Genomic DNA, 57671 nt, shown 5'->3' with positions numbered 1-57671 from the left:
CCTTTGCTACCAACGCCTTTGGGGTCTCGCTCGTGGGCGAAGCACCGTATAGCCCCGACTTTATCGTGTCGACCGGCGAAGGAGTCAGTGCCGGATTGCCCGCCACGGAGCTGGTCGTTTATCAGAAAGCCAACGAAGTCAGGGTAACCGGTGCTACCGTACTGGCCATGACCAACGTGCCATATTTTAACCGGACGTATCAGCATTTTGTGTCGCATCGCCACACGCCCTCCAGCGGCAAACCCGGCTATCCGGCCATTGTACAGAACGGTAAAGTCATCTACATGGCCCATCCCCTCTTTTCGCAGTACGCCCAGAACGCGCCACGCTGGTGCCGGCAATTTGTACTGAACGCCCTGCAGCGGCTCCTGCCCGACCCGCTCGTGCGTACGCCTGAGGCTCCCACTACCCTGCTGGCCACCCTAAACAGCCAGGCAACCGAAAACCGCCGTATCCTGCATTTGCTGCATTACGCTCCCGAACGGCGCGGGCGCGATTTTGACGTCATAGAAGATGTAATTCCGCTGTATAACGTAGCGGTTTCGGTAAAAGGGTCGGCCAAACGGGTAAGCCTGGCTCCGTCGGGAAGCGCGCTGAAGTTCACCCAGCGAAACGGTCGGGTTGAGTTTGTGGTGCCGGAGCTGCGCGGGCACCAGCTGGTGGTGTTGGCATAAGTCAGTCGGCCACTACCCAAGTACCGGCAGCGACGTACTGTACCCGACCGCCAATCTGCAGATCAAACAGCCCCTCGCTGGTGAGCGACCCGTTCAGTTCGAGCAGCGATGGTCGGCCTGCTTCGTAGCCCTGTTCAAGCCGCAGCTGAACCGGCCCCGGGCCAAATACCCGATGCCGGAGCAGGTAGGCCAGCAGACATGAACCCGCGCTACCCGTGGCAGGATCTTCGGCTACCTGCCCCTGCTCAAAGCAGAACATGCGCGCATTAAGCTGATTGGTAGCCTGGTAAGTTTCCCGACAGAACGGGTAAAGCGAGCTATGTAGCCCTTGGGGATTGTTAGTCTTATGCAGTCCGTGAGCCAGTAGCCAGGCTTCCAAGTCATCTTTGTCGAGTCGGATAGCCCGCACCGCAGCCAGCGAGCGAAGCGGCACCATCACGTACTCAAGACCTGTGCTGACCCACTCAATGGGCCAGTCGGTGTCGATCGCTTCGGGAGGCAGGTGCAACAGGCGAGCCAGATCGGCGGGGTCGTAGGTTTGACCAAACCGGGGCTGGGCGGCCTTCAGCCAGGGCGTCTCCTCTTCCCACCGCACCGGAACAGGGCCTACCCCCAGGTTCAGCGAAAAAGGAACGATGCCGGTTTTAGCCAGATGATGGGCCAGCACCCAGCTCGTTCCCAGCGTAGGATGGCCAGCAAAAGGCACTTCGTATTCGGGTGTGAAGATGCGAACATCGAACCCCCGCTCCACCGAGCCACCCATCACGAACGTGCTCTCCTGAAAGTTTATTTCGCGCGCCAGGGCCAGCATCAGCTCGGTTGTCAGTACATCGGCGGGTACATCGCGGGCGTCGAAAACGGCCAGGGGGTTGCCCTGATACCGCTGGCTGGCAAACACATCGACGATGAAAAACGGCAGCGCAGTCATGGGAAGCGTACAGGTCAGACGGTAATCTCGATCCGATTCTGCTCGGGATCGAATACCACACTTTCGTAATAGCCGTCGCCGGTTCGGCGGGGTTCGCCCACGACGGCGTAGCCATCGGCTCGAAGCCGTTCGGTCAGGGCATCGACGGCGGCTTCGCTGCCGACTGATATGGCGAAGTGAATCAGCCCCAACGCCTGTTGGAACGGGTCGTTCTGCGAGTAAGGAATACCTGGCCTTTGCATCAGCTCCAGCCGCACCCCACTATCGAAGCTGAGAAAATAGGATGAGAAACCGGTCCGGGCGTTTCTGTACATATCGTTACTGGTCGCTCCGAAGTAGGTTTCATAGAACGTTCTCATCGATTCCAGATCAAGAACCCAAATAGCCACATGATCGATACGCATGTCAGAAACCTACTTTTATGGCTTCCTGCCGCTCGCCTGAAACTGTTTGCTCTTCGAGGTTGAAGATGTCGGCCAGCGTCATGGCCTCCTGGGTCCGGTACTCCATGCCGAGATGAGCCAGCAGGTCGTTGGCTTTGCTGGTAGCCAGTTTGCCGAAGGCGTAATCGACCATCAGGCGACCTTTCCGGAGGAGGGCTTTATCGAGCAGATGCTTGCTGGCGTTGAAGGTAGCAATGACCTGAATGTGCATACAGTCGGCCAGCAACCCGTCGGTTAGGTTCAGGATGTTGGAAACGCTGTTGGTGTCGCCCCCGGCCTCGCGCGACTGAAGAATCCGCTCCGCGTCTTCGATGATCAGCACCGAATCTTTATTATCGAGCAGAAACGGAATGATCTCCGGCGAAGTCAGGTAGTTGGTCATATAGGGCGGCAGAATCAGCATGTCCTTCTTGACCAGCGAACTCAGGTACTTGATATAGGTTGTTTTGCCGGTTCCCGGTTCACCATGGAGCAGAATCAACCCTTTGCTTTTGGGTTGTGCCAGCAGGTTTACCAGCCGTTCGTGTACCGGCGGGAAATCGCTGTTGTAATGCAGCTCGAGATCTATATTCGGCGGCAGAATCTCGACGCGCTCGGTATGCAAGCCACCCAGACCACTCTGAATCAGATAAATATGCGTCTGATTCTCTTCATGCACGTATTTGTGTTCGTAAAAACCGGTCAGCAGTTCTTTTGCCGAGGCCTCGTTGAGGTAATAGCCATAGAGCCGAAAGAAGCGTTCGCCAACAAATTCGGCCTTCAGTATCAGGCCTTCGTCGTGTTGATAGATACGCTCGATGGTGTGCCAGCCTTCGTCGTTGACGCGGCTCGTATGGTTGATCAGCCGAAACCCACGCCCATCCAGTAACTCCCGCGCCGACAACTTAAAGTCGTCGTTAAAGTGCAGATAGTTCGGGTACGTACCGAACGCCTGTACAAAATGGGGAGCCAGCGGAAACTCACGGTCAAGGTCGCTGGGAATATACAGGTTCTGAATAGTTTGTTGGTTGGGCATACGACTGTCGGCCGTCAGATAGCGAAACATGTCAGCCCTTGAAAGCTCTTCGTAAGGTTTCAACGGGACGCTGGATTACGTTTCAACGCGTCTAAGTTACCGAAAAATTAACGAATAGATCAAGGAGTATCGTGTGTGTACAACCCGGCTTGAGTAGCTAGTAGACGAACTGCAACGCACCGGGCGAGAAGCGTAACGCAATTTCGTGGACGCTTGGCTGAAAATATAAACTGGCGTTCGGATTCTCGGGCGTTTGCGAATAGAACAGATAGCTAAGCCGAATCGCCTTGGTAAACTGGTATTCGGCCAGGGCGTGCAGGTAGTTGGTTTGCACAAGACCAGGGCTGTTGTGTCGGTACGAAATACCCAGTCCGATCTGCTCGTGGAACCAGATGCGGGCATTCAGGTCAGCCCCCACCGGGCGATCGGCAATTTTGGAGATCAGCACCGACGGGATCAAAACGGCGTTGTCGCCAACGGCAAAGCGGGTGCCGGCCTGCACCATCAGGGGCCGTACACTCTGGTACAGAAACCGCCCTGACAGATCGAGCGCCCGTCCCGTAAGTTCGGGCACGGAAATACCGCCAAACAATCGGTCTGACTGGTAGTAAACACCAACACCAACACTTGCTATAGCCCGGTTCAGGCTCGATGCGGTAGCATAGTCATATAAGGGTAATACATTGACCCCTCCCTGTACGCCGATCGACAGTCTTGCCAGCGCGGGCAGGTTAAACCGATACGCCACGCTCCCCGAAACGCCGGTAGCGGCAAACAGACCCATCCGATCGTTGAGCGCCTGGAAACCTAACCCGACCCGCCCGTTGGCCACCGCCCCATCGGCAGCCACGCTCTGCGTCAGTGGCGCCCCCCGAACGCCGAGCCATTTGCGCCGAAGCAAAGCCGTCAGCTGAAACGATTCGCGCGCGCCCGCGTACGCCGGGTTGATAGCTAACGGATTAACCAGGTACTGCGAATAAAGCACTTCGCGCTGGGCCTGAACCGGTTGAGCCAGCCAACCACACACGGCGATCAGAAAAAGGGTAATTAATCGGACGCGAACTAAGTGGGGCATACCAAAAAATAGAGTTAAGCAACCAAATTGGCCGCTTTTCAGCTAAAATCCTAATTGGAATAACTGGCCTGCCCTGTTACCCTGATGCCTGTCTATAAAACCAAAAGCGAGCAATACACCAGGGTATTGCTCGCTAATTTATTATTAAGTTGGATAAAGCGCTTGCCTGTTAATAGGCAAAAACTATACCAATGTTTCTACATTTAATTAATCCATCGACAGAATTTTTATTTCTGTTCGCCGATTTTGCTGATGATCCGTTTCTGAGCAGTTGACACCGTCTTTACAGCCATTCAGCAGTAACGTTTCTCCGTATCCTTTGGCAATCATCCGTTTGGCCGGAATACCTTTCGATTTCAGGTAAGCAACGGCTGCTTTGGCACGGTTGGCAGAGAGCGTGTTGTTGTAGGTGCTGGTAGCCCGGCTGTCTGTATGCGACCTCATTTCAATCCGCATGGTCGGGTATTTTGTCATCAGCGCTACTACTTTGTCAAGCTCCACAGCCGCATCCGGGCGGATAGTAGATTTATTGAGGTCATAATAGATGTTGTCGATTTTGATAACATCTCCTTTGCGGAACATGACCAGCTCGGTAGCCCCCGTGCCATCTTTGGCGATATGAGACCCGGTAGTACCCATATCGTTTTTTATCGCTTCGAGCGAGTAATCGCAGCCCGATGTAATCGAAAAGGAGTAGCTGCCGTCTTCTGTCGTAGTCGTTTCCTGAGAACTGCCGTCGCATTCATTGATCATTACCACCTTAACGCTCGCCATCGGTTTTTTATCAGACTGGGCTATTACGCGACCCCGCAACGTACTGACCGTCCCCGCGGCTTTGGCTGAACCTTTTGAGCGACTGAGTGGAATATCGAGCCGGGAGGGCTGATCGTCAGCCATATCCTTGGTAGAGAACCCGATTTTATTGTCGAGGTACCCATCCCGGCTAGCCAGGAAGCTGAATTCATTATCTACATCGACACAGAATCTAACCAGTCCTTCGGCATCGGTCTGGAGTTGCTTCTGCCCGTTAGCCGATGCATTATCGACCGCCACCGTGGTATTGATCAACGGTTCGCGGGTTTCGGCGTCGAATACGCTTACCGTCAATTCCCGACACGGATACAGCGAGCCTTCGCGCGTGAATCGATACAGGTCGTCGTCAGCCCCTCCGTTTTTTCGGTTACTACTGAAATAGCCCCGCTGCCGGTTGCCGTCGGTAACAATGCCGAAATCATCCTTGGGCGAGTTGAGCGGTTCGCCCAGATTGCGGATGTTGGTCGCTGACGTACCATCTGCCACCAGGTTCGCATAAAACATATCCAGATCGCCCAGGCCAGGGTGGCCATCCGACGAGAAATAGAGATTACCTTTTTCATCGACAAACGGGAACAGTTCGTTACCCTTTGAGTTGACCGTGGGGCCCAGGTTTACGGGCTCGCCCCAGTTGCCCTTGTTCCAGCGGGAGACGTAGATATCGGTGCCGCCGAAACCACCGGGCCGGTCAGATGCGAAGTAAAGCAACTGATCGGGCGTACCGTTTTTGTCTTTGGCCAGGGCGGGGTGTCCCGTTGAGAACTCATCGCTGTTAAACGGTAACTCCTCTGCTTCGCTCCAGTACCCATTGGTATGAGAAGAGGTATACAGTTTCAGTTTGTTGATCCGGTCGGTACTTTGACCATATTTACCGTTTGTATAGTTATTCCGGGTGAAGATGACCCGTGAACCATCTTTGGTAAATGAAGCTGGCCCCTCGTGGTACTTAGTGTTGAGGGTCTGGCTAAACCGATCGGCTTCGCTGATGAGCTTGTCTTCGTACCCCTGGCTGATATTGTTGCCACCGAAGAAGCCTACCGTGCGCGAATCATTGGCCGTAGGGCTCGTAAAATCATCGCTCCCCAGCGGACGGATCAGTTGCGTACGGGGCACAGGCTGTTTAGCTGCCGAACCACCCAGGCTAGAGGCTTTAGCCGCCCGCAGCCCTTTCACCTCCGGCAGGTAATGCAGATCCAGAAATGGCGTACTGTTCCAGTTGAAGACGCGCTTTATACCGGCTCCCCCGCTTTTTGACGATACGAACACCAGACCGTCTTTGTACAGCATGGGACTGAACTCAGCTTTGCGGGTGTTCATCCGCAGAAATTCAACTTTGTAGCTAGCCGCGTTTTTTGTTAGTGGGGTTAGGTCGCGGTATAGTTTGGAGAAAGCAGGCCCTCGTTTATCTGTCGTCTGGAGAGCGCTGTATTTTTCGTAGGCTTCCTGCGCTTCGCGGTATTTCCCATTGCTTGCCAGCGATTGTGCATAATACAGGTAATATTGATTGTCTTCGGGCGATAATGAGCCGCTACTGATCAGGTCTCGATAGACCCGCTCGGCGTTGACCATATCACGAATTTGCTGGTAACTGTAGCCCAGGCGAGTTTTGGCCAGACGCAGCTCTTCGGTCGAGAGCGAAGCCGGTTTAGCGAGTGCCTGTTCATAGAGTTCAATGGCTTTGGCATAGGCCAGCTGGCTAAACTGAGTGTCGGCTTGTTTAACCAGCGACTGAGCCAGCAGCGAACCCGCCCAGAGGCATAAAAAGGCAAGAATAGGAAATGTACGCGTCATACATCATGGTGGTTATGAGACGGAACGAGAGAGAGTGAGCAATTTTATGCTTTTTGAGTTCCGTAGAAAATACACCTTTCCAGTAAGCAAATACTGCGCCGAATTTTAGACTTTTGGTTACGGAGAGAACAACCAAACGGCCCATGATATCGACGGCCTTGCAGGCTTTGTCAACATCATGGGCCGTCAGAAACCCATACGCTGTATGATAAGTCTATTAGAAGTAGCGCGGGGTCAGGATACGATTTTTACCGAAGCCAAACTCGTACCGAAGCATAACCTCGTGTGAGCTGGGCGCAACAGACCGCAGGCCGTTCATGGTTCGATCATAGGCATACCCAAACCGGAACTGATCGGTCAGCTGAACCTCCAGCATCCCCACAACGGCATCGGTCGAATAATCGGTCCAGGTAGAGAACTGATTCCGACGAATCGAAGCGCCAATGGCTATCCGATCGGCAAACCAGAAGTTGATGTTTCCGTCGAAGCCAAGCGGTGCGCCTTCGGCATATTTGACCAGTACAGACGGCTTCATTTTCACCGCCGGGCTGATGCCGACTACGAAACCAGCTGCCGCAAAGGCATGACGCGCCTGCACCGACCGCAGATCCCCGACGTTGTATTCGCTCAGCTTGTTCTTAATCAGGCGCGGTACCGATAGGCTCAGGTACGACCGGTCGTTACTGAGGTAAATGCCGGTACCGAAATTGGGCAGCACCTTGGATATATTCTGCGCAAAGGCCGGATCGATTGATCCATCGGGACTGGTCATTACCTCCGTCAGGTTAGCCCGGTAGCTGGATGCTCCTCCCTGCAGACCCAGAGCCAGCGTTGTACGCTGACCTACTTTAATCCGGAATGCGTAGGAAGCAAAAGCACCGGCTTCTTCCATAACGCCGTACCGATCGCCGTACAACTGTAACCCGATACCGACACGCTCCTGGTTGAGGGGCATGTCCATGGTGAAGGTAGCGGTTTGGGGAGCTCCCTGCACGCCAGTCCACTGGTTTCGGTAGAGTGCCGACATGCTCAGCACGTCACGGCTTCCCGCATAAGCCGGATTCAGGGCCATCATGTTGAACATGTACTGCGAGAACATCTTGTCCTGCTGCGCCCGGACCTGGCTGCTGCCGATCCCGAGGATCAGCAGCAGCGCGATTGCCCACTGTTTTTTTACTAACTGGTTTACCATCGGTATTAGCGGTTAATCGTCATGTATCGTACAAACTTGCGCCCGTCGCTCAGGTTGATCACGTAGTAGTACGTTCCGTCAGGTACACCGGCAGCGTTGTCGCTGATTACAGTCCCTGCATTCGGCTTACCGTCCCAGTCGTTGCGATAGTCATCGTTATTGTAAACAAGGTGTCCCCAGCGGTTGTACACCTCAAGACTGATGGTTGCCGCCCCGGTTCCGCGGATGACGAACAGGTCGTTGACCCCATCGCCGTTCGGGGAGAAGCCCTCCGGAATAAACAACGCCGTGCTGGTAGCGGGCAGATTCAGCGGAGTAGCTTCACGCTCGTTCAGATCGGTCGGGTTGTTGTTTCCGTTCACGTCCGGGTTCAGCCCATTGGTCGAGATGTCTGATACCTTATCTGTACCTGATATTGCCTCAGCATAGGCCGTGTTCAGGAAGGTAGTCGTGCTACCGAAGGTGGACACGTTTACCACAAACAGGATGGTATCTACTTTACCGGCAGCCAGCGTACTGGTGCTGTCGCCAAGTACGAGCAGCGGATTAGCGCTACCGTCGAAGGCTGGGTTCAGCTTCAGCGTGCTACCCGTCGAGATAGTTACCGGTGCACTCACCACCTTGTAGCTGGCTCCGGTTATGTTGTTAAACACCTTGGAGAGTGTATCACTAACCGTTACCTTCTTCAGCAGCTCACGACCGTAGTTTTTCACAACAACCTGGTACACCACGTTGAAGCTTTGATCCGCCTGGCGAACGGTATCCCGAACCGACATGGCCAAACCAATGTACGAGGCCGACGACAGGTTATTGAGAATGACCGGCGTTGCTGCGCTGTTGTTACGAGGATCGAGGTCCTTGTCCGGATCGTCGTCGGGACCCGTCGTTGACTGGTCTTCAACTACTTTTTTATCCGGTGTCATGGCAGTTGCTTTGGCCGTGTTATAGAACGTCAGCGAATCGGCGTTGCGGGCATCGACCCGTACGATGAACGCCAGGCTGCGGCTTTCCCCTACGCCCAGGCTGCTCAGTGAATCGATCAGCATATTCGTAACCAGGCCCTGTCCGGTATACTGCGGGTTAACGGTCAGCCCGGCACCAGCGCTTACACTGATTTGACTGCTGACAATCAGCGCGCCGTTACCAAACGTTTCGGAGAGATTATCAACCACCTGCACGTTGGTGAGCGGCACCGTACCACAGTTTTTCAACGTGATCGTATACGGGATGTCGAAGACGCCTTCAGACACCGCTACGGGTTCCCCAGCCTGCTTGGCTACGCCGAGCAGACCGGCAGGCAGATCAAAGCGAACAGGCGTTGAGACCGCACCCGGCTTAACCGGATCAAGCCCGTCATTCGAGATATCGCTCACGGTCTGACCGGTTCCGGTCGTCTGTCCCGTTACCGTTGCCGACGAGAAGAATGGGCCATTATTACCATTCAACTTCACATTGACCACAATCAGAACCGTATCCTGCTCACCAGCAGCCAGTTTACTGGTCCCGGCCAATACGTTAGGATACGTATTACCATCGTAATTGGCATCCAGTACCAGCTTGCTGCCAGCGCCTACCTTTGTACCAACCACCGTATACGATACCGGCGGAGCGAAGGCTCTTACCAGGCTATCGGTCAGGCTGATACCTGTCAGGTCAACATCACCCAGGTTCTTAATTGTTGCTTTGTAGGTGATGGTATAACTGTTATCAGACTTAGGCTCGATTTTGGCGACTACCAATGCCAGACCAATACCTGGCCCCTGCGGCTGTCCGCCACCAAGCGTGAAGCTGGTTACAGTCGAGTTGTTGGTTGGATCACCATCACCATCCGGATCGGAATCTCCACCGGTCGTCGACAGATCGGTTACCGTTCCGGAACCATTCAACGCTGTGGCGCTGGCGATGTTGATGAACCCACGGGTTGTATCACCTGCTGCCCGTCTTACAACCACATCCATTGTGAACAGCTGCGAACGGCCGGGGGCGATATAACTTACCGGATCGAGCAGATCAACGTTACTACCAGCACCTGTGAAGGTAGCGAGTGGCTTGAGGGTAGAACCGGCCTCTGGCTTCACGACCGCACTCACCAGCTTGTTGGGTGCGAAGAAGAAAGCCAGATCATCAACCACCTGCACTTTCCGCAAGGTATCGTCACCAAAGTTGGTCGCAACAAAGCGGTACGACACCTTGATCAGCGAATCGCCTTCTGCCTTCGGGGTACCGAGTACCGACTTGGCCAGACCAATCTGGCTTGGTTTGTAAGCCGCGTTGTTAGTCACCGTTGCGCTGGCCGTATTGTTGGCCAGGTTGGTGTCTTTCTGATCGAAGTAGGTGATAGTAGCCGTGTTGACAACTGTTCCTTTCGCCACAAGCCGCGCCTGGAAGCTAATCGACTCAGACTTACCAGCCTGAAGGCTGTCGATGCGCTTCGTAATTACGCCGTTCGATACAGAGAAGCTGGTCGCTCCGCTTACCACCAGTTCAAGACCCTGAGGCAGCACGTCGCGTACATCGATGTTCTTAGCCGTATAGAGACCGTTGTTCGTTACCTTGATGGTATACGTTACCGGCTCGCCATGCTGAACCGCCGACACGCTCGCCAGCTTACTGATAGACAGGTCTGTCTTAACCGTATCCGTAGCGCAGTTGAAGATGCTTACCACCACTTTAGCCGGTGCACTCACGCAACCGTTGCTGCTGCGGGCGAATACGTAGTACGTTCCGGCACCTACCGAATCAGGGCGTGTGATGAGTTTCGACCAGGCAGGCTGCCCGATGCGGTACTCATACGTACTACCCGCCGTTGTGGCAGAGAGCGCCGACGTCAGGTTAGCCACCACCGATGGGCAGTTGTTGCGCACGTTTGCGACGAGCGGCATCGGAGCCGGTTCGGCTACCTTCACGACAACGGGTTCGGAGAAGGCCGAGCTGCATCCACTACCATCTACAACCTGCAGGGTGTAGGTTCCGCTGGTTTTCACCACGATGCTCGATGAGCGCTCTTTGGTACTCCAGATATAGCCACTGGCTCCCTGTGGCCCTACCAGCTTGACAGAGTCACCATAGCAGAGGTTCGTTGACCCTACGATCTGAACGGCCGGAGCAGTCTTGCTGCCCTGAATCGTCAGAACCATTTCATCTTTAGCCACCGCACAAGCTGCGTTATTCGTGCTTACCGACAGTGTTAGCGTTACTTTGCCCGAGGCAATATCCTCGGCACTGGCGGTATACGTAGCGTTCAGCTGGAACGAGTTATCGAAGGTACCCGTACCGCTGGTAGTCCAGTGGGCGGTTCTACCCGCGCCACCCATTACACCAGCCAGTTGATAGGTCTTCGCAGCGCATATGCTGGCGTCAGCACCCGCATTGGCCGTTGCCGGATTCTGCGGATCGCAGGGCGAAGCGCCGGCACAGGGAATGATGTTGACGTGAATGGCAACCGGCAGGCTATAGCAGCCATCAATCGTTTTCTCCACCACATAATACGTACCGGCACCTACTGCTGTGTTTGTCACCTTCGAGGCTGCGCTCAGCGATTGACTCGTGTAGAACTCAAACACACCACCACGGGTCGAGACCTGACTGGTTACGGCCGTTGTTAAATCAACCGTATTGATCGGGCAGGTGTTGGTTTTATCTACCGTTTTCGGCTGAGCCACTTTCGGCAGAACCGTTACCGTGACCGCGTTCGAAGCTTCGCTCTTGCAATTATCCGATGTGCAGCAGCGGGCCGTGTAGGTCTGCGTAGTAGCCAGAGACACCGTCATGGTCGATCCTACCTGATTGTTCGACCAGGTAACGTACGAACCAGCCGGGCAACCCTGCGCTACCAGTGTTACTGGTGCACCGAAGCAAGCGGTCGTGCTGGTTCCGCCGGCTACCGAGATCGTCGGTGCATCAGGCGCGCCGGCTTTGATCGTCGTGTAAGGAGACCAGGCACTCGAGCACTCACCTACCATACACTTCACTCGGTAGCTGACATCGGCCGTGGCAATGAATGACAGGCTGCTACCCGTCGTCACATTGTCGGACCAGATATACTGACCACCCTCGCAACCCGTTGCAGTCAGCGTTACGCGTTCCCCTTTACAGGCTACCATCCGATCAGCAGAGATCGTTGGTACGTTCGGCGTATTCACAACCGCATCGCCCATGTTCGAGTAATTGCTGGTGCAGCCGTCGATGGTGCACGTAGCCATTACCCACAGGTCAGACACGATTGTCTTCGTAATCGACGCGCCTTCATCACCGTTGGTCCAGCGGATGGTACCTCCTTCACAGCCTGTAGCTGTAAACGTTACGGCGCTACCAGCACAGACCGTGAACGGTTTGTTCGGGCTTATGACGGGCGGGGCCACGCGTCTGACGTTGATTCTGGCACCGGTGACATCAAGGTCAGCACACAGCTTCCGTTCTGCGATGAGCTTAACCACGTCACCACCCGTTGTGAGACCCGGTCTTACTACCGACAGGTCGAAGTAGTTCGGCGTATTCGGGGTAGCATTGTACACCAGCGTATGGATTGTATAGCTACCCGCTGCGTCGGTAACGCTGAAGGTCGGTGTAGTACTGGTCTGTTGAATGACCAGATCGGCGCCTTTCGTCAGCACATACAGTACGGAGTAGCCCGCCGGCTGTACCAGACCACCGTTTGGCCTAGCGGCCAGCGTCGTAACAATGGCAGTACCCGAACAGATGGTGGCTTCCACCGGTACCAGCGTACCTGCTTTGGCGACGCAGCTACCCGAATTCACGATAATCGTATTCGACGGGTTGCTGAGGCAGGTGCGGTAGCGACACTGCGCATAATACGTCTGTGCACCATTCGGACGGACGACAATCACGTTACCCATGTTATTGCCGTTGATATCGTTGGCACTCCAGATCACATCACCCGTGCAGCCGATAGCGGTCAGCGAGACGGTACCACCTGGTTCCACAACGGTTGCCGAAGCGACAATGGTTGGCGTTGGTACCGGCGTCACCGTGATCGTATAGGTTGCCGACTGCGGGCTCCGGCATTTACCATCCTGGCAGTAGAGCGAGTAACCCGTCGTTACCGTTGGCGACACGATGATGCTGGTCGTTGTCTGACCTGTGCTCCACATCGGTGTGCCCATGCAGTTGGTTACCGTCAGCGTCACTTCTTCACCGGGGCAGGTGTGATCCGTGCTGCAGGTTACGATCGGCTGTGGGGCTGCGGTTACGCTCACCTTGATGGTGTTCGACCGGCTGCTGCCACAGGCACTACCGCTGGTAGCCGTACAGATTGCGTAGAACTCGTTTTGCGTTGGCGTTGCCGATACAGAGACCACCGAGCCGGTCTGACCATCAGACCAGGTGATGGTACCTCCCGAGCAACCCGTTGCGGTCAGCGACACCAGGCCGCTGCCACAGATTGACGTCGTAGAAGCGACGATCGTTGGCGGTGCTACTGTTCCCGAAGTCGTTACCGTTACCCGGATGCCGAGTGACCGGTCGCTCTCGCAGTTCCCCTGTTTGCAGGTAGCGAAATATTCTTTCGTTTCTGTCGGGAAGAAGCTGATGCTGGCACCGACGCGGTCAATACCATACCATTTAACAGTTCCTTCACATCCCTCAGCCGTGAGCGTCACTTTCTCTCCGCTACAGATCAGGTTTTTACCCGAGGTCAGACTGATTTGCGGAGCCTGCGGGTTCACGATCGTTACCGGAACGGCATTCGATGGTTCACTGAGGCAAGTACGGTAGCGGCACTGGGCATAGTAGCGCATACTTGCCGTTGGCCGAACGGTGATAACTGACCCGGTCAGGGAGTTACCATCTGTACCCGCCACGTTCCAGATAACGGTACCGTTGCATCCCGACGCGGTCAGCGAGACAGGTGCTCCGGCGCAGGCCGTATCAGCACTGGCCGTTACGGTCGGAACCAGGGCCGGTACTACGCTGATCGAGTATACTTTCGATGGCTCGCTCTGGCAACCGTTTGATTTGCAGTATACCGAGTAACTGTTGCTACCCAGGCTTGGGCGGACAACGATGCTACCCGTCGTTAGGGTCGTGCTGCTCCATACTGGTGTACCCACACAGCCATTTACCGTCAGCGTTACTTCTTCTCCCGGGCAGGCAATGGTTGTACTGCAGGTAATGGTCGGCGTCGGCAGGCCCGTCGAGATATCGATGGTCTTCGTAGCCGGTTTACCTGGGCAGCTGCCAATGACACACTGAGCCGTGTATGTGGTGCGAGTTGTTGGTTCAACCACAATTACGCTGCCGGTCTGTGCCCGCTCTGACCATTCAATTTTACCACCTTCACAACCCGATGCGGTCAGGGTTACCGATGTACCCGGGCAAACCTGATCTGCACTGGCCGTAATGACGGGTGGCTGTGGATCCCGTACGGTTACCGTGATGAGGTTAGACCGGCCGCTGATGCAGGCCTGACCCAGTACACAACTGGCCGAGTACGTAGTCGTTACGGATGGCGTCACAACCACACTGAAACCAGTCTGTTGATCTGACCACCGGACTGTACCTCCTTCGCAGCCTCGTGCCACCAGGGTCGTTGAACTGCCTTTGCAGATCTCCGTCAGGGCACAGACAATAACTGGCGGCTCGGCGCTGCAAACCGACACATCGATCGTTGCGCGAGCGGTATCGTTTACCGCATAACGTGGATCGTTGTTCGAACCACTGATGATGCCTGTATTGGTAATCGTACCGCCAGCGTTAATCGTTGCTTCGATCAGCAGGCTACGGTTCGACCCTTTGGTAAGGGTACCGATAGTCCAGGTACTGGTAGCGGCATTATATTCAGCCGCTGGTGTCGCGCTGACAAATGTCAACGTGGGCGGAAGTACATCTTTCACCTTCACATCAGCACCTGCAATCGGGCCGTTGTTGCTGGCGGTGAGCGAGTACGTAATTTTCTGACCTACTTTGTATGGACCTGCCGTCACAACTGCTTTCGTAAGAGCCAGGTCTGGCAGGCACGTACCGACGGTAATGGTCAGCGACGCCCGCGGACTCACACAACCACTCGGACTAACCGCTTCGGCGGTGTAAACCACCTGACCGGCCGTAGCTGGCGTTACAACCAGTTTACCACCACTTTCCGTTGTACCAACCAGTCTGTTGCTTTGATCGTACCAGTTGATACGGGCACCCGGGGCAAAGCCTATTAGTTTAGTGCTGCTACCCTGGCAAACCAGTGTGTCGTCGCAGGCTACGCCAACGGGCATATCGGGTCGCTTGTTGATAGCAACCATCAGTGAACTGGTTGCGGCCTTACAAACACCGGCGCCATCCGGATCGTTGGTTGTTGCGGTCAGCATAACCGAACCGTTGGCAATATCCGCGGCAGACGGTGTGTAGGTAGCGCTCAGGCTGGTTGGGCTGCTGAACGTGCCCGTGCCATTCGTCGACCAGACAATACTTGTTGCCGAGCCAGACAGTACAGCTTTTACAGGAACGCCATCACCCGAGCAGATTGATACACCAGGGCCTACGTTGACGCCTGCCACGCTCTGGCAGTTGCAGTCCACGATTTCTACCGTCAGTACGGTTGGGTTGCTGTAGCACCTTCCTGATTTGGCAAACAGGTAGTACTTCCCGGCGCCTACTGCCGTGGTATTCGTTACCCGGGTGGCTTCGGAGCGGGTCAGGCTCGTATACCACTCATAAGTAAGCCCCGTGCTGTGGTTCTCTATTTCAATCGTTGTCAGATCGACAGTTGTCTTCGGACAGGTATTCTTGATGTTACCAAGGCAGATTGGGGTGGGCACGGTCGTTACCGTTACCACCACTGGCTTGCGCGGACTAGCGCAGCCTTCTGTCGTTGCCTCAACATAGTATACAGTCGTTGTGGTTGGATTGACCACCAACGGCTCACCGCTGGCGAGAGTCGCAATGGCTACCCCATCATACGGAGTGAGGTACCAGCGGATTTTCGCACCCGGTACGGGTGTCGATGCCACCAGCGTTGTACTCTCCCCGTTACAGATGCTGGCATCAGCGGATGCCGTCAGGTTGAAGTTATCCGGGCAACCGGTGCCTATCGAGAGGCTGTACGAAACTGTTACCAGACACGATTTGGCATCTGTGGCAACAACCGTAAAGTTGCTGACACCAGCCGTAGTTGGTGTTCCGGACAGTACACCCGTTGTTCGATCCAGCGTCAGGCCCAGGGGCAGACTACCAGCCACCACCGCGTAGGTATAAGGTGCCGTGCCGCCCGTAGCGACCAGCGTCTGGCTGTAGGCTATACCTTTCACACCTGCCACCAGTGTTGACGGCGTCAGTGTAATTGGCTGGCAGAGTGTGCAGGACACAGGTACAGCGTACGTCGTACTCTTGATCAGATTCACCACGCCTGCCAGTGTAGCCGTAACCGTGCGTGAAGCAGGTCCGTTGCTTATACCAGTTAGTGAGAACGAGACTGAAGTCTGTCCGGCCGTAACCGTGTACGACGCAATGGGCGAACCATTTTCGGTGATCGTCAATACCCCCGGAATAATGTTCGTAAACGAAACAGTACCGGTAGTAACATATCCATTCGTTGCAGTATTACAGATAGCCGGTGCTACAACGATGGCCATGGCCGGCATTCCCCCTACCGTTACCGGAACAGACGCGGTATTATTGACCGGGTTTGTATCAACAGGTCGATATCCATCTACGTTCGATACCGATGTGTAGGGACTGACGACGGCTATGTTGGTCAGCGAACCACCCGCAAATGCAGCACTGATCTGCGCCGACAACGTCAGCGAGGTGGTACCACCGTTAGCGGCCAGCGGTCCGGCAATGACCGTGCTCACTGAATTGGCTCCGCTCGTGGCAAAACCAGTTCCGCTTACAAAACTCATACTAGCCGGTAAGAGGTCGTTTACAACCACATTATAAACCGGATAGGCCGAGTTATTCGTAACCCTTAATTCGTACGTAACAACGTCACCAGCCGTGAACGAGCTGCGACCACCGGCTACCGTCTTAGCGATACCCACGTCGTAGCCCGGTACAAACCCGGCATCCAGGCTGGGATTGAACTCGCCCGAAGCCAGCGTCACGCTGCCCGTGCGGCCCGTGGCCAGCAGGTCACTGTCGAGGCTACGATTCGGACCACTCAACGGTGTGGTGGCCGTGAAGCCCGTCGGCGTCGAGAAGCCCACGGCATAGCTGTTGCTGCTGCCTGGGGTCAGCCCCGTGAAGCTGTAGAAGCCCGTGCTGCTGGTGAGCACTGTCTGGCTGGTGGGCTGTCCGTTGAGGAACAGCGTGGCTACCACCCCGGCGATACCCGGCTCTCCGGCATCCTGCACGCCGTTGCTGTTCAGATCCGCCCAGACATAGTCGCCCAGACCGGCGAAGCTGCCAACGGGTACTGTCGTCGTGGCCGTATTGTTAGCTGGATTGGAATCCCGCGGCTTGTACCCATCCACATTGCTGGTGGAGGTGAACGGGCCAACCACTGCCACGTTGGCAATACTGGTGGCTGAGTAGGTATTGCTAATCTGGGCGGTGTAGGTCAGGCTTACCGAACCACTAGCCACCAGCGGACCAGCAATGGTGCCACTGGTTGAGTTGGGGCCACTGCTGACCAGACCACTGCCGCTTACAAAGCTTACGCCAGCAGGCATCTGGTCAGTTACCACCACATTATAAACCGGGTAAGCCGAATTGTTGGTGACTACTAACCGATACGTGATCAGGTCGCCCGGCAGATAGCTGCCTTTGGGATTCACCACCAATTTCTCGATACCCACGTCATAGCCCGGTACAAACCCGGCATCCAGGCTGGGATTGAACTCGCCCGAAGCCAGCGTCACGCTGCCCGTGCGGCCCGTGGCCAGCAGGTCACTGTCGAGGCTACGATTCGGACCACTCAACGGTGTGGTGGCCGTGAAGCCCGTCGGCGTCGAGAAGCCCACGGCATAGCTGTTGCTGCTGCCTGGGGTCAGCCCCGTGAAGCTGTAGAAGCCCGTGCTGCTGGTGAGCACTGTCTGGCTGGTGGGCTGTCCGTTGAGGAACAGCGTGGCTACCACCCCGGCGATACCCGGCTCTCCGGCATCCTGCACGCCGTTGCTGTTCAGATCCGCCCAGACATAGTCGCCCAGACCAGAAGTCGGAATCAGGTAACCGGCGTCGATGGTCGTGTTGGTCTCACCCGAGGTCAGCGTCACCGAACCGCTCAGCCCCGTCACCAGATCAGCGTCGGAGTCAATCGTATTGTCGGTGCCTGAACGCGGGGTGGTTGCCGTCAGACCGGCCGGGGCCGTGAAGCTTACCGAGTAAACGTTGGTCAGACCCGGCGTCAGTCCCGTGAAGCTATACAAACCACTGGCATCGGTCGTGGTCGTGGCCACTACGGTACCGTTGAGCAGGAGGTTCACCGTTACGCCCGAGATGGGGGTGTCGCCGGGCGACTGAACGCCGTTACGGTCGTTGTCGGCGAAGACGTAGTTACCCAGGCTGGCGGGCTTGATGAAGCCAGCATCCACCGTGGTGTTGAACTCGTTAGCGGCCAGTGTGTAGCTACCCGTCACACCCGTGCTGGGATTAGCATCACTATCCGTTGCGTCGGGGCCTATGTTGGCCACCGTTCCGCTAAAGCCGGTTGGGGTGGAGAAGCTCACCGAGTAAACGTTGGTCGAGCCAGGGGTCAGCCCTGTGAAGCTGTAGAAACCACTGGCATTCGTCGTCGTCGTAGCGATCTCCAGTCCATTGAGCCGCAGGCTTACGGTTACCCCAGAAATGGGTGGCTCACCCGCATCCTGCTGCCCGTTGGCATTCTTATCTTCCCAGACATAGTCGCCCAGACCAGCCGTCAGACGCTGGTAACCGGCGTCGATGGTCGTGTTGGTCTCACCCGAGGTCAGCGTCACCGAACCGCTCAGCCCCGTCACCAGATCAGCGTCGGAGTCAATCGTATTGTCGGTGCCTGAACGCGGGGTGGTTGCCGTCAGACCGGCCGGGGCCGTGAAGCTTACCGAGTAAACGTTGGTCAGACCCGGCGTCAGTCCCGTGAAGCTATACAAACCACTGGCATCGGTCGTGGTCGTGGCCACTACGGTACCGTTGAGCAGGAGGTTCACCGTTACGCCCGAGATGGGGGTGTCGCCGGGCGACTGAACGCCGTTACGGTCGTTGTCGGCGAAGACGTAGTTACCCAGGCTGGCGGGCTTGATGAAGCCAGCATCCACCGTGGGGTTATTCCGAGCGGTACTTGATTCAGGCTGACTTGTATCTATAGTATATACGCGCGTCAGTCCATTGAGGCCCGCATCGCTGTTCATGTCATCGGATACACCCGTTGCCGTTTGCGACGTAGGCTGGAAACCGGCTGGTGTTACGAACTTAACCGTGTAACTGCCATCGGTCAGACCCGTGAAGCTATAAAGCCCGCCCACCGTTGTTGTGGTCGACGCCAGCAGCGTTGTACTCGTCTGATTATATAGCTCAACGGTCACACCGCTGATACCGGGTTCGTCAGCGTCCTGTTTGCCATTGGCGTTTTTATCTTCCCAGACAAAGTTACCGAGGCTACCCAGCGGACCCGGTACAAACTCTATGTTACAACAGTTTGATGAAGCACATTCATTCTTATAGGTCACAAAACGATAAACGCCCACCGACTTTATAGTCAATGAGTTATCATTGTTTACTACAGCCAGCGAGGTCGATACGGCGGATGTACTGATGGGTACATCGTTCCGGAACCACTCGATCCGATCGAAACCAGCCGGTATAGACACGGTATATTCATCGCCCGCGTAGAAAAAGATTGGAATAGCAAAGCAGACAGCCGCGTAGTCGTCTTCGTATATATTACCAGACGCAGGCGAATCGGGATCGGTCTGATCGAGGCTGGTAACCTCGGCGGTGTTGAACCAAACCCCTCGTCCCACTACAGTGGCCCGGAACGTGAGCGTCGCCGATGCGCCGGGCGCAATCGAAGGAATACGCCAGGTTCCGGTCGTCACCGTCGATGACACTGCCGCCGTATATGTTCCGGACGAAGTTGACGCTGACGAAGGTACATAAGTAGCCCCTTCCGTAAGCAGGAGGTCCGTTACTACTACGTTGGTGGCAGCAGCAGTGGCATTAGCTGCGTTGGTAACGACCACCGAATACGTGATAACATCACCAAGTGCCGGGTTCTGGTTACTGAAGGCTTTGGTCAGACTTAGGTCGACGACGGCGGTTTGCGCAAACGTCGCCTGGATACCGCCCAGCCAGAAAACAAGCAGTGCCACTAGTGACAGCACTCCCTGACGAGACCGCGCGCCCCATGAACGACCCTCGTCACCTGCTCCGGCCAGACGTTGTGAAAAACGGCTCGTGCGAGTAGGCTTTTCTAATGCCGTACTATCCCCCCTGCCCACGTTAACCTTGGGTCGGCTTATGGACATATGAGGTGATTCGTTCTGTAAAATTTGATCATTCATTCGCGGTAGAGTAAGAAAAGTAGGTGGCTGCTGGATAAAGTCTATAGATGGGTTGATAGTACTTCCGGGCGGAATGTCGGGCGGGCGCCCCGCCGACCGGATACCGCTAACGGCATAGAGCCGGGCTGGCCGCGACTCTGTCATGAAGAAAGGAGAAGGTTGTTGTTCAGGCTGTGCTGACGGAAGAGGCTGAAACTTTCTCTGTATCAGCTGGAGCACATAGCCAATTACCTGATTTGCCAGATAATCTAGTTTTGCGCGGACGTTATCAATCTTCCGGTCGTTTTTACGACGTACCGGATTCACTGAAACACCAAGACGTTTTATGCGAAGCGTAGACGTTACTTCCATCTGCAACTTTATTTGGAGCGTATACTTAGCGGCAAAATCAGCCCGCAAACGTTGCAATTATTCTGACCGACAAACCATGCCCAAGTCACGGTCTACCCTGCCTGATAACAGCGGCTATTTTACTCTCCAAGAATTTAACTAAAACTATGCCAAACAACCGCCCCTTGGTGACACGCAAACAGGACGGCGAGTAAATCATTGTATATTCGAGAGTTAATGACTCGCACGTATAGTGGTTGGAGTAAGTAAGGGCAGTCTGATCCTTGCCGGGTTACTCCAATACGGATACAGGAGCAACCCGCCGGGTTTAGCGAAAACTATGCCAAGTGTAATGTAACCTGCCCGGTGTGACTAATTTATTCAGCACGCCAGATTATGCATGACGGCTCACTCTATTTGACAATAAAGCAGCCCAGCAGGCAGGTCGATAAGAGAGGATACGAGAAAATGGGAGCCGGATAAGTATGTCCTGAGAGGCTTATCAACATAATCGGCCGACAAATATAGCTACTCAACAGAGTAAAATAGTTCGGACTCGACAATTTGACCTAAAAAAAAGAGCTGCCCCTTTCAAGAGCAGCTCCGGTAATCAGTTGCGAGTAGTTTCTCCTAGAAGTCGTAGCCAAGCGTTAAGTAGGCGATGGGCTTGGTGACCGTTTTATCTTCCAGCCCCCAGCCGTAATCAAACTTGACGAAGTAGCCGAACAACATGGTTCGGGCACCAGCGCCGTAACCAATCAGGAATGGATTTTTGAAGTTAGTGACCTTAGCCCGGAACGGGATATTTCCTCCTCCTACATTTTCCGTATTCAGACTATTCTGCTGGCTGAACGGCCCACTACCCGTCCAGGCGGTACCGATATCGGTAAAGGCCACCAACTGCAGGTTCCGCAGGAAGTTCGATGTAATATTACCCCGATACAGGTACCGGATCAGCGGAAGCCGCAGTTCTGCGTTAAACAGCATGTAGCTATTACCCGTCAGTTTGCCCTGCCGGAACCCCCGCAGCGGAGCCGCGAAATCCAGAAAGAACACATCACGGTAATCATACGGAATTTCGTTGGCCAGCGTGTTGGGCACCCGTAATGGGTTATTGACGATAGCATCCTTCTGGTTCGCTCCGATCCAGTTTTCCATTCCGCCCAGCGTACTCTGCTTCGGCGATGGTCCGCCCGACTGACTGAACGCAAAACGGGCGGCCAAAATCAGGTCCCGGTGTATTTTCTGGTAGTGACGCAGATCGAGCGACAGCCGACGGAACCCCTGCGAAGCGGCCCGTAAGCCACCATATTCTTCGAAACGGAGTTTCATACGGGTGCCCACGGTCATATTCATACCGTTGACTTTTGTATTATCGAACACAAACTCACCCCGCAGACCGGCATAGTCCGATACGCGGTCAGGTTCGGCGAACGTGGTTAGATCAATCAGCCGGGTAATGGCGTAAAAAGGCGAGATAGTAACCCGGCTGTTTACCGAAATCGGATAAGAAGCCGACACGGCTATGCGGTTGTACCGGTATTTCTGAGTCAGGCCCAGCTGATCAATGAACAGGGTCTGCCGATCAACCCGGGCGCCGTAATCGATGCGGTTCGTCTGATTGGTGTACTCCGCGAAGAGATCACTGTTTCGTAGAGTCGTTGTGATGAAACCACCCGCCCGAAGCACGTGATTTTCGAGCAGGTCGGTTAAGGTTACGTCCTGCGCGAAGCCAAAGCCCCGAATCGGATCGATGCGCCAGTTTGAGGTAGCATCGTTGATAGTGAACATTCCTTTGTAGGCATACGGCCCACGAATGGTAATGTTTTCGCGCCGACGATTACGCGGAGGAGCGGTGGCAATACTGGGAGTTAGTCCCACTGTTCGGCGCTGGCGGTATTCGGCCGCCTTCAGCACCTCGGGGTCGAACTGGTAGTTATCGGTATCTACTTCACCAGGTTCCAGTGCCAGCTGCCGCGCCGGTTCAGGACGTACCGTATCGGCCTGCCGGGCGGCTACCGAATCGCCCGACACGGCACCGGCCCGTCGGGTGGTATCGGTGCGCAGCTGCTCGGCCCGAACTGAAGCCGATGGATTCGTACGATTGAGCGTCGCTACCCGCGGGGTAAGCGGAGCCTGAGCCGTTTGGGTCAGGTTTAGTTTGGAGCGGAATCCAATGTACTCATCGCCATCCTGCAGGGTGCTATAAACGAAGCCACCCGTGGCTGGGTTGAGGTCATACAGTCGGATACTCTGCGGGAAAGCGGTTACCTGCCGGGCCGTACGCGTTTCGGTGTTATACCGGTACAGATTGCGGACACCGTTGGCATCGTTCAGGTAATAAATTGTTGTTTCATCGGCCGGAACGGGGTTCACGGCATGAGTCAGCGAATCGGTCAGCCGCTGCACCGAAAGGTTACGGGCGTTTCCTTCGTGGCTGAACAGGGTAAGCCGATCGCGGATGGTCTTGTAGCTTCCTTTGTCAACCCCCAGCGTGTCGAGCTGGCGGTTGGAGCTGAACACAACCTGCCGGGCCGTGCGCCCAACAAACTGCGGATACAGATCGTCGTAGAGGTCGTTTGTGATCTGCTGATAAGATCCGCGGTTGATACTGTATAAGAACAGGTCATTCTGCCCTTTCCGGTCGGCGCTCATGATGAGGCTGCTGCCATCTTCTGACGCGTCCATCCAGACAACCTGCGTTAAGCCGTTCACGGTGCGTCTGAATTCCTGCTTGGGCCGCTTTTCCAGGTTAGAAAACTGGTAGAGGTTAGTACGGCCCAGCTCGTCGGTCAGTACCAGCAGATTGTTGTCTTTCTGCCAGGCCACCAGGGGCGTACTGGTCCGGGTCGACTGCCCATCGAGCCGGTACCCACCCGACAGTACGGTTGTCTTTTTTCGGTTCGTCGTATTGACAACCTCTACGTCGAATTTCCCATCCCGCAGGACGGTATAGGCAACAAACTGGTTATCGGGGCTGATCTTCAAACTGACCAGCGATGATTTTTCGTCGGCCGAGCTGACATTGAGTCGAAAATCGTCGGAGCCAGCCTGGTACGACTGCGATACGCTCCCGGCCATACCGGCATAATATTCGCGCCATTCGCGCAGAAACCGGTTGTAGGGTACGCCGAGGGTGCTGGCAATACTGCTTTGTTCGTTCCGGATAATGCGGGTCAGGTTCAGAATATTGGATACGTTATCGCGCCCGTATTTCTGCACGATGTAGTTCCAGATGGAATGGCCTACCCGTTCGGCCTCGGCCCCGGAGAGGAGCGACGGTTTCTTGACGGGTCGGGTCAGCGATACGTCGCGCATGTAGTCGTCGAGCTCTACGCTGTTGCCTTCGGCAATATACGACGCCACCCCCGGCATGAACCAGTCAGGCAGCGTCAGCAGCAGCGAGCTTTGTAACGCATCTTTCAGACTCCCCCCGTACAGCATGTCGTAAACAAACAGCATGGAGATGTCGCGGATAATCTGCCGGCGGAAGCTGATCTGATCGCCCGTAAAGGCCAGCTCTACCCGCGACTTCGACAAGTCGAGATCACGACCGCTCAATCCCGACTGTGCGTTGAGACCAATGTTACTCTGTGCCAGCTCCTGCGGGGAGTTGAACAGGAAAATTTTGATACGGTTATAGGGGGTATAGCCCAGCAGTTCGGTGATTCGGTCAAACTCCGACTCGGCATACTGGGCCGTCAGGTTAGCGATCTGAGTGCCGTCCTGGTAATAGTAGATTTCGAAGTTCGATGTCCGAACAATTTTCCAGTCGAAGTTCCGGTACTGAATCCGGTTTTTACCGAACCGCTCGAGCGACGGATAATTTTGCGCCACGGCTGCGCTCAGCCCTCCCAGCCACAAGCCCAACAGCAGTATGTAATGGTTCCGCATAACGAAATAGTATAGACGTTGGCTACCGGTTTTCGGTATTCAGTATACGGTAAACGAACTGATAAAGATGCTGGTTACCGCTCTGAAACTGAAAACTAATCAACCGTGACTGTATAACGATACACAGCGGCTAATATTCGCTTCCGGTTCTAATTCTTCACCATCGAGCAGGTGCCGCGCAAAGTCTTCGGCCAGGTAGGGAGCCAGCGATACGCCCTTGGTTCCCATACCGCCAAAAACCCCCACGGCCGGATGTTCAGGGTGCATCCCAACAAACGGCCGCCGGTCTTTGGTAGATGGTCGAATACCGGCCTGCTGCGCCACAATCTGATACGGTACCCGCAGGACTGGCTTTACTTTCGACTCTAAAAACGATCGACCGTCATCGGTTGTTTGCCAATCGAGATCATGCCATGAATAAGTAGCCCCGATACGGACCAATCCCGGACGAACGGGCAGGATGAAAACTCCTTGATTAACTATAGCCGTAATAGGATAATTTTCGATGACCGCCGTCAGAATCTGCCCTTTAACAGGATTGTAGGGTAAGTAGCCAAATAACGAATTCTCACGGGCCTGCACCCCATCGCAGAATATGACTTTATTAATAGAAATGCCGTTCCACTTTACGCTATCTTCTTTAATAATCAGATCATTAACACCAACACGACCTTCATAATATTGATTTTTTCTAACAAAATAACCTTTTATCAACCGGACAAACTCAGTTAAATCGACCCATCCGGCCTGGTGTACATCCAACCCACCATAAGGGTTGTTGATATACTCGCCATAAACCTGATTGTCAGTCGATTCCTCTGCGTAAGCGTGAGCCGTCGGGTCGTTGATCAGAGCGAGGTAATCAGCTTTTTCGGCTTCGGAGCGAAACGGACGATAGATGGTTTTAGGATGAAAAAACCGCACGCCCAGTTCATCTTCGATACCTGTATAATACTGGTGCAAAAAAGGAAACAATTCATCTGCTTTCCAGGTGCGAACGAGTTTACGGCCCGTGAGCGGGTTGACAATACCAGCCGCCACGCCCGACGCCGATGGTAAAGCCGGATCATCAGCGAGCAGCACCGAGCAACCCCGCTGATCGAGTGTCCAGGCCAGCACCGACCCAGCTACTCCCTGCCCCACTATCAGAAAGTCGACGGTCATTTAGAAGGAATGATGAATGATGAATGATGAATGATGAATGATGAATGATGAATGATGAATACTTATTTATTATACATTATTCATTCTCCCCTACACATTCTTACTGGCTCACTTTATTGCTTTCTGCCGATGGAGTTCAGACAGGCGTCGGTCGGCCTGCTCGATGACCCAGTCGACCTGCTCTTCGATGGTCATGTGCGATGTATCCAGCAGGGCCGCATCAGGTGCCTGCATGAGTGGACTTTCTAAGCGGGTCGTATCAATCAGGTCGCGCTTCTCAATATTTTTAATGATATCGTCAAGGTTGACCATGTCGCCTTTTTCAAGCAGCTCCTGTTGTCGGCGTTTGGCCCTGATGTAGGTATCTGCCGTCATGAACACCTTTACCTCTGCATCGGGAAATACCTTGGTTCCGATATCCCGGCCATCCATGACCACACCTCGTTTACGACCCATTTTCTGCTGCTGAGCGACCATGGCCCAGCGCACTTCGGGGATGGCGCTTACCTCGCTGACAATGTTTGAGATATACATGGTCCGAATCTCTCCTTCTACGTTGAGGCCGTTCAGGCACGTCTCGTTCTTGCCGGTACGAGGGTTGTGGTTGAAGGTGATATGAACTCTGTCGAGGGCAGCTACTACTTCTTTATGGTTGGAAAGCGCAATACGTTCCTGCGTGAAGAACAGGCTTACAGCCCGGTACATAGCCCCGGTATCAATATAGCCGTAGCCCATGCGGGCGGCCACAGCTTTAGCGGTGGTACTTTTGCCACAGCTCGAATACCCGTCAATCGCGATAACTATCTTCGGCATGTAATAAGAACCCGCCGAAGCGGTAATGTTTTGGCAAAATAACCACAAAAAAAGCAAAGGGGAAAAAGCAGCGGGCCCGGAGCCTGGGGAAGTAGACCGTACCCCAGGCTCCAGGCCCCAGCCCACAGGCACTTACGCCCGTTCAGCCCGCAGGATGGCAAAGACATGCTCATCCAGGTACTGGTTGTTCTTGACGGCGGCTTTCTTATGGATTGCTTCGTGCCGGTACCCGGCCGACTCCAGCACCCGCATAGAGCCTATATTGCCTTCCAGCACGCAGGCAAAGATTCGATTGACCTGAAAATTACTGAAGATGTAATCGGTCATGATCGGCACGGCCTCGGTCATGATGCCCCGCCCCCAGTATTCTTCGCTGAGCCAGTAGCCGATCTCGGCGTTGTAGCGGTAAATATCATCTTTTACCGTAAACCCGATATTCCCAACCGCCTGTCCGTCAACTTCAACCGCCAGATTGTTGGGCTGCTGGTACGATTTGTTGGACCGAACCCACGAATGCGCATCGCGGGGCGTGTATGGGTACGGGAAAAAGTCACGGACATTGTTCCAGATACGCCGGTTACTGGCGTGGTGTGTTAGCGAATCTTCGTCGCCCTCGCGCCAGGGGCGAAGCCGACCCAGGGTTAAATCGAACGTAATCAACGTCGTTGTCAAAGAAGTCAGGGTTAATACTACGACAGTAACAACTGGATTAGGTAAATGTTAAGTCGCCCGGTTATTCGGGTAACACGACGGTCAGACTCCGGGCGCCGTGCGCTCCAATGACCAGCGACTGTTCGATATCGGCGGTCTTCGATGGGCCGGCAATAAATGTTCCGTAGGTGAGCCGGGACCGGTCAAGGCGTTCGTAGGCTACGTGCATGTTGGGAACGAGCGCGTCGCGGTCAACCACCAGCACCAGGTACTGGGTAATGAACGGCAAAGCCCGGTGCAGCATTGAGGCCTCCGGTACCCAGATGGCCGCGTTCTCCGCAACGGCAAAATCGCCCCGTAAAACGGCCACGTCAATCTGTTCGAGCACCTGTTTGTCGGTATCTGGCCCAACCGGTACCAGAGCCAGCCCCGGCAAAGGCACCGATGAGGCAATCCGCTGAGCGTCTGGAAAGGTTTTTTGCAGAAAACCAACCAGCGAGGCCGGGGTGGCCTGAAGATCGGCCAGTTGACCGCCCACAAAAGCCAGCGCTTTCTCGAACCGGTCGCTCAGATCGTCGGCTTCGTTCACGAAGGTTGGTACATCGGGAAGCGGTAAAGGCTCCGGCTTGTTCTGCCGGATGCGGGCAAGCATGGTATCTCGGGCGGTCGTCATGGGCGGCAAATTGGTTTTGTAGCCAATACTACGAAATAACTTCGTCAGCACCCTAACTGATTTCACTCCCGGCATTCGGGCGTTCGTCAGAAAAGACTCCGCTGCCGGCTGACCATGAAGTAGTTTTATGACTGTCGAGACCTGCACAAACCGACTATACGCCGTGCTTTTCATGAACCTGGTCAATTTCGTATCCGCCGGTATTCTTTATTACTTTCCGGCCGGAACCCTCTTCCTGCGTCGATCCTATCGGTACTTCGGGCAAACCGGGCCGAAGCAGGCCACCGAAAATAGACTATTTTTAGACCGGCCAGCAACCTCATTCCGACAGGAGTGTCAGCCAGCCCCCTGCCTGCTGAGCAACCAGTTTCCAGGATCTAGCCTGCCACGCTATCATTATGAAATGCGATACACCCCCTTTCTGAGTATGAACAACCGAAGACTATCTTCCAACCTATGACCCGCGAACAACTTATCGGTACGATTGGCAGAAATGGCAAGCGGCTCAAGCTGCGCGGGTCCGATCTGGCTAATTTCGACTTTAGCGGCCTCGACATGACGGGGGCCGACCTGAGCTTTTCTAACCTGACCCGGGCCAATTTCAGAGGAACTGTCCTTCGCAACGCTAACCTAAGCTTCTCCAACCTGACCGGCGCAGACTTTACCGACGCAGACCTCTACGAAGCTAACCTGAACTACTGCGAACTTCAGCAGGTTGACCTCACCAGTGCCAACGTAGAAGGCGCTTCGTTCAACTTTTCGGGCCGAAGTTCGTACCAGCCCAATCCGCGCCGGGAGCCCATTACGCTCACCACCATCCTGCAGAAACCCGGTTGGGGAACCCTGATCGGTATGATTTTGGGGGCCCTGCTGGTGTACGGAGCCAGCGGGATCATTTACTTCACCAACCTGATTGCTACGGCTACCGACGACTGTATTGCCGACCTGTACCGGTTTGTGATCGCCCAGAATATTGCCGATGGCATCGCTACCTTTCTGGTTACCTGGGGCTTGCTGGGCTGGCTCACCCGTCGGTTTACTACAGTCTGGAAACGGCACCTGATCGTGAGTATTGCGGTATTGGCTTCGGTCATGACTATTAGTACCGTTATCTATTACTGGTTAGGAAGAGAGGTCCTCACCGAACTGAGCAAACGTCCCGATTACAATAATACCAACGCGCCCTGGCACATCTATCTGATAGCGGATGTCCTGATAGCCAACGTTTTCTTATACGTGCTGCAACAGGGCCGGCAGCTGACCCGCAAGCTCTCCGAACAGGAGTTCCAGCTCCTGAACATGGAAAAACTGAAAACCCGCGCCGAACTGGATGCCCTGCAGGCCAAGATCAACCCCCATTTTCTCTACAACGCGCTCAACAGCATTGCCAGCCTGGTTCATGACGACCCCGACAAAGCCGAAGAAATGACGTTGCTGCTCTCCAAACTGTTCCGCTATTCGACGGGGCGCGAAGGCGAGTTGTTTGCCAGCCTGGCCGATGAACTCGAGATGGTCCGAACGTACCTCAAAGTGGAGCAGGTTCGGTTCGGCAACCGGCTGGCGTTCAGCGTTGAGGTATCCGAACCCAACCTGATCGATCTTAAACTACCGCAGTTTTTGCTCCAGCCCATCGTCGAAAACGCCATCAAACATGGCATCGCCAAACGTGCCGATTCGGGCCGCATCGATGTCCGTATTTATGAAAAAACGGGGGAGTTACACCTTTGCGTTCATGATAACGGCCCGGCCTTTCCCGACGAGATGAGTGGCGGCTACGGCTTGCGCAGTATCCAGGACAAACTAAAACTGCTCTACGGCGACGACGCCCGGGTGGAGTTGCAGAACTGGCCGCTCAAGCAGGTGCTGCTGTCCATAAAAATGGCAAAACTTGTCCATAACGACCCGTCATTCTCCATATCGGAGGTTCACTAATCACCTACCCTTTTTATTTCCCGATTAGCTTCACCAGCCTTATGCCATTTCCCCTCAAGACCTTACTCATCGACGACGAACCACTGGCTATCAGCCGCTTACGACGCCTATTGGATAAACACAGCGATACCTTTACCGTTATTGGCGATGCAACCAACGGCGCCGAGGGTCTGACGCTTATCGAGACCCGGCAACCCGACGTTATTTTTCTGGACATCGAAATGCCGTTACTCAATGGGTTCGAGATGCTTTCCAAACTCACCGCCATGCCCATGGTCATATTCGCCACCGCCTATGACCAGTACGCGATCCGGGCGTTTGAGGAGAACTCGGTCGATTACCTGCTCAAGCCGATCGAAGCCGAACGGCTGGCCCGAACCGCTCAGAAAATTCGGGCGCTGGTCGAGCGGAACGAGCCCGAGAGCCGAAGCAATCCGATGACCGAAAGCGTGATGCGCCTGCTGGCCCAGATGCAGCCCAAAAAAGAAATCTATTCTATCTCGGTCAAAACCGGCGAAAAAATCCGGCTCGTGCCGCTCTCCGACATTGCCTTCTTCGAAGCCGAAGAGAAATACGTTTTTCTGTCGACCGTAGACGGGCAGAAGTTTCTGACCAGCTACACCCTGACGGCCCTGGCCGAAAAACTACCCGATACATTCGTGCGCGTCAGCCGGTCGGTGCTGGTTAACCGGCAAAAGATCTCAGAAGTCCACCGCCATTTCGACGGCAAGTACCTCCTGGCCATGAGCGATAAAAAAAGCACGAAACTAACCACAGGAAGCACGTATGGCGATACCGTGCGGCAATTGCTCGAGCTATAAACCAAAACGGGACCGGTAGATGGAAGAGAAGCTGTCGGCAGAACCGATTAGTTTTGTACTATGAGCAAGAAAAACCGCTCCGGGGTTGTCTACTCGACCAACCCGGATTTCAACTACCAGGCCGATGAACAACCACCGGCCGAAACCCTGCCGCCCGCCCAGCAGAACCTGAAAATATGGCTGGTTAAGCTGGGGGGCAACAAAGTGGTTACGGCTGTTCGGGAATTTATCGGCAGCGAAGCCGACCTGGCCGAGCTGGGCAAACAACTCAAAGCAGCCTGCGGATCGGGCGGCTCCGCTAAAGACGACGAAATCCTGATTCAGGGCGACCACCGCGACAAAGTTCTGGCCTGGCTGACTAATAAAGGCTATAAATCCAAAAAAGCCGGCGGATAAATCCATCCCGCTGGCCCGATCCAGTCCGGAACGATACACACTATACGTAACCGGCATCGGCTACGGGAACGTAAAAAAGACCAGCGTCGGTGTACTTCCCAACGCTGGTCTTTTTGCTTTACCAACATGCCTTACTCGGTCGCCTGCCCGTCTTCCGGCATCTCCATGTAGTTTACCTCCCAATGATGACCGTCGAGGTCGAAGAAGCTCCGGTAGTACATAAAGCTCTCATCGTGAGGCTCCCCGGCGGGGGTAGCTCCGCCAGCCATGGCCCGATCGACCAGGGTGTCGACCTGCTCGCGGCTATCGGCCGACAACGCCACGATTACTTCCGTCGTTTTAGAGGTGTCGGCCAGTTCTTTAGGAGTGAAAGTTGTAAAGAAACTGTCGACCAGCAGCATGGCGAAAATGTCGTCGCTGATGATCATGCAGGCCGCTTTCTCGTCCGAAAAGCGGGCGTCGAAGCGGAAGCCGACCCCCGTAAAAAACTCGACCGACCGATTCAGGTCACGAACGGGTAGGTTCACAAAAATTTTGGTTGCCATAGTAGTTGTTGTTTGATTTTGTGCTGGACAAAGGTACCCATCCCCGCCAGGGCCCTTGCTGTGTGATCAGGACAAGTTGAGGGGGTGATTGCGACAACCCATTTTATTCGCATTTTTGCCCGCCCGCAACCGGCATTTCCCTAACTCACACAGTATGCTTCGCCCTTCTTACGTACTCACGTTACTGTTCATCAGCGCGCTTCTTGGCGCAGGTCTGGCCCCCGGCCCAACAACCAAACCTATCGTGCTGGCCTACGTTGGCGGCTTCCGGGGGCTGGTCAACACCGACCAGATTGCGGTCGAAAAACTGACCCATATCAACTACGCCTTCGTCGATGTGCGAAATAACCGCGCCTGGCTGCATAACCTGGCTACCGACTCGACCAACTTCCGGAAACTGAACAACCTCAAGCAGCGCAATCCCGACCTGAAAATTCTGATCTCGATTGGCGGCTGGTCGTGGAGCGAGAATTTTTCCGATGCGGTGCTGAGCGATACCGCCCGCGTAGCATTTGCAGCCTCGGCCGTCGACATCGTGCGCCAATACCAGCTCGATGGGGTCGATATTGACTGGGAGTATCCGGGTATGAAGGGCGAAGACAACGTTTTTCGGCCCGAAGACCGGCAAAACTTTACGCTGCTGTTCAAAGCCCTGCGCGACCAGTTAAACAATCTGCAGAAACAGACCGGCAAACCCTATCTGGTTACCACGGCCCTGCCCGGCTTCGACGCCATCTTTACCCATACCGACATGGGCCAGGCACAGCAGTATCTGGATTACATCAACATCATGTCGTACGACCATTATACGGGCGGGCCACTGGCCGGGCACCATACCAACCTATTCCCGACGGGCCAGGTACCTAACGAACAATCGGGCGACCGGGCCGTACAGGCGTACCAGAAAGCGGGCGTACCTGCCAGTAAACTCCTGCTGGGAATTGCCTTCTACGGGCGGGCCTGGCAGCTTCAGCAAGACAACCCCAAAATCCAACCCAGAACCATCGCCAAGGTAGAACGGGGCGGTGGCTACACGTTCATCAAAGACAGCTTACTGACCAACCCGGCCTACAAACGCTACTGGGACCGAAAAGCCAAAGCGCCTTACCTCTATAATGCCGATCTGAAACGCTTCGTCTCCTACGACGACGAAGAATCGGTGAAAGCCAAGTGCCGGTATGTGAGAAAAAAAGGGCTGGCGGGCGTCATGTTCTGGGAGTACTCCAGCGACCCTAAAACCTACCTGCTCACCGAGATTGACCGGCAGCTCCGCCAGCCATAACCTCACACCGCAACCTCTATTTCTATACCCTTACCCCCTCCCCCCATGACGGTCAGCCGCGCACTTCTTTTGTTCTGTTTTCTGCTGTTTTCTGGCCACGCCCGGGCCGCTAAAGTCGATACCGTCGACACCTACAGCCCATCGATGAAAAAAACGATCAGGGCCGTGGTGATCACGCCCGACGCCTATACCACCGGCGCCGAGTTTCCGGTCGTTTATCTGCTCCATGGTTATAGCGGCAACTACAGCAACTGGATTCAGAAAGCACCCGCCCTGAGCCGGGCGGTAGACGCCAACGGGATCATTGTAGTTTGCCCGGACGGCAACTACGGCAGCTGGTATTACGATAGCCCCGTCGATGCGTCGTTCCGCTACGAAACCTACGTCTCCAACGAGCTGGTAGCCTGGGTCGACAGCCATTATAAAACCATAAAAGACCGGCAGGGGCGGGCCATTACGGGCCTGAGTATGGGCGGACACGGCGGCCTGTACCTGGCGTTCAGGCATCAGGACGTTTTCGGAGCCGCTGGCAGCATGAGTGGCGGAGTCGACATCCGACCGTTTCCGAACAACTGGGACATTGCCAAACGCCTGGGTCCATACGCCCAGTTTCCTGACCGCTGGGAGCAGCATACGGTCATCAACCTGCTTCATCTGCTAACTCCCGGCTCACTCTCGCTGATTATCGACTGCGGCACCGACGATTTCTTTTTCCGGGTCAACAACAACCTGCACGACAAACTCCTGGAGCGTAATATAGCCCACGACTACATTACCCGACCCGGCGGGCATAACTGGACATACTGGAATACCGCCATAAGCTACCAGCTCCTGTTCATGCGGCAGTTTTTCGACAAACGGAAGCCGGGTTGAGGAGTCAGTCGCTGGCATTCCGGAAACGTAACATAGGTCCGGGTAACAGGACCAAACAAAAAGTCCGGGTAGTGGTCTTTCCATAAAGACTACTACCCCATGAACACGTCAAACAACACCGTCCTGATTACGGGCGGAGCCTCCGGCATTGGCTGGGCCCTGGCCGAGCGGTTTCTTCAGGCAGGCAGCCAGGTCATCGTCTGTGGCCGACGCGCCGATAAGCTGCAGGAAGCCCAACAAAAGCACCCGCAGCTTCACACCCGCCAGTGCGATGTAGGCCAGGCGGCTGAACGGATAGCACTGCTCGACTGGGTTCGCAGCGACTTTCCGCAGGTTAATGTCCTGATCAACAACGCGGGTATTCAGCGTCGGATGCAGCTGGCCGACAGCCAGAACGACTGGCGCGAGAGTCAGCAGGAAATTGCCATCAATCTGGAAGCTCCGCTGCACCTGGCCACGCTGTTTATTCCGCATCTGAAGCAACACCCGCAATCGGCCATTATCAACGTAACGTCGGGGCTCGCCTTCGTACCGGGCGCGTTTGCCCCGATCTACAGCGCCACCAAGGCAGCTCTGCACTCGTTCACAATGTCCCTGCGGCATCAACTGGCCAACACCTCGATCGAGGTTATTGAACTGGTACCGCCGGCCGTAAACACCGATCTGGGCGGGCCGGGGCTGCATACCTTCGGCGTACCCGTCGGCGACTTTGCCGATGCCATGATGAACGGGCTGCAGACTGGCGCAACCGAGATTGGCTATGGCACTTCGGAAACTAATCGTATGGCCTCCCGTCCGGAAATCGACGCCATCTTCGCCCGCATGAACAGTCGATTCTGACAAAAAAACGACAACCCGCGGCTGGTCCTTTTGGCCCGATCCTGATGCTCGGGCACACGATCAGGCAACACTATGATATTTTTTTATTATATATAATATAAGTATAGACAAAAGCGATTACTTTTAGACCATAAACAACATACTGAACAAATCTGACAGGAGCGGTCATCGTCGGTTTTGTCAGGCTGCCGTATAGCCTGCTGGTTGCGTAACCCTCTGTTTAGCCACCTTTTGTTATGGTCACGAAAAGAAAGCAGATAATCCGGGTCGTCTTCGATGTGCTCGACGAGATGAAAAACCAGCTTCGGCTGAATGAAGACTTATCCGTTGCGGCCACGGACCCCGACGAAGCCATCGACTGGGTCTTTGCCGAGATGCAGCGCCAGTTCAACCGTTCCGACATCCGCCTGTCGCGGGTGCGGATCGATGCGTAAGTACATCGGGTTTTGTTCCAGCTGCCCCCCTTCCCTGCCTCTTCCTCACTTTAGCAGGGCCTGGGTCAACTTTTGTGCTGCGCCCGGGTTCCGGTAGTAAGTTCAGATCCTTCAATCAATCAGTTAAGAGCGCTATGGAAAATCAGGAACCTCAGGACAAGACCCTCGATCAAACGGATTACGACTCCAATGAATTCGACTCAGCCACCACGAACGACGAGGCAGCCGCTATGGAGTCGGGCGTCGAGCTGGATGACGACGAGTAACACAACCTTCGTGTAGCAGTGCCCGGCCCCGACCATCTACGTCGGGGCTATTGTTTATATACCCCCTCTGTTTATTTATTCTTCCCTATCCTTTTTGGTGATAAGCAAGTCAGTAAATGCTACTTATCCAGCAACAGACTACTATCTCTACCAATTTATTAGTCATCAAAAAATAGATTATTGAAAATCGTTTCTACATTTGTCTTGCTGAAAAGCGAAGCTTTAGGGGTGCCCGTACGGGCTGAGAGATCACCCTTTGAACCTGAACAGGATAATACCTGCGGAGGGAAAAGCGAGACAATAGTTTCCTGTAGTGGCTCTGTGCGCGTAGCGCTACAGTAGGCCTGCTCCTATTTTTTCGCCTTCTTTTCCGGTTTATCCGCGCGGTTCGCTCCCTGGCTTGTGCTTTTCTATGCGCTGAAGCACAGGTTCCATGATTGTATTCGTCAATAACCAATCCGTAGAAACGCCTGATACGGCATCGCTCGAGAGTCTTCTCGCTCAACTGGCTATGGCCAACCGGAAAGGCATAGCCGTAGCGGTCAACAATGCCATTGTGCCCCGCACGGCCTGGGCAGAGCTTACTCTGTCGGGCAACGAAAAAATTATCATTCTACAAGCAACCCAGGGAGGATAACGATGAGCCAGAAAACCGAACAACTACCTTCGCAGCAGACCATTACGCGCCAGCCCCTGACCGGTTCGCGCAAAATCTACGTGCCCGGCCAACTCTATGATATCCGCGTGGCCATGCGCGAAATCACCCTGTCGGATACGGTCACGCAGGTCGGTAACCGGAAAGTCAGCCAGCCCAACGCGCCCGTAACGGTTTATGATACCAGCGGCCCCTATACCGACCCCGACGCCAGCATCGACCTGCAACTCGGCCTCGATCGGCTTCGCGAACCGTGGATCCGGGACCGGGGCGATACCGAACAGCTGACGTCGTTTTCGTCGGACTACTGCAACCAGCGACTGGCCAACCCCGACCTGGATGCCCTGCGGTTTGCCCACATCCGGTTTCCGGTGCGGGCCAGGGCGGGCCAGAACGTAACGCAGCTCCATTACGCCCGCAACGGCATCATTACCCCCGAGATGGAGTACATCGCCATTCGGGAAAACCAGCGGATCGACACCCTCAACGACCAGTCGTCGCTCTGGAAACAACACCCGGGCAACAGCTTTGGCGCCAACACCCCCGTTCCCTACATCACACCCGAATTTGTTCGGCAGGAAGTAGCCGCCGGACGGGCCATCATTCCGGCCAACATCAACCACCCCGAGAGCGAACCGATGATTATTGGCCGTAATTTCCTGGTCAAGATCAACACCAACATTGGCAACTCGGTTGTATCGTCGGGCATTGACGAAGAAGTAGAAAAAGCGGTATGGAGCTGCCGATGGGGTGGCGATACGCTGATGGATCTGTCGACGGGCAAAAACATTCACGAAACCCGCGAGTGGATTATCCGGAACTGTCCGGTGCCCGTTGGGACGGTGCCCATTTATCAGGCTCTCGAGAAGGTAAACGGGAAAGCCGAGGCCCTGACCTGGGAGCTGTTTCGGGATACACTCATCGAGCAGGCCGAACAGGGTGTCGATTATTTCACCATTCATGCCGGCGTGCTGCTGCGCTACATTCCGCTGACGGCCCGACGCGTTACGGGCATTGTTTCGCGGGGCGGCAGCATCATGGCCAAGTGGTGTCTGGCCCACCATAAGGAAAACTTCCTGTATACGCATTTCGAAGAGATCTGCGACATCATGAAGGCCTACGATGTGTCATTTTCGCTGGGCGATGGGCTGCGCCCCGGCTCCATTGCCGATGCCAACGATGCGGCCCAGTTTGCCGAACTCGAAACCCTGGGCGAGCTGACTAAAATTGCCTGGAAGCACGATGTGCAGGTAATGATCGAAGGCCCCGGCCACGTTCCTATGCACCTGATCAAGGCCAACATGGACAAGCAGCTGCGGGAATGTCACGAAGCGCCTTTTTACACGCTCGGGCCGCTCACAACCGATATTGCCCCCGGCTATGACCACATCACATCGGGTATTGGCGCGGCCATGATCGGCTGGTTCGGTACGGCCATGCTTTGTTACGTTACGCCCAAGGAGCACCTCGGCTTGCCGAACAAAAAAGACGTTAAAGACGGCGTTATTACCTACAAGATTGCCGCCCATGCAGCCGATCTGGCCAAAGGTCACCCCGGTGCGCAGTATCGCGACAACGCCCTGAGTAAAGCCCGTTTCGAGTTTCGCTGGCAGGATCAGTTCAACCTCTCGCTCGATCCGGATACGGCGCGGGAGTTTCACGACGAAACGCTGCCCGCCGAAGGGGCCAAAACCGCCCACTTCTGCTCGATGTGTGGCCCGAATTTCTGCTCGATGAAGATTACGCAGGACGTTCGCGACTACGCCGACCAGAACGGGCTGGCCGATGCCGACGCCCTTGATCAGGCCATGCAGGTGAAAGCAAAAGAGTTTGCCGAACAGGGTAGCCAGCTTTACTTATGACCGCATCGCGCACCTGGCCACCGGTTCAGCACGAACGTCCTTACGCGCTGTCTATTGCCGGACTCGACCCCAGCGCCGGAGCAGGGCTACTGGCCGATGCCAAAGTTATGGAGGCTCTGGATGTCTACGGCCTGGGGGTTTGTACGGCCCTGACGATGCAGCATGATGCCGATTTCAGGGCTGTTGAGTGGGTCGCGCTGGATTCGATTATCGCCCAGTGTGTGCCGCTGGCTGACCGCTACCCGATTTCAGTCGTCAAGATTGGGCTGGTTCAGTCGCTGCCGGTGCTGGCGGAGCTGACCGACTGGCTAACCCAAACGTGGCCCGGCCTGCCCATCATCTGGGACCCGATTCTGAAAGCCTCCGCGGGCTTTGATTTCCACGCGATGACCAGCCAGACGCTGCTGTCGACCATACTGCCCCGGCTGAGCTTGCTGACGCCCAATGTATCCGAGGTGCAGCGGCTTGCCGCTGTAGATGAAGCCGTTCGGGCCGCCAGGACGCTCAGCGTGTATTGCCCGGTATATCTCAAAGGCGGTCATGCGGAACCGATCAACGGGATAACAACCGACAGGTTACTGTTGGGCGGGCAGGACATAGCCGAGTTCCCGGCGCCGTTCCTGCCGGATGGCGAAAAGCACGGCAGTGGCTGCGTACTCTCGTCGGCCCTGGCTGCGGGTTTAGCCAAAGGACAGCCGCTACCGGAGGCTTGCGCTACGGCACGTCGCTATATGAATCAATACCTGGCCAGTAGCCCCGGCTTGCTTGGCTTTCACCAGTCGCTCTCATGAAAATAAGCCAGTTACACTATATCGTCACCCAACCGGAACAGGCCGAAACCGCCTGCCGAGCCGGTGTTGACTGGATTCAGCTTCGGCTAAAAAACCGGTCCTATGCCGACTGGAAGGCAATAGCGCAGGATACCCTCGCGGTTTGTCGGCAGCATAACGCCCGGCTGATTATTAACGACAACCCAACCCTGGCGGGCGATATCGGAGCCGACGGCGTACACCTGGGTCAGGACGACATGCCCGTGCCCGACGCCCGGGCGCTCCTGGGCGATGGGTTCCTGATCGGGGGCACCGCCAACCGGCTCGACACCATACTGACCCACTACCAGCACGGCGTCGACTACGTTGGGCTGGGGCCGTTTCGGTTTACGACAACGAAAGAAAAGCTCAGCCCCATTCTGGGTCTGGCAGGCTACCAAACGATCCTGTCGGCGCTGCAGAACCGCTCCCTTTCTGTTCCTATTGTTGCCATTGGCGGTATTACCCTGTCCGATGTACCCCCGCTAATGCAAACCGGTCTGCACGGTATTGCCGTATCGTCGGCCATCAGCGGAGCCAGCGACCCCGCCCGCCAGACCCGCCTTTTCCTGGATCAGTTATCAATTCTAACCCCTGCCGTTCACTGACATGACCACTCAGCCATTAATCATCGCCGGCCAGTCGTTTTCATCGCGGTTGTTTACCGGCACCGGTAAATTTGGTTCACCGCAGCTGATGGAAGAGGCCCTGCTGGCCTCGGGTACGGAGCTGGTAACGGTAGCCCTAAAGCGGGTAGACGCCTATGCCCACCAGGATAACACCCTTGCCTACCTGACCCACTCCCGGCTAAAGCTACTGCCTAACACATCGGGCGTACGAACGGCCCGCGAGGCTGTGTTTGCGGCCCAGATGGCCCGCGAAGCACTCGAAACCAACTGGCTAAAGCTCGAAATTCACCCCGACCCCAAATACCTGCTCCCCGATCCGATCGAGACGCTAAACGCGGCCCGAGAGCTGGTAAAGCTCGGCTTTGTCGTTCTGCCCTATATCCACGCCGACCCGGTTTTGTGTAAGCGGCTGGAAGAAGTTGGGGTAGCGGCTGTGATGCCGCTCGGCGCCCCAATCGGCACCAACAAAGGGCTGCGAACAATCGATTTCCTGGAAATAATTATTGAGCAAAGCCGGGTTCCGGTTGTGGTTGATGCGGGCCTGGGTGCCCCGTCGCACGCGGCTGCGGCTATGGAGCTGGGGGCCGATGCGGTGCTGATCAATACCGCTATTGCCGTTTCTGACGATCCCGTACGCATGGCTACGGCCTTCAGGATGGCCGTTGAGGCCGGTCGGCTGTCGTACGAAGCCCGGCTGGCCCGCCCCGCAACCACCGCCAGCGCCAGCAGCCCACTCACCGCTTTTCTGGACGACCTATGACCCACCAATCCTGGTTTGAGGCCCACGACTGGCCAACCGTTCAGCGCGACATTTACGCGACAACACCCCGGCAGGTAGAGCAGGCGCTGTCCAATAGCCGACGCACACTCGATGATTTCAGGGCCCTGATTTCGCCGGCGGCTCAGCCTTATCTGGAACCGATGGCTCAACTTAGTCACCAGCTGACCCAGAAACGGTTCGGAAAAACGATGCAGCTCTACGCACCCCTGTACGTATCCAACGAATGCCAGAATATCTGTACGTACTGCGCGTTCAGCCTCGACAACCGGATTGCCCGGCGCACCCTGACCGCCGAGGAGCTACTGCGGGAAGCGCAGGCCGTCCGGACGCTCGGCTATGAGCACATCCTGCTGGTAACGGGCGAGGCCAATCAGACAGTTGGCGTGCCGTACCTGAAACAGGCCATTCGGTTGCTGCGGCCGTTTTTTTCGCATATCTCGATGGAGGTGCAGCCGCTCGACCAGCCGGAGTACGAAGAGCTGATCAGCGAAGGGCTGAACACGGTGTTGGTCTATCAGGAAACCTACAACCGCAGCACCTACAGAACCCACCATCCGAAAGGCAAAAAATCGAACTTTTCCTACCGACTCGAAACGCCCGACCGGCTCGGCCAGGCGGGTATCCACAAAATTGGCCTGGGCGCCCTACTGGGCCTCGAAGACTGGCGCACCGACAGTTTTTTTACGGCCGCTCACCTGCATTATCTCGAACGGACCTACTGGCAAACCCGGTACAGCATTTCGTTTCCGCGACTGCGCCCAATCGATCTCCGGCAAAACGACACCATCACGTCGAAGTCGTTCGAGCGGTGTATGTCTGACCGGGATCTGGTGCAGCTGATCTGCGCTTACCGGCTGTTCAGCGAAGAGGTTGAACTATCGCTGTCGACCCGCGAAACACCCCGCTTCCGGGACCACGCGCTGCGGTTGGGCATCACGAGTCTGAGCGCGGGCTCGAAAACGAATCCGGGTGGCTACGCCGTGGAACCCCAATCGCTGGAACAGTTTGCCATCTCCGACGAGCGTAGTCCTGCCGAGATGGAAGCGGTTATTCGGCAGCAGGGATATGAACCAGTCTGGAAAGACTGGGATAGAACGTTTATGCCCGTATGACTCCGGAAGAAATCAACCGCTACAACCGCCACATCCGCCTGCCGGAAATTGGTCTGGCCGGGCAGGAACGGCTTAAACAGGCGCGGGTGGCGCTGATCGGCGCGGGCGGGCTGGGCTGTCCGGTGGGGCAGTATCTGGCCGCTGCCGGCGTGGGCAGGCTGGGTATCATCGACGGCGATCGGGTGGAAGCCAGCAACCTGCAACGCCAGATTCTCTTCGCGCCCGAGCATATTGGCCAGGCCAAAGCCGACGTAGCGGCCCGGTGGCTGGCCCGTCAGAACCCGTATGTTCAGGTGATGTCCCATGCCGTATTTCTGGATCGGTCCAACGCGCTGGAGTTATTGACGCCTTACGACCTGGTAATCGATGGGTCTGATAATTTCGCAACCCGCTACCTGGTCAATGACGCCTGCGTTTTACTGGGAAAACCACTGGTAGTTGGGTCTATCTATCAATTTGAGGGGCAAGTCAGCGTTTTCAACTACCACAACGGGCCTACCTACCGCTGTCTATACCCCGAAGCGAGTGAGCTGGCGGCCTGCAGCGAGGTAGGGGTCCTGGGTGTACTGCCCGGTATGACTGGCTGCCTGATGGCCAATGAAGCGATCAAGCTCATCACGGGCATTGGCACCTTGCTCAGCGGAATCGTACTGGTGTTTAACGCGCTGACCTGCTCGTTCGATACCTTCTCGTTTACGGCCAATCCGGCCAACCGAACCCTGAAGTCATTGCCCGAGCCGATGCCGGTTTGTGCGGATACGTGGCCGGAGATAGGACCGGAGGAGTTGCCCGACTGGTTGCAGCGGGGCAACAAGCCCCTGTTGCTGGACGTACGGGAGGCTGCCGAGTACGAGCGGGACAATATGGGTGGGCAGCTGCTGCCACTGGCCGATCTGTTACAACACCCCACCCAGGTACCCGCCGATCGACCGGTTATTATCCACTGCCAGGCGGGTGGGCGAAGCCGGCAGGCGGTTCAGTTTTTATGGCAGCAGGGCTACCGGAACGTGGTTAATCTACGCGGAGGTATTAACGCCTGCCGAAACCTGTCAACGGCCCACTGAAGCCTTTATGTCGTTCAATGCCCCGACCGGATCGGGTTGCTGCCATAGTCCACCCATCAGCGCGGCTCCGTCGAATCCGGCCTGCCTGACCAGGGCTACGTTTTTGGCTGTGATGCCCCCCAGTCCAATCAGCAACGGCAACTGGGTATGCTGTTCGCGCAGAGCCAGTTGCTGACGCCCAATGGTATCCAGACTGACCGACGGGCCGTAGCCGGGCTTGCTGATGCTGGCAAACACCGGGCTATAGAAAACCATTGAAACGCGCCCGGCCAGGTTTGCCCACTCACTCAGGTGATGAATACTGGTCGAGAACGGAGCGGCTTCGCGGCCCGTCAGCCATTGCCGGTCGGCTTCTTTCACGTGCCACCGAAAAGGAAAAGGAACCGCATCAGACCGGCTGGCCGACAGCAGCACCGAGGCCTGTTTATCGGGCAGTAACCTGTCCGGCGAGGCTTCCTGCCCGGCCGAACGCCAGTACAGAAAGTCAAGTCCGTTGGCTAACAGAGCCGCCAGCGTTGGTATGTCCTGGCTTTGGGGACTGCCGTCGGTTATGCCGACCAGCAGAAATGAAGGAGCACTCATAGGGACAAATGTAGCTCTTCAGACCCCGTTGGGCTTTCCTGGGTGCGGTCTATTTTCTATCTTAGAAGCTTCTCCCCCTCTGCCAACCAGACAACCTGATGAAAACGTCCCGACGTCATTTTTTACGCCGAACCGGCCAGCGCGGTCTGGCGGTCTTATCGGCGGCTGCGCTACCGGCCAGTGCCAGCCCGATGCCAACCAGCCAGCCGCCCTTACCGGCCGCTTCGTCCACACGTATCAAGCCCGATCATGTCATTCGGTCGTTGCCCGAAAATATGGTATGGGGCTATTTCGGAGCTGATGTGCCCAAGGTATATACCGTAAAAGACGGCGATGTGGTCGAGATTCAAACGGTCAATCCATCGGGCGTGAGTCGCACCAATCCCGAAGAGTTTTACACGAAGAACAACCTGCCCATCGATGCCCACGCGCAGGAGGTCATCGCCATCATGAAGAATGTGAAGCCCGAGCCCTCCGGCATTCGCGGCCACATGCTAACCGGCCCCATCTACATCGATGGCGCGCAACCCGGCGACACCCTGGAAATCCGTATCCTCGACCTGACGTTCCCGGCTGGCTTCGGGGTCAACAGCGTATGGCCGGGTGGCGGAGGTATTCCCGATGCCGTCACCACGCGCGACACCTTTGTCTATCGTTACGACAGCAAACGCCGGGTGGCGGTATTGAAAGAAGGGGTCGAAATTCCGCTGAAGCCATTCATGGGCGTTATGGCCCTGTCTCCGCCCCCCGAAACCGGCCGGGTCAGCTCCATCCCACCGGCTTTTTTTGGCGGCAATCTGGACATCAAACACCTGACCAAAGGCACTACCCTTTTTTTACCCGTTTCGGTACCGGGTGGCCTCTTTACCACCGGCGACGGTCATGGCGCGCAGGGTAACGGCGAAGTCAGCGGAGTCGCTATCGAAACGGCCCTTACCCTAACGGCCCGATTCATTGTGCACAAAGGAAAAGCGCTGAAGATGCCCCGCGCCGAAACGCCCACCCACTTCATTGCCGTTGGGCTCGACAGAGACCTCAACAAAGCCATGAAAAACGCGCTCATGGAAGCCGTCATGTTCATGAAAGAGGAGCTGGGCTTCACCGTCAACGAAGCCCTGTCCATTGCCAGCACCGGTGTCGACTTTGAAGTAAGTCAGGTGGTTGATCAGACCCTGGGCGTTCATGCCATGATTCCCAAGTCCATCTTCACCAAACGCAAATTCGCCTACTGGACGTAACAACTACCGGGGTGCGGTCGGCGATCCAACAAACCAGTGCGTATTCATGTTAAAATGAAATAGTCAGCATTTGTTTCGCGAACTGGCCGCCAACACCAGGCTTCTGCAGCGGCTAGCTTGCATGATCTCAACGGTATCGTTCAAATGGATATATCGAAGCTGTTTGGTCTCATTACGCCACTCGTCCTGCTGTCGCTGATGGGCCTGATCATGATCCTGTATGGGTTTGTCGATATGAAGCAGGAGAATAACGTGCTCCAGTTTTTCTTCGGCATTCCGCTCATGACGGGCGCCCTCGGACTCCACTGGCTCGTTCGTCGGGCTGTTCGCTATGACACGCGCTATGTCTGGATTATCGAGTCCATTATGGTAGCCTTTATGTGGTACGTTTTTAACCATTCCTGATAGCGGCCTCCAGATCTGCTCACCAAACCTCCGCGCTTATGCTTCGCTCCGCTTTGTTTGCTGGTTTTCTGCTCATCTCTGCCCTCCTTCTCGGCTTTCAGTCGACAGACAGCTGGCTGGGCAAATGGTCGGGTGAGCATCCCGATGGTGTCACGTATACCATCATCGTGAAAGACAAGTACAAGGGCATGAACCTGTGCGACGTACACGCGCAGGGCATCCAGACCTTCTATCACCTGGAGTGCTGGGCAACCGGTACTCCAACCACGCTGAAGGTATACTACCGCTCGACCACCGACGGCGCTTTCTACGCCAAAGACCCCGTCAAGCTTAACCAGCCGCTTTTCATCCTGCAACGGGAGAAAGGCAAAACCAACTGGCAATGGCAGCAGATCTTCGACGGGAAAATACCGGTTCGCAAAAAAGCATCGGCATAAATGCCGATGCTAGTCATGAACCCAAACGGCAGGGTTCGCATTGAGGGCTACCGATGAATAGGCCTGGCATTTATGCTGGGAAACGAGGGTGGTGTATAAAATATGACATCGGCATGAATGCCGATGCTAGTCATGGACCTAAACGGCAAGGTTCGCATTGAGGGCTATCTATGAATAGGCCCGGCATTTATGCCGGGCATCCACGAATATGGCATCGGCATGAATGGCGGACCATGCTTTTTACCTCTGCACATTACAAAGCGACTTTTTTCTCACCTGCGTTTACGCCCTTGAGGAAGGTGATAAGCCCTTTCATGTAGGTCTTCTGATCGTCGTACAACGACATGTGGCTCCCGTTGGGGCAATAAAGGTAGCTGCCGTTAGCGACCTGGGTCGACATCCATTTCATGTGGGTGGGGTCCATGGTGTCATACTGTGCACCGATGGTCAGTGTGGGCACTTTGATTTTGGGCAGGTCGGCTTTCCGATCCCAGTTGGTCAGCTTACCCGCAATGCCAAATTCGCTGGGTCCCTGCATAGTCACGTAAAGCGACTGGTTGGTTTTGTTGAGAGCCCGTGTCATGGGCTCCGGCCACTGGTCCATGGGGAGTCGGCAGATGTGCTTCGCGTAGAAGTTGGGCATCAGCAACTCCATATAGCGGGGATTGGTATATTGACCTTTGGCTTCGAGCTCGTTTACTTCTTTCACCACGGCGGGGTCCATCTGTTTGGCCAATACCTCATCGGCATACCTGCCATAGTCGGGGCAGCTGGCCATCATATTGGAGATAACAAGCCCTTTCAGGTTCTGGCCGTATTTGAGCGCATATTCGGTAGCCAGAATACCACCCCACGAATGGCCCAGCAGGTAGAAATTATCGGCCGTCAGGTTCAGCGCCGTACGTACCTGCTCCACTTCCTCAACGTAACGGGGCAAATCCCAGAAGGTGGTATCGTTCGGATTATCGGAGTTGCCGGTGCCCAGCTGGTCGTAGTAGATAAACTCGATTCCTTCGGCAGGCAGGTAGCTTTCCATCACCTCGAAGTATTCGTGTGTAGCGCCCGGCCCGCCGTTGAGAAGCAGTAGTTTGATGGTCGGGTTGTTGCCAAAGCGCTTTGTCCAGACCTTGAAGGTTCCCTTAGGTGTCTGGATCGGAATGACACGAACGCCCCCGTCGGCCACCCCACTGGTGTCGGCGGCAAAGTACGTTTTCAGGGTAGCGTTGGTTGTTTCGGCCGACTGGCAGGAAGCGCATAAACCGGCCAGGCCAAGCAGTAGCCAGGTGAGATAATTCATGAAAATGAGTCAGGGTAAGGTGGTTGACAAGTATACGCAGGATTTGGCAAAAACTCCTTCCGTTCGCTCAATAGGCGGCCACACCCGAGCGCACCCCCGTGAACAGGCCCAGCATTCATGCCGGGATATATTATCCATGAATACAACATCGACATGAATGTCAATGCTAATCATACCTCACCCTGAGCGAAATCCGGACCGGGGCGAATCATGAACAGGCCCGGCATTTAGGCCGGGAAATCGGGTGGTATTTTAAACATGGCATCGGCATAAATGCCGACGCTAGTCATGGGTCGCCGGGTAAAGGATCCGGACTGGGGCGAATCATGAATAGGCCCGGCATTCATGCCGGGATACACAATACAAAAACGGGCTATACAATATACAAACACAAGCCCGCAGGCGCATTACCGGCGAGTCGACTGCTGTTGCAGGGCTTTTTTGAAGTACATCCCCTGGCGGGTAGGTTTGTAGGTCCAGTCGGTAAACAGCATGGGGGCCCACTGCGGGTCGAACACCCAGACGATGTACGAAATACCGTTCGTGTCGCAGTACCGCGTGATGGCGTCGCCGTACGATTCGTCGCTGATGACCGGCACATGAGCGCCTTTGTCGTCGGGACCGCAGAAGCCAATTTCGGTCAGGATCAGCGGGTATTTTTTGGCCACAAATCCCCAGTCGGCCGTCCATTTATCCTCCCAGGGCTTTTCGCGTTTCATCGGGTACGGATGGCTCACATAGCCGATTCCCTCGGCATTGATCGGGCTGCTGGCAACGTCCCGCAGGTCATAGGCCCAGTTGAAACCCGCCACCAGCGGAATCGCTTTACCACCGTTGGCCCGGATAATGGTGATGGTTTCTTCCATCAGCGCTTTCCACTCGGCCCAGCTGCAGGTGCCCAGTTTGCCGCCCATGATGGTAGGCTCGTTGAAGAGTTCGAAAAACCCAACGGTTGTGTTGTCTTTGTAATGATCGGCTATGGTACGCCAGAACTCGAACGTTTCCCGGCGGGTGGTTTCGTACATGGGGTTCTGGTACATCTCGTTTTTAAGGTTCCCGATGGTATGCCAGTCGATGACCACATACAGCCCCAGCTCACCGGCCCAGGCCACGCCCTTGTCGAGCAGCTGGAGGTACTGCTCTTTGCCCCGGTTGCGCCAGGCGGCCGGATGAACCGGAAACCGAACGATGGTAGCGCCCCAGCGTTTCATCTCCTCAAAATAGGACCGGTCCCAATGCCCGCTCTTCTCCAGCTTATCGGGATCGCTGGCATTCAGCCCCCGGAAAACCAACGCCTTCCCGTCGGCCGTGACGAAGGCGTTGCCCTGAACCCGCAGCCGGCTGAGGGGCGTAGCGGGCTGAGCCAGGAGCTGACCAACTACCAGAAAAAGGCCGAGAGCCAGCCCCGGCACTGAAAACCTCATCATCAGATTACTCGCTTAAAAATCAGTATCGGCTTTGGTCAGGTCCATGTCCTTGATCCAGAGATTGCGGTACAGCACGTTATGCCCTTCGGCCTGTAGTTTCAGCCCGCCGGGGGTTTCGGTGATGCCTTTTCCGCCATCGTTACCGCCGTCGATACCCGAGTTTGGCCCGCCCCAGACCTGTTTGATGGCATGATTGGTATGCACTTTTTTCCCGTTGAAATATAGGGTTACCAGCGGCCGTTCGGTTAGTTTGCCGTTTTCGAAACGCGGAGCGCGGTACATGATATCGTAGGCATTCCACTTGCCAACGCCGTTGTAGGCGTAATAGGGCGAGGGCGTTTCGTTGATAATCGCGCCCATACCGTGGGAGGTTGTGTCGCCGTCGAACACCTGAATCTCGTACCGGTTGTGAAGATAAACGCCACTATTACCGCCCGGCTCCGGAATAAAGAACTCAACGTGAATGCGGGCATCGCGGTAGTTCTTCTTCGTCACGATGTCGGCGGCTCCGTACTTACCACCTGCCCCGGCCGGGTCGTTGGTATTCAGCACCATGCCTTTTCCCGCGGGGTCGGGCACGAGAAACCATTTGATGGGGAGCGTAGCTGCCAGACGCGGCCCCTGCCAGTACGTCCACTTATCGTCGAGAGTCTGCCGCTTCCCATCGAACAGGATATCGGCGCCTTTGGGAGGCTTCGTCCCAACGCCGAGCGGCTCTTTGGCCTGGGGAATCATGGCAACACTACCGGCCAGCAGCAGCAGCGCCGGTAAAACGAAAGCAGGTTTACGAAAGATTGTCAGCATAGACTCGGGGAGTTTTATCAGATGGGTTTAGGTTAGGGCCACTGTTGAAGCGGTTGTACGGGACGGGCCGGTTTAGCGGCCGCCCGCTCGGGGAGCAGCGACACGGTCAGGGCACCTTTGGTACCGGCCGCTACAGGTACCTCAAAAGTCAGCAGGGTTGTGCCGGGGTTGGGCGCATCGTAGTCGTGGGTCGGTTCGGCGGGGGCGGTTTTCAGCGTCACGGCTGCCGGTTCCTGCACCTGAACCATGAGTTTCTTCCCGTTTTTGGTCAGTTCGGCGCGGTTGTTTCCGACTACGGTTACGGTAGCCGTTGTGAGCAGGGTCCAGCGGATGGTAGCCGGACTGGCAGCAGCTTCGACTTCGTCACGCACCACCACATGATCCTGGTCAACGATTGCAATACCCCGGCTGGCTTTGGTCAGCGAGCCGCTGTAGAGCGAACTGAGGTCGGTAGTGGCGTGCATGAACCGGGCCGATCCCGATGAGCGGGTAATAGGCGCATAGCCGTCGACCCGCTGCAGACCATTATTGACGGTCAGGGTGTTATGTACGGCGTTGCCATAGCGGTAGACCTCCCAGCGCTGCGAATCCTGCTCCTTACCCCATATTTTGATGCCTTTTGACTCCAGCGAGTTGTAATCCTGCATACCCAGGTCCATGGCCCACCGAACGCCATCGGCTTCCATCACGAACGAACCGGCATCCATATGCGCATGGTTAACCGACGGCGACCCGCCTTTCATTCCGACATAGATAGCCGCCGGATCGGTCCAGGATGAGCGCATCAGCGCCACCGGGTTTTTCCCCTTGCCAACCCACAGCGTCGACGCGGGCGCCGGAATGGAGTTGACCCGAATGCCTCCGTTCCAGAGCATGATGGCCGGCAGCAACCGGTCTCTAACCTGACGGGCGGGGTCTTCGGTCAGCAGCCGTCCGCGCTCTACCCACAATAGCGACGGATTTTTTGTTTTTGTAGCAAACCAGAACATGGCCGGCTGCAGGCTACCGCCCGTACCCGCGTCGGAGTAGTTGAACGAGCTGCCCGTAGGTCCCGTCATGTTGGCCATATACTCCGCCGTTTTCAGGAAGCCGGGCTGGTTCGACAGGCCAAAATCACGACCAAAGGCTTTTTCCATGGCGCTGATGTACATGACGTTGAAACTCGTGCCATACCCCCAGTAGCCGTAGCCTTCGGGATAGGCGCCGTCGGGACCGTAGTCGCCCATCGATAGGACGATGGTTTCGACAGAGCGGTTCAGGATTGTACGGGCCAGCTCGGGCTGGTCTTCGTAGATGGCCAGGGCGCCATAGGCCATACCCGCGTTGCAGACCTGGTTCCAGTTGTGCGTTGCCTTCAGCCAGCTGTTGTAGCGGCTGTCGAGCGAAGGCTCGATTCCTTTTTTCAGAATGGCCGTTTTGATGGCGGTTCGGGACGCGGCCGACAGGTCGTTGTAGAGCCAGTCATAACCGATCCCGGCGGCCATGGTCATCTCGGCTACGTCGAGAAAATGTGACGGGTTCCAGTCGCTGAAGGCTGATATAGCAAGCAGTTCTTTTTCGGCCCGCTCCAGGTAAGGCCGCTGCTTAGTCGTTCGCCAGGCGTACGACAGCAGAAAGAGCCGACGCAGGGCCTCGCGCGACTTATCGAGTAGCCGCCGGCCAATCTGAATCCGCTCTACCGGTGCAACCGCGATCAGCTTGTCACATTCGGCCAGCATCGCCTGGTGCAGGCTGTTCCAGGTTTTATCGGCGCGGAGGGTCTGCTGAATGTTGGCTTCTTCGCCAGCCAGCATCAGGATACGCGGATGGGCGGGCAGTTTGGTGGCTGCGGTGATGGGCTTGTCCTGAGCCTGCAGCGCCGGACCGCAGAGAACAACCACCGTAAGTATTCGAAGGTAACCGGAGAGGGACTTCATGAAACGCTGATTTAGTCAGAAAAGCAGTCAGTCCCCTATTTATACCGGCAATGTATTCCGGCTTGTTATCCCTCATCACGATTTGTGATGCCCGCTGGCGAGCCGCCCGGTCTACCTTTACGGCGAATTAATCACCTCATCCGGGTGTTTCACCAATAGCGTCGGTGTCCTCCAAACAGGCCACTGACCGAACCTCGTACCAACAATGATTACGACTGATATATGCATTATTGGCGCAGGCCCCGTTGGTCTGTTTGCCGTATTTGAAGCGGGTTTGCTGAAAATGCGCTGCCACCTCATCGACGCCCTGCCGCAGGTAGGTGGCCAGCTTTCCGAGATTTACCCGCACAAACCGATCTACGACATTCCCGGCTACCCGGCCATCAACGCGCAGGATCTGGTCGATAACCTGATGGAGCAGATCGAGCCGTTTCACCCGACGTTCACCCTCGGCGAACGCGTCGATTCGCTCGAACGCCAGCCCGACGAGTCGTTTATTATCACGACCAACGATGGTACCGCCGTTCACTGCCAGGTGGTAGTCATTGCGGGTGGACTGGGCTGTTTTGAGCCCCGTAAACCCGAGATTGAAAACCTCGAACAGTTTGAAGGAAAAGGCGTGGCCTACATGGTCAAAAACCCCGAGCAACTCCGCGACCGACGGGTGGTACTGGCCGGTGGTGGCGACTCGGCCCTCGACTGGACCATCTTCCTGGCCAATGTAGCCAAAGAAGTAACGTTAGTCCACCGCAGCGACACGTTTCGGGGAGCGCCCGACTCGGCCGAAAAAGTATTCGAACTGGCGCAGCAGGGTAAGATCAACCTTGTGTTGCAGTCAACGATTACGAGCATTACCGGTAACGGCCACCTGCAGGAAGTCAACATCACGGCCAAAGACAAGACGGTGCGAACCCTGGAAGCCGATAACCTGATTCCGCTGTTCGGCCTGACACCCAAGCTCGGCCCGATTGCCGACTGGGGACTGAGTATCGACAAATCGGCTATCAACGTCGACACCACCGACTACTCGACCAATGTGGAACGCATCTACGCCATCGGCGATATCAATACCTATCCGGGCAAGCTGAAGCTGATTCTGTGTGGATTTCACGAGGCCGCGCTGATGTGCCAGAGTGCGTTCAAATACGTACACCCTGAACAAAAGCTCAGTTTCAAGTACACAACCGTTAATGGCGTTCCGGCCTTTTAATTCGGCCTGTCTGACCTTTGGCTTGTCGAAGGTCAGACAGAGCTGTTACCCATACCGTTATGATTCAATTCACTGTAGAAGACCGCGACGGCACGCGGCAGACGCTGGAGATTCCGGAAGGCATCAACCTGAGCCTGATGGAAGTGCTGAAAGCCTCTGAGTACAACATCCTGGCTACCTGTGGCGGGCTGGCTCTCTGCGCTACCTGCCACGTACAGGTCCTGAACGGCCTCGATGCCCTGGCTCCCGCTCAGGACGCTGAACTCGACATGCTCGACACCTTACCCGATGCCGACTCGGACAGTCGGCTGGCCTGCCAGCTCCGGGTCGACGAACGGCTCGAAGGCGGCCTCTTTCGAATCCGGGGGGCTGAGCAGTGAGTAACAGCAATAACAGACGATAGCAGGCGTGGTGGCATGACGTTATATCGGGGCATCACGCTCGCTCCACAACCCCTCTACTCTACCTCCACGACCATTTCGATCTCGACGGCGTAGTTGGAGGGTAGGGCGGCCATACCCACTGCCGACCGGGCGTGTTTACCCTTATCACCGAAGGCAGCTACGAGCAGATCCGAACAGCCGTTGATTACCTTGGGCTGATCGCCAAAGTCGGGCGAGGAATTGACGAAGCCCGTCACCTTCACAATCCGCCGGACCCGATCGAGATTTCCCAGTTCAGCTTTCAGACTCGACAGCAGCGCGATCGTAGCCTGCCGGGCGGCTTCGTAGCCCTGCTCTATACTCAAATCGACACCTAGTTTGCCGGTTGTTGTGGAGACATGGCCGGCCAGAAAAACCAGATTGCCGGTGCGGACGGCTTTGACGTAGTTGGCCATCGGCTGGGTGGGCGGAGCCAGGGTTATACCCATCTTGGTCAGCGTTGGCTCGATCGACTGGGCGTTGGCCACGACGGAGGCTGTCAGCATCGACAGCAGCAGAAAGATTTGTTTAGCGTTCATCAGACAGGAGGATCAGGACCGAAAAATAGGCAAAAGGACCGAAACCGCAGTTGAACCAACCCCCGCCCACTGTTAGCCGTTAAATCGTTATCACTAACTCAGCGACAACATGAACAAGCCTATTTCGAGACAGCAACACGGCCTGGCCGACTACACCTATGCCCCCCTGGTAGCCACCGCCCCCGAGACCCTCGGATTCTCCGACAACCAGACCGCTACGACCTTATGCCGACTGCTGGGAGGTGGTGTGCTGGCCGCCACTCTGTTCACCCGCGCCGAGTGGGGACTGGTGAAAGCCATTCCGTTCAAAACCCACCTGACCCTCGACGTCATGAGTGGTGCTCTGGCAACGGCCGCCCCCTGGCTGTTCGGTTTCTCGCGCAACACGCGCGCCCGGAATGCCTTTCTGGCTATGGGTGCAACCAGTCTGGTTGTAGGGGGTTTACTGACGCAGTCCAATGAAATGCCCCGCTAAGAAAGTTGTTCGATACCAGTACGACCCGGCCCGGCAGAACTACGTGGGTTCTGTCGGACCGGATTGGCTGAACCGGGCCTCTGAAGGCTTATACCAGCTACCGGCTTTAACTCAAAACAGGTTTTTCCAGTACGATAAACGACAGCGGCACTTTGGGCATACCGAACCGCGGGTCATCCATCGGAAACGGCTTGGTCTCGCCCGTGGCGCTGTACCCTCGCCGTTCGTACCAGGCTACGAGCTCCGTACGCTGTGGAATAACGGTCATGGTGATGGTGGTGCAGTACCAGTCCCGGGCCACCTCTTCAGCAGCCGCCATGAGCTGCTTACCGATACCACCAGCCTGCGCATCGGGCGATACAGTCAGCATACCCAGATAGAGGCTATCTCCTTTTTTCTCCAGATATACGCACCCCAGCAGCTGGTCGGCCATGCGGTAGGTCAGGATGGTAGCCAGCGGGTTTCTGAGCATGGCTTTTAACGACTCTTCATCAGTACGGATGCCACCGAGCAGATCGGCTTCGGTGGTCCAGCCCCGGCGCGAGCTGTCGCCCCGGTAGGCGCTGTTAACCAGTTGATTCAGGGTTACGACATCGCCTTCGGTGGCAGGCGAGATAGACGGATTATTCATGACACAAAGATAAGAGACCATTTTGCATAGGTGCTCATCACGCTCCCGACCGCCGGTTGGGTCACCATTTCCCGGTAACTTAGGGGCGTCTATTACAACCTGCCATGAAAATCTCTGTCTGTCTGCTCTTCCTCCTGCTGACCACAGCCGCTCTTGCTCAGACCCGGCCCGACCTGGTAACCCCCTACGAACGGAGCCAGGGTCGACAAACGGCAACCTATGCCGAGATCATCGAGTACTACCGGCGGCTCGATCGGCAGTTCGATCAGGCCAAACTAATGGACGTGGGGAAAACCGACGTGGGTCAGCCGCTGCACGTGTTTCTGCTCGCGGCTGACAAAGGTTTTACCGCCCGGCCCGATCGCGTCACCCTGCTGATCAACAACGGCATTCACCCCGGCGAACCGGAGGGAATCGACGCCTGTATGATGATGGCGCGCGACCTGCTGCTGACCAACAAACTGCCCAAAAATGTCCTGCTGGCCATTGTGCCGGTGCTGAACGTTGGCGGCTGTCTGAACCGGGGGGTGTCGCGGGTAAACCAGAACGGGCCGGAGACGTATGGCTTTCGGGGCAACGCGCGAAACCTGAACCTCAACCGCGATTTCATCAAGGCCGATGCCGAAAACACCCGCTCGTTCCAGGCCCTGTTTCAGCAGCTGAAGCCCCAGGTGCTGATCGACAACCACACCAGCAACGGCGCTGACTACCAGCACGTGGTCACCTATTTCTCTACCCAGAAAGATAAGCTTCACCCGGCTCTATCGGGGTACATGACGCAGACCTTTCAGCCCGATCTGGACAAGGTCCTGACGGCGCAAGGATTCCCCCCCGCCCCTTACGTGAACCACCCCAGGGATACGCCCGAGAGCGGCCTGCTGGGCTACAACGACTCACCACGCTACTCAACGGGCTATGCGGCTCTGTTCAACTGCTTCGGCTTCACCCTCGAAACCCATATGTGGAAAGACTATCCGGCGCGGGTAAAGGGTAGCTATGCCTTCGATGAAGCCGTTCTGCGCCTGTGCGAACGCGACGCCCGTCAGATTCTGGCCAACAAACGACGCGCCGATGCCGCCGTCAGCCAGCAGACGACCTTTGCGCTCAACTACCGGCTCGACCGCAATAAGACCGATACGATTACCTTTCTGGGTTATGAAGCGGGGTACAAGCCCAGCGAGGTATCGGGTCTCCAGCGACTGTATTATGACCGCAGCAAACCCTTTACCAAACGGATTCCGTACCAGAACACCTTCGTAGCCGATCTGGAGCTGACCAAACCCCAGGCCTACCTGATTCCGCAGGCCTGGTCCGACATCGTGGCGCTGCTGAAACGGAACGGGGTGCAGATGAAACGGCTCACCAACGATACCCTAATCACCGTTTCGGCCTACTACCTCGACGACTACCGCACCAGTCCACGCCCGTATGAGGGCCATTACCTGCACTCGGGCGTGAAGGTCAGGACCGAAACGCAGCGCCTTTCGTTCTACAGGGGCGATTACATCATCCCGACCAATCAGCCGGCCAACCGGTATCTGATCGAGACGCTGGAACCCCAGGCTCAGGATTCGTTCTTTGTCTGGAACTTCTTCGACAGCATCCTCGACCAGAAAGAATATTTCTCCGACTATATTTTTGAGGACACAGCCGCCGAGCTGCTCCGGAACGATCCGGCTCTCCGCCAGAAACTGGCCGACAAGCGAGCGGCTGACAAAGCCTTCGCCGAAAATGCCGACGCGCAGCTCTCGTTCATCTATAAACAGACGCCCTATTTCGAGAAAACGGTCAATCGGTATCCGGTTTTCCGGCTGGAAAGGCCCCGATAATGACCCGGATCAGGCCGTTTCGCTGAACTAGTTGTACCACGCGTCGAAAGCCGCTACAACGTCGGTCCATACGCTCGTGCCCGCTTTGGGATCAGAGTTGACCAGCACCGCCACATAAACCTCGTTCTCGAAACCAAACAGCCACGCGCCCACTTCGCCCGAGTTGCTGGAGGCTGGGTAGCCTCCGTTCTTCTTGACGTATTTGACCCCCGTGTTGGTCAGTATGTTTGCGTTGTCGTACCCCAGCGTATCCCGGCGCATGGCATCGGCCACCGACTTGGGCAGAATCTTGTAGGTATGATGCAGGGCATTCATGAAGGTTGCCATCTGCAGGGCCGACATGTTCCAGCCGCGCTCGGCATTGGTCAGGGTCATATCGCCCCAGTCGGTACCCTTTCCGTCAGGAGCGGCCCATTTGTAGCACAGCGCCGGGTTGGCATCGGTGGGTTTACAGGCCATGTTGGGGGCTATCCCGATTTTATCGAAGACGTTGAGCTGGCAGTAGTTCATGTACGCATCGGTATACTCCTGCGCTTGCTTCTGCTCGACCTCGCTGATTTTCTGAGCCGATGCATTGGCTGGCATGGGCGTGATGGAAGAGCTACCGGCTATGTTGGGAATCAGGAACCGCATGAGCGCGAAGTTCATGTTCTGATAGTTGAACGTCAGCCGGGGCGAAGTTGCCCCAACGACCATAGCCGCTTTCAGCGAGGCATAGTCTGAAGCCACGTTTTTCGGGAAGCCACTGCGCATGGCCAGTAACTGGCGGAAAGTGATGGTTTTGATGCTCTTGTGCAGTGGCCAGTGTTTGGGCAGGTAAGCCCACATCGTTGAGTCGATGTTGATATTTTTGGCGTTGAGCGCGTGCAGCAAAGCCGCGGCCGTAACGGTTTTGCTGACGCTGGCCACGTTGATTTTGTCACCTACATCCATCTTGCGTTCGGGCGCGTCGGCGGCCCGGCGGGCATTGCCTCCGGCGCGGGAAGCCCGCAGCGAGCCGTCGGCAAAGACCACGATCTGGTACCCCATCACGTCGGGTTTGATACGCGCTTCAATGTCGTTGGCCAGGGCGTCTACGTCGAGCGATTTGCCATTTTTACCCACGTTGGCAGTGGGCTCGCAGGCAGTCAGCACCGCAGCCAGGATAAGTAAACTGATGACTGAGTTCGAAAAGGTTTTCACGGGCAGTTTTGGTTTAGTATGTCCGGGGCAAAGGTACCGCAGCCGCCCACAGCCCCACAAGCGCATAAAACCTTGTCCTGATGGCGGTTAATACGGATTCTTGTAGTCAAGTATTCCTACGTATCAACCCATGTATTTACGTAAGAATGGGCATATACACCAATGCGGGTCCGGTAGTTCAGCGCTCTGCTACTACCAGATCCGTGAAGGCCATAACCGGTATTGGAGACGGGGCTTAACAGTTGCCCGGCAGATTTGTTAAGGAATCAAGAGCTGACTAAGGCTGTAGACGAAACGCATCGACCACTCCTATTCCGTCACGACTATGCAGACAACCCTCCTCTGGGCAGGCCTGGAACATCAGTCACTGGAACACTGCCTGATCACGGCCAGCGCTACCGGGTTTGAGATCCATTCGGTGGTTGTAGGTCTTGCCGACCTCGGTCCGTATCGCGTAGACTACACGATCAGAACCGATGCCTACTGGCAAACGACAGACTGCCAGCTCCTGACGCTGCTGAATACCCAAACCAGACACCTACACCTTCGTCGCGATGAAAGCGGGAACTGGCTGGCGAATGACGAAGAGATGACGGCCTACCGGGGGTGTACGGATGTCGACATCTCGTTGACGCCCTTTACCAACACCTTACCAATCAACAGGCTCCGGCTGGCTGACGGACAGACTCAGCGTATTCACGTTGTTTATATCGATGTGCTGGCTCAGCAAACCGCGGCCGTTCATCAGCGTTATACCCGACGCTCGGCCACTACTTACCAGTACGAGAATGTACCCAACGATTTTGAGGCAACGATTACCGTTGATGGTGCCGGGCTCGTAGTCGATTACCCGGGCTTGTTTACCCGACAGGCACCAAGCCAGACTGGCCAATGGGTTAATTGAATGATTGGCGGAAGGCCAGCGGAGACGACCGGGTCTTGTTTCTGAACAGTTTGCTGAACGACTGGGGGTGTTCAAACCCTAGTCCATAGGCGATTTCACTGACCGACAAATCGGTAGTCGACAATAACTCCTTCGCCTTTTCGATCAACTTGTTATGAATATGCTGCTGGGGAGCCTGCCCCGTCAGCGAC

The 57671-nt window shown here is 55.8% G+C and carries 46 protein-coding genes and 1 riboswitch (2 of these 47 running past the window's edge); of the genes, 24 read left to right on the top strand and 22 right to left on the bottom strand.

Features of this window, described 5'->3' with window-relative positions; all coding sequences use genetic code 11:
* On the top strand, nt 1-674 hold the final stretch of the coding sequence (locus tag FBR45_RS03895) for an alpha-amylase family protein (protein WP_138499495.1). Its footprint begins 1429 nt before the window's first position; the window shows 674 of its 2103 coding nt (coding positions 1430-2103); its start codon lies off the left edge, out of view; its stop codon occupies nt 672-674.
* Nucleotide 675: 1 nt separating this feature from the next.
* Here the strand turns inward: FBR45_RS03895 and FBR45_RS03890 are convergent, their stop codons facing one another.
* The 12 genes from FBR45_RS03890 to FBR45_RS03835 form a co-directional block, all read right to left on the bottom strand.
* On the bottom strand, nt 676-1602 hold the full coding sequence (locus FBR45_RS03890; protein ID WP_138499493.1) for a PhzF family phenazine biosynthesis protein: 927 nt from the start codon (nt 1600-1602) through the stop codon (nt 676-678).
* Nucleotides 1603-1616: 14 nt separating this feature from the next.
* Nucleotides 1617-2006, bottom strand: a complete 390-nt coding sequence (locus FBR45_RS03885; RefSeq protein ID WP_138499491.1) for a VOC family protein — start codon at nt 2004-2006, stop codon at nt 1617-1619.
* A 1-nt stretch (nt 2007) separates the two neighbouring features.
* Entirely contained in the window at nt 2008-3090 is a 1083-nt protein-coding gene (locus FBR45_RS03880; RefSeq protein WP_246082097.1) for an AAA family ATPase, read from the bottom strand.
* Nucleotides 3091-3217: 127 nt separating this feature from the next.
* On the bottom strand, nt 3218-4135 hold the full coding sequence (locus FBR45_RS03875) for a PorP/SprF family type IX secretion system membrane protein (RefSeq protein ID WP_138499487.1): 918 nt from the start codon (nt 4133-4135) through the stop codon (nt 3218-3220).
* Between the two features lie 207 nt (nt 4136-4342).
* Nucleotides 4343-6739: an OmpA family protein gene (locus tag FBR45_RS03870; protein ID WP_138499485.1), complete on the bottom strand. Its 2397-nt coding sequence runs from the start codon at nt 6737-6739 to the stop codon at nt 4343-4345.
* 217 nt (nt 6740-6956) lie between these two features.
* Nucleotides 6957-7931 carry a PorP/SprF family type IX secretion system membrane protein gene (locus FBR45_RS03865; RefSeq protein WP_138499483.1) on the bottom strand — a complete coding sequence of 325 codons (975 nt, stop codon included), beginning with the start codon at nt 7929-7931 and terminating at the stop codon, nt 6957-6959.
* A gap of 5 nt (nt 7932-7936) precedes the next feature.
* Entirely contained in the window at nt 7937-20164 is a 12228-nt protein-coding gene (locus FBR45_RS03860; RefSeq protein ID WP_171044826.1) for an SdrD B-like domain-containing protein, read from the bottom strand.
* 1152 nt (nt 20165-21316) lie between these two features.
* Nucleotides 21317-24580: a hypothetical protein gene (locus FBR45_RS03855; protein ID WP_138499479.1), complete on the bottom strand. Its 3264-nt coding sequence runs from the start codon at nt 24578-24580 to the stop codon at nt 21317-21319.
* Nucleotides 24581-24679: 99 nt separating this feature from the next.
* Complete coding sequence (locus FBR45_RS03850; protein WP_138499478.1) at nt 24680-25744, bottom strand: NAD(P)/FAD-dependent oxidoreductase; 1065 nt, start codon at nt 25742-25744, stop codon at nt 24680-24682.
* Nucleotides 25745-25852: 108 nt separating this feature from the next.
* A complete protein-coding gene (gene cmk, locus FBR45_RS03845) occupies nt 25853-26557 on the bottom strand; it encodes a (d)CMP kinase (protein ID WP_138499476.1) in 705 nt (234 codons plus the stop codon).
* Nucleotides 26558-26689: 132 nt separating this feature from the next.
* Nucleotides 26690-27229: a GNAT family N-acetyltransferase gene (locus tag FBR45_RS03840; RefSeq protein ID WP_246082096.1), complete on the bottom strand. Its 540-nt coding sequence runs from the start codon at nt 27227-27229 to the stop codon at nt 26690-26692.
* Nucleotides 27230-27290: 61 nt separating this feature from the next.
* Nucleotides 27291-27881 (bottom strand): LutC/YkgG family protein, encoded by a 591-nt coding sequence (locus FBR45_RS03835; RefSeq protein ID WP_138499474.1) that lies wholly within the window; start codon nt 27879-27881, stop codon nt 27291-27293.
* Nucleotides 27882-28337: 456 nt separating this feature from the next.
* Here FBR45_RS03835 and FBR45_RS03830 point away from each other — a divergent pair, with 456 nt between their 5' ends.
* Genes FBR45_RS03830 through FBR45_RS03820 form a run of 3 tightly spaced genes read left to right on the top strand, consistent with a single transcriptional unit; the run spans nt 28338 to nt 31030 of the window.
* Entirely contained in the window at nt 28338-29813 is a 1476-nt protein-coding gene (locus tag FBR45_RS03830; RefSeq protein ID WP_138499472.1) for a histidine kinase, read from the top strand.
* 41 nt (nt 29814-29854) lie between these two features.
* Nucleotides 29855-30634 carry a LytR/AlgR family response regulator transcription factor gene (locus FBR45_RS03825; protein ID WP_138499471.1) on the top strand — a complete coding sequence of 260 codons (780 nt, stop codon included), beginning with the start codon at nt 29855-29857 and terminating at the stop codon, nt 30632-30634.
* Nucleotides 30635-30694: 60 nt separating this feature from the next.
* Nucleotides 30695-31030: a translation initiation factor gene (locus tag FBR45_RS03820; protein ID WP_138499470.1), complete on the top strand. Its 336-nt coding sequence runs from the start codon at nt 30695-30697 to the stop codon at nt 31028-31030.
* A gap of 131 nt (nt 31031-31161) precedes the next feature.
* On the opposite strand, the gene FBR45_RS03815 is transcribed toward FBR45_RS03820, so the two are convergent.
* Entirely contained in the window at nt 31162-31575 is a 414-nt protein-coding gene (locus FBR45_RS03815) for a VOC family protein (protein WP_138499469.1), read from the bottom strand.
* A gap of 154 nt (nt 31576-31729) precedes the next feature.
* Here FBR45_RS03815 and FBR45_RS03810 point away from each other — a divergent pair, with 154 nt between their 5' ends.
* The 12 genes from FBR45_RS03810 (at nt 31730) to moeB (ending at nt 42182) form a co-directional block, all read left to right on the top strand.
* Entirely contained in the window at nt 31730-32857 is a 1128-nt protein-coding gene (locus tag FBR45_RS03810; RefSeq protein WP_138499468.1) for a glycoside hydrolase family 18 protein, read from the top strand.
* Between the two features lie 45 nt (nt 32858-32902).
* Nucleotides 32903-33730 carry an alpha/beta hydrolase gene (locus tag FBR45_RS03805; RefSeq protein ID WP_138499467.1) on the top strand — a complete coding sequence of 276 codons (828 nt, stop codon included), beginning with the start codon at nt 32903-32905 and terminating at the stop codon, nt 33728-33730.
* A gap of 99 nt (nt 33731-33829) precedes the next feature.
* Entirely contained in the window at nt 33830-34570 is a 741-nt protein-coding gene (locus tag FBR45_RS03800; protein ID WP_138499466.1) for an SDR family oxidoreductase, read from the top strand.
* Between the two features lie 236 nt (nt 34571-34806).
* A complete protein-coding gene (locus FBR45_RS03795) occupies nt 34807-35004 on the top strand; it encodes a hypothetical protein (RefSeq protein ID WP_077924033.1) in 198 nt (65 codons plus the stop codon).
* A 134-nt stretch (nt 35005-35138) separates the two neighbouring features.
* On the top strand, nt 35139-35270 hold the full coding sequence (locus FBR45_RS26725) for a hypothetical protein (protein WP_262709516.1): 132 nt from the start codon (nt 35139-35141) through the stop codon (nt 35268-35270).
* A 214-nt stretch (nt 35271-35484) separates the two neighbouring features.
* Nucleotides 35485-35576: riboswitch (TPP riboswitch) on the top strand.
* 127 nt (nt 35577-35703) lie between these two features.
* Nucleotides 35704-35907 carry a sulfur carrier protein ThiS gene (gene thiS, locus FBR45_RS03790; protein ID WP_138499465.1) on the top strand — a complete coding sequence of 68 codons (204 nt, stop codon included), beginning with the start codon at nt 35704-35706 and terminating at the stop codon, nt 35905-35907.
* Between the two features lie 2 nt (nt 35908-35909).
* Entirely contained in the window at nt 35910-37787 is a 1878-nt protein-coding gene (thiC, locus tag FBR45_RS03785) for a phosphomethylpyrimidine synthase ThiC (protein ID WP_138499464.1), read from the top strand.
* Nucleotides 37784-38578, top strand: a complete 795-nt coding sequence (locus FBR45_RS03780) for a hydroxymethylpyrimidine/phosphomethylpyrimidine kinase (protein ID WP_138499463.1) — start codon at nt 37784-37786, stop codon at nt 38576-38578. The genes thiC and FBR45_RS03780 overlap by 4 nt, the downstream gene beginning before the upstream one ends.
* Nucleotides 38575-39204, top strand: coding sequence for a thiamine phosphate synthase (locus FBR45_RS03775; RefSeq protein ID WP_138499462.1), 630 nt, complete (start codon nt 38575-38577; stop codon nt 39202-39204). The genes FBR45_RS03780 and FBR45_RS03775 overlap by 4 nt, the downstream gene beginning before the upstream one ends.
* Before the next feature lies 1 nt (nt 39205).
* Complete coding sequence (locus FBR45_RS03770) at nt 39206-39985, top strand: thiazole synthase (RefSeq protein WP_138499461.1); 780 nt, start codon at nt 39206-39208, stop codon at nt 39983-39985.
* Nucleotides 39982-41118, top strand: coding sequence for a 2-iminoacetate synthase ThiH (gene thiH / locus FBR45_RS03765; protein WP_138499460.1), 1137 nt, complete (start codon nt 39982-39984; stop codon nt 41116-41118). Before FBR45_RS03770 ends, thiH begins: the two co-directional genes overlap by 4 nt.
* Nucleotides 41115-42182 (top strand): HesA/MoeB/ThiF family protein, encoded by a 1068-nt coding sequence (moeB, locus tag FBR45_RS03760; protein WP_138499459.1) that lies wholly within the window; start codon nt 41115-41117, stop codon nt 42180-42182. Before thiH ends, moeB begins: the two co-directional genes overlap by 4 nt.
* On the opposite strand, the gene FBR45_RS03755 is transcribed toward moeB, so the two are convergent.
* Nucleotides 42168-42764: a thiamine phosphate synthase gene (locus FBR45_RS03755; RefSeq protein ID WP_138499458.1), complete on the bottom strand. Its 597-nt coding sequence runs from the start codon at nt 42762-42764 to the stop codon at nt 42168-42170. The two genes, moeB and FBR45_RS03755, sit on opposite strands and share 15 nt — an antisense overlap.
* A gap of 98 nt (nt 42765-42862) precedes the next feature.
* Here FBR45_RS03755 and FBR45_RS03750 point away from each other — a divergent pair, with 98 nt between their 5' ends.
* The 3 genes from FBR45_RS03750 to FBR45_RS03740 all read left to right on the top strand — a co-directional run bounded on the left by FBR45_RS03750 (nt 42863) and on the right by FBR45_RS03740 (nt 44844).
* Nucleotides 42863-44002 (top strand): acetamidase/formamidase family protein, encoded by a 1140-nt coding sequence (locus tag FBR45_RS03750; protein ID WP_138499456.1) that lies wholly within the window; start codon nt 42863-42865, stop codon nt 44000-44002.
* Between the two features lie 144 nt (nt 44003-44146).
* Nucleotides 44147-44407, top strand: coding sequence for a hypothetical protein (locus tag FBR45_RS03745; protein ID WP_138499454.1), 261 nt, complete (start codon nt 44147-44149; stop codon nt 44405-44407).
* Between the two features lie 38 nt (nt 44408-44445).
* Complete coding sequence (locus FBR45_RS03740; protein WP_138499452.1) at nt 44446-44844, top strand: DUF5991 domain-containing protein; 399 nt, start codon at nt 44446-44448, stop codon at nt 44842-44844.
* A 253-nt stretch (nt 44845-45097) separates the two neighbouring features.
* Here FBR45_RS03740 and FBR45_RS03735 read toward each other — a convergent pair whose 3' ends face one another.
* From FBR45_RS03735 to FBR45_RS03720, 4 genes are all read right to left on the bottom strand, one after another.
* Nucleotides 45098-46141: a proline iminopeptidase-family hydrolase gene (locus FBR45_RS03735; protein ID WP_138499450.1), complete on the bottom strand. Its 1044-nt coding sequence runs from the start codon at nt 46139-46141 to the stop codon at nt 45098-45100.
* A gap of 407 nt (nt 46142-46548) precedes the next feature.
* Complete coding sequence (locus FBR45_RS03730) at nt 46549-47568, bottom strand: glycoside hydrolase family 5 protein (RefSeq protein ID WP_246082095.1); 1020 nt, start codon at nt 47566-47568, stop codon at nt 46549-46551.
* 12 nt (nt 47569-47580) lie between these two features.
* Nucleotides 47581-48372, bottom strand: a complete 792-nt coding sequence (locus FBR45_RS03725; protein ID WP_138499448.1) for a 3-keto-disaccharide hydrolase — start codon at nt 48370-48372, stop codon at nt 47581-47583.
* A gap of 32 nt (nt 48373-48404) precedes the next feature.
* Complete coding sequence (locus FBR45_RS03720; protein ID WP_138499446.1) at nt 48405-50288, bottom strand: heparinase II/III domain-containing protein; 1884 nt, start codon at nt 50286-50288, stop codon at nt 48405-48407.
* 205 nt (nt 50289-50493) lie between these two features.
* On the opposite strand from FBR45_RS03720, the gene FBR45_RS03715 reads away from it, so the two are divergent.
* Nucleotides 50494-51498, top strand: a complete 1005-nt coding sequence (locus tag FBR45_RS03715) for an NAD(P)/FAD-dependent oxidoreductase (RefSeq protein ID WP_138499444.1) — start codon at nt 50494-50496, stop codon at nt 51496-51498.
* Nucleotides 51499-51557: 59 nt separating this feature from the next.
* Nucleotides 51558-51878, top strand: coding sequence for a 2Fe-2S iron-sulfur cluster-binding protein (locus tag FBR45_RS03710; protein WP_138499442.1), 321 nt, complete (start codon nt 51558-51560; stop codon nt 51876-51878).
* Nucleotides 51879-51955: 77 nt separating this feature from the next.
* Here FBR45_RS03710 and FBR45_RS03705 read toward each other — a convergent pair whose 3' ends face one another.
* The gene (locus FBR45_RS03705) at nt 51956-52459 is read right to left on the bottom strand and encodes a RidA family protein (protein ID WP_138499440.1); all 504 of its coding nucleotides are present in this window, start codon (nt 52457-52459) and stop codon (nt 51956-51958) included.
* A gap of 109 nt (nt 52460-52568) precedes the next feature.
* On the opposite strand from FBR45_RS03705, the gene FBR45_RS03700 reads away from it, so the two are divergent.
* Entirely contained in the window at nt 52569-52934 is a 366-nt protein-coding gene (locus FBR45_RS03700) for an SPW repeat domain-containing protein (RefSeq protein ID WP_138499438.1), read from the top strand.
* Nucleotides 52935-53040: 106 nt separating this feature from the next.
* Here the strand turns inward: FBR45_RS03700 and FBR45_RS03695 are convergent, their stop codons facing one another.
* Nucleotides 53041-53565 carry a GNAT family N-acetyltransferase gene (locus tag FBR45_RS03695; protein ID WP_138499437.1) on the bottom strand — a complete coding sequence of 175 codons (525 nt, stop codon included), beginning with the start codon at nt 53563-53565 and terminating at the stop codon, nt 53041-53043.
* A 104-nt stretch (nt 53566-53669) separates the two neighbouring features.
* Here FBR45_RS03695 and FBR45_RS03690 point away from each other — a divergent pair, with 104 nt between their 5' ends.
* Nucleotides 53670-55394: a M14 family metallopeptidase gene (locus tag FBR45_RS03690; RefSeq protein WP_138499435.1), complete on the top strand. Its 1725-nt coding sequence runs from the start codon at nt 53670-53672 to the stop codon at nt 55392-55394.
* Between the two features lie 27 nt (nt 55395-55421).
* Here FBR45_RS03690 and FBR45_RS03685 read toward each other — a convergent pair whose 3' ends face one another.
* Nucleotides 55422-56576 carry a serine hydrolase domain-containing protein gene (locus FBR45_RS03685; protein WP_171044825.1) on the bottom strand — a complete coding sequence of 385 codons (1155 nt, stop codon included), beginning with the start codon at nt 56574-56576 and terminating at the stop codon, nt 55422-55424.
* 325 nt (nt 56577-56901) lie between these two features.
* On the opposite strand from FBR45_RS03685, the gene FBR45_RS03680 reads away from it, so the two are divergent.
* Nucleotides 56902-57480 carry a putative glycolipid-binding domain-containing protein gene (locus FBR45_RS03680; RefSeq protein WP_138499431.1) on the top strand — a complete coding sequence of 193 codons (579 nt, stop codon included), beginning with the start codon at nt 56902-56904 and terminating at the stop codon, nt 57478-57480.
* Here FBR45_RS03680 and FBR45_RS03675 read toward each other — a convergent pair.
* Nucleotides 57473-57671 carry the end of a helix-turn-helix domain-containing protein gene (locus tag FBR45_RS03675; RefSeq protein WP_138499429.1) on the bottom strand. 716 nt of this gene lie beyond the right edge of the window, so the window shows 199 of its 915 coding nt (coding positions 717-915); its start codon lies beyond the right edge, outside the window — the gene reads right to left on this strand; the stop codon is at nt 57473-57475. The genes FBR45_RS03680 and FBR45_RS03675 overlap by 8 nt on opposite strands.

This window comes from Spirosoma lacussanchae (assembly GCF_005870035.1).
In the GTDB taxonomy this organism is placed as follows: domain Bacteria; phylum Bacteroidota; class Bacteroidia; order Cytophagales; family Spirosomataceae; genus Spirosoma; species Spirosoma lacussanchae.
The sequence above is the reverse complement of the archived record's forward strand: the minus strand, read 5'-3'. Positions and strand labels throughout refer to the sequence as shown.

What these genes read in the sequence shown, in the direction of transcription:
- FBR45_RS03890 (WP_138499493.1), bottom strand. Translation starts at nt 1,602, where the DNA reads ATGACTGCGCTGCCGTTTTTCATCGTCGATGTGTTTGCCAGCCAGCGG.
- FBR45_RS03885 (WP_138499491.1), bottom strand. Translation starts at nt 2,006, where the DNA reads ATGCGTATCGATCATGTGGCTATTTGGGTTCTTGATCTGGAATCGATG.
- FBR45_RS03880 (WP_246082097.1), bottom strand. Translation starts at nt 3,090, where the DNA reads ATGTTTCGCTATCTGACGGCCGACAGTCGTATGCCCAACCAACAAACT.
- FBR45_RS03875 (WP_138499487.1), bottom strand. Translation starts at nt 4,135, where the DNA reads ATGCCCCACTTAGTTCGCGTCCGATTAATTACCCTTTTTCTGATCGCC.
- FBR45_RS03870 (WP_138499485.1), bottom strand. Translation starts at nt 6,739, where the DNA reads ATGACGCGTACATTTCCTATTCTTGCCTTTTTATGCCTCTGGGCGGGT.
- FBR45_RS03865 (WP_138499483.1), bottom strand. Translation starts at nt 7,931, where the DNA reads ATGGTAAACCAGTTAGTAAAAAAACAGTGGGCAATCGCGCTGCTGCTG.
- FBR45_RS03855 (WP_138499479.1), bottom strand. Translation starts at nt 24,580, where the DNA reads ATGCGGAACCATTACATACTGCTGTTGGGCTTGTGGCTGGGAGGGCTG.
- FBR45_RS03850 (WP_138499478.1), bottom strand. Translation starts at nt 25,744, where the DNA reads ATGACCGTCGACTTTCTGATAGTGGGGCAGGGAGTAGCTGGGTCGGTG.
- cmk (WP_138499476.1), bottom strand. Translation starts at nt 26,557, where the DNA reads ATGCCGAAGATAGTTATCGCGATTGACGGGTATTCGAGCTGTGGCAAA.
- FBR45_RS03835 (WP_138499474.1), bottom strand. Translation starts at nt 27,881, where the DNA reads ATGACGACCGCCCGAGATACCATGCTTGCCCGCATCCGGCAGAACAAG.
- FBR45_RS03830 (WP_138499472.1), top strand. Translation starts at nt 28,338, where the DNA reads ATGACCCGCGAACAACTTATCGGTACGATTGGCAGAAATGGCAAGCGG.
- FBR45_RS03825 (WP_138499471.1), top strand. Translation starts at nt 29,855, where the DNA reads ATGCCATTTCCCCTCAAGACCTTACTCATCGACGACGAACCACTGGCT.
- FBR45_RS03820 (WP_138499470.1), top strand. Translation starts at nt 30,695, where the DNA reads ATGAGCAAGAAAAACCGCTCCGGGGTTGTCTACTCGACCAACCCGGAT.
- FBR45_RS03815 (WP_138499469.1), bottom strand. Translation starts at nt 31,575, where the DNA reads ATGGCAACCAAAATTTTTGTGAACCTACCCGTTCGTGACCTGAATCGG.
- FBR45_RS03810 (WP_138499468.1), top strand. Translation starts at nt 31,730, where the DNA reads ATGCTTCGCCCTTCTTACGTACTCACGTTACTGTTCATCAGCGCGCTT.
- FBR45_RS03805 (WP_138499467.1), top strand. Translation starts at nt 32,903, where the DNA reads ATGACGGTCAGCCGCGCACTTCTTTTGTTCTGTTTTCTGCTGTTTTCT.
- FBR45_RS03800 (WP_138499466.1), top strand. Translation starts at nt 33,830, where the DNA reads ATGAACACGTCAAACAACACCGTCCTGATTACGGGCGGAGCCTCCGGC.
- FBR45_RS03795 (WP_077924033.1), top strand. Translation starts at nt 34,807, where the DNA reads ATGGTCACGAAAAGAAAGCAGATAATCCGGGTCGTCTTCGATGTGCTC.
- FBR45_RS26725 (WP_262709516.1), top strand. Translation starts at nt 35,139, where the DNA reads ATGGAAAATCAGGAACCTCAGGACAAGACCCTCGATCAAACGGATTAC.
- thiS (WP_138499465.1), top strand. Translation starts at nt 35,704, where the DNA reads ATGATTGTATTCGTCAATAACCAATCCGTAGAAACGCCTGATACGGCA.
- thiC (WP_138499464.1), top strand. Translation starts at nt 35,910, where the DNA reads ATGAGCCAGAAAACCGAACAACTACCTTCGCAGCAGACCATTACGCGC.
- FBR45_RS03780 (WP_138499463.1), top strand. Translation starts at nt 37,784, where the DNA reads ATGACCGCATCGCGCACCTGGCCACCGGTTCAGCACGAACGTCCTTAC.
- FBR45_RS03775 (WP_138499462.1), top strand. Translation starts at nt 38,575, where the DNA reads ATGAAAATAAGCCAGTTACACTATATCGTCACCCAACCGGAACAGGCC.
- FBR45_RS03770 (WP_138499461.1), top strand. Translation starts at nt 39,206, where the DNA reads ATGACCACTCAGCCATTAATCATCGCCGGCCAGTCGTTTTCATCGCGG.
- thiH (WP_138499460.1), top strand. Translation starts at nt 39,982, where the DNA reads ATGACCCACCAATCCTGGTTTGAGGCCCACGACTGGCCAACCGTTCAG.
- moeB (WP_138499459.1), top strand. Translation starts at nt 41,115, where the DNA reads ATGACTCCGGAAGAAATCAACCGCTACAACCGCCACATCCGCCTGCCG.
- FBR45_RS03755 (WP_138499458.1), bottom strand. Translation starts at nt 42,764, where the DNA reads ATGAGTGCTCCTTCATTTCTGCTGGTCGGCATAACCGACGGCAGTCCC.
- FBR45_RS03750 (WP_138499456.1), top strand. Translation starts at nt 42,863, where the DNA reads ATGAAAACGTCCCGACGTCATTTTTTACGCCGAACCGGCCAGCGCGGT.
- FBR45_RS03745 (WP_138499454.1), top strand. Translation starts at nt 44,147, where the DNA reads ATGGATATATCGAAGCTGTTTGGTCTCATTACGCCACTCGTCCTGCTG.
- FBR45_RS03740 (WP_138499452.1), top strand. Translation starts at nt 44,446, where the DNA reads ATGCTTCGCTCCGCTTTGTTTGCTGGTTTTCTGCTCATCTCTGCCCTC.
- FBR45_RS03735 (WP_138499450.1), bottom strand. Translation starts at nt 46,141, where the DNA reads ATGAATTATCTCACCTGGCTACTGCTTGGCCTGGCCGGTTTATGCGCT.
- FBR45_RS03730 (WP_246082095.1), bottom strand. Translation starts at nt 47,568, where the DNA reads ATGATGAGGTTTTCAGTGCCGGGGCTGGCTCTCGGCCTTTTTCTGGTA.
- FBR45_RS03725 (WP_138499448.1), bottom strand. Translation starts at nt 48,372, where the DNA reads ATGCTGACAATCTTTCGTAAACCTGCTTTCGTTTTACCGGCGCTGCTG.
- FBR45_RS03720 (WP_138499446.1), bottom strand. Translation starts at nt 50,288, where the DNA reads ATGAAGTCCCTCTCCGGTTACCTTCGAATACTTACGGTGGTTGTTCTC.
- FBR45_RS03715 (WP_138499444.1), top strand. Translation starts at nt 50,494, where the DNA reads ATGATTACGACTGATATATGCATTATTGGCGCAGGCCCCGTTGGTCTG.
- FBR45_RS03710 (WP_138499442.1), top strand. Translation starts at nt 51,558, where the DNA reads ATGATTCAATTCACTGTAGAAGACCGCGACGGCACGCGGCAGACGCTG.
- FBR45_RS03705 (WP_138499440.1), bottom strand. Translation starts at nt 52,459, where the DNA reads ATGAACGCTAAACAAATCTTTCTGCTGCTGTCGATGCTGACAGCCTCC.
- FBR45_RS03700 (WP_138499438.1), top strand. Translation starts at nt 52,569, where the DNA reads ATGAACAAGCCTATTTCGAGACAGCAACACGGCCTGGCCGACTACACC.
- FBR45_RS03695 (WP_138499437.1), bottom strand. Translation starts at nt 53,565, where the DNA reads ATGAATAATCCGTCTATCTCGCCTGCCACCGAAGGCGATGTCGTAACC.
- FBR45_RS03690 (WP_138499435.1), top strand. Translation starts at nt 53,670, where the DNA reads ATGAAAATCTCTGTCTGTCTGCTCTTCCTCCTGCTGACCACAGCCGCT.
- FBR45_RS03680 (WP_138499431.1), top strand. Translation starts at nt 56,902, where the DNA reads ATGCAGACAACCCTCCTCTGGGCAGGCCTGGAACATCAGTCACTGGAA.